This window comes from Celerinatantimonas marina (assembly GCF_046054165.1).
Classification (GTDB): Bacteria; Pseudomonadota; Gammaproteobacteria; order Enterobacterales; family Celerinatantimonadaceae; genus Celerinatantimonas.
The window spans coordinates 230,527-274,999 of the sequence record NZ_JBFNXK010000005.1; the positions used below are offsets into that span (position 1 = coordinate 230,527).

Below are 44,473 nucleotides of genomic sequence, written 5' to 3' on the forward strand. Positions count from 1 at the left end.
GACAATATATTCCCCTAACGTAATCATGTATTTTTATCCCAACTATTTTAAATGGTGTAACCTGTTTCATGAGTTAACTGGCTATCAACAATGTTTCAATATATTTAAAAAACAAATCACCTCTTAACATATTGTTAATTATGATATTAGGTTGATTGTCATTTTTAGTTATTTCAATGCCACTCTTCTTATAATCTCAACGAGCGAACTCAGCGGCACTCATAACATTTCAGAGTGTAATCTAAATATTACATGCATGAAACATTTATAGTTATGGATAAATTTGCTTTGCTTGTCAAAGAAATAAACACCGGATAACTTATTTATGATAATTTTATCGTTATCAGATATATACGATACTTAAAAATTTGTATCTAAAATCGCTAGATTTGTACGCATAGCAAACAGGGTCTCAACACTGTTTCCAACTTACATGATGAAGACCCCGACTAGAAACGGACAATGCTCAATGGCCCTCAGAACTTCATGACAAAGGATTTCTCGATGAAAAAATGTATAAGACCTCAGATTTTGTTTTTACCTCTTTTATTATCGGCTACGCTGGGGATCCACCCCGCCATTTCGGCGACACTTCCAGCCGTAGAAGCACAACATGGCATGGTGGTTTCTTCACAACGGTTGGCTTCACAGGCCGGTCTAAAAATCTTGAAAATGGGAGGTAATGCCATCGATGCAGCAGTCGCAGTCGGCTATGCTCAAGCTGTTGTGAATCCGTGTTGCGGCAATATTGGCGGTGGTGGCTTTATGACTATTCACCTTGCTAATGGCAAAGATACGTTCATCGATTTTCGGGAAAAAGCCCCGGCATTAGCCACAGCGACCATGTATCAAGATAAGCAAGGCAATTTAATCAAGGGAGCAAGTCTACATGGTTATTTGGCGGTTGGTGTTCCGGGAACCGTCAGAGGATTGGATTTAGCGTTTGAGCGCTATGGGAGCGGTCACTTAACAAGAGCCCAAATCATGGCACCTGCCATTAAACTGGCCCGAGAAGGCTTTATCCTCACTCGAGCCGATACCGATATTCTAGATACAAAGACTCCACTACTCCGTTCTGATCCGCAAGCCGCTCGTATCTTTTTACACTCTGATGGCTCTGCTTTGCAACCCGGCGATAGATTGATTCAAAAATCATTAGCCAAAACGCTCGAAGCGATTGCCTATCAAGGGCCCAAAGCGTTTTATCAAGGAAAGATACCGCAACAAATTGAACAGGCTTCATCCGCAAATGGCGGTATTTTAACCGCCAAAGATTTTGCAAGTTATCAGGCTATCGAGCGAAAACCGGTACAATGCCACTATCGGGGTTATCAATTCATCTCGGCACCACCCCCAAGCTCAGGTGGAACCACGATGTGTGAGATCCTGAATATTCTTTCCGGTTATAATATGAAAGCGATGGGGTATGGTTCAGCTCAGGCAATCCACTACATGACCGAAGCCATGCGTCATGCCTATGTTGACCGAAATACTTTATTAGGGGATCCGGACTATGTCTCAATGCCACTTAAAAAATTGCTGAGCCCGGAATACGCCGCCAATATTCGAAAACAGATCCAATCTGATCAAGCCGGTGATTCCACATCACTACACGCCGGTGTTTGGCCCCATGAAAAACCTGAGACAACCCATTACTCTATTGTTGATCAAAACGGCAATGCCGTTTCCACAACCTATACCATTAATGGCCGCTTTGGGGCCGGTGTCATGGCTCCCGGAGCAGGCTTTTTCCTCAATGATGAAATGGACGACTTCACCAGTAAAGTGGGTGCGAAAAATATGTTTGGTCTCGTTCAGGGCAAAACCAACGCAATTGCCCCAGGGAAGCGCCCCCTTTCATCTATGTCACCCACTATTGTCACAAAAGATGGACATCCCTTCTTAGTGGTGGGCTCTCCGGGCGGTTCTCGGATCATTACGATCACACTTGAAACCGTCATGAATATTATTGATTTTGGTATGGGGCCACAAGAAGCGGTCAATGCTCCCCGAATCCACCACCAATGGCTACCGGATAAAGTGTTTTATGAATCTCGGGGATTATCTCCCGATACAGTTCATTTATTAAAAGCACAAGGATATACGATGGTGGAACAAACGCCTTGGGGAGCCGCTGAGTTAATTATGGTCGGATTACCAAAAGACGCATCAAGTACACAAAGCTCGGGCAATGATTCGGCCGTATCAGGAAAAATTCGTCCGGGGTATCTTTACGGTGCCAATGATGCCCGCCGCCCGGCCGGAGCAGCCATCGGTTATTAAACATGACATCAATAAACGTGAAGAGAAGTGTTGCACAAAAAATATCCTCCGGTCATACCGGAGGTTTGAGGGCTTTCAAAAAGTGAATTTAAGTGGAGACAATGTCATATTCAGTTCTGGATTAACATTGCCCATAAGACATCGAATAACTCATGAATCGTTTTATGACTGAATTGGAAAAATGCTTATCAAATTACGTGTAACGACTAGCGTTTACATAAAAGTTTCTACAGCTTCATTTTTATAGTTTGGCCATTTTAATTTCAAATCAACATCCTCTGAAAATGAATCAATATCAATTGATATCATGGCTTAGAGCAAATATTTACAGCAGCTCTAAATTTTTCAGAAATTCTCTGTAACTCACTCTTAGAACGACTATTAACCCACATTCCACTCACCGTTTTATAATCTCTAGTTACCCAACGGTCACCATGCTCATGGTGTTTCTCGTACTCAAAGATATACAGATCTTTCGTCTTTTTTCGATCAAAACCAAATGTAAAAATCCGCATCCCTTCATAATTTTTTTTCCACTTAGAATCTTTGATGTTCATGACTCGAAGTTTATCTAAGTTAATTCTAAGGGTTTCTTCTGTATATGGTGTATTAGCATAATATCTATTCTGTTCTGCTTCCCTTTTTGTACTTTTGATAATTAAAACTTCACAGGGATTATTTAAATTATCAATTTTGACTCTAAAGTGATCTTTATACGATATTTTCCGAATATCACCATCTGTAAATGAATAATAATGTGCACTTTGATCATTAAGAGCCGAAACTAACTCTTTAACAATATCATGCTTAGATTTCTGCTGTACTTTGGCAACGGGTTTCTCTTTAGTATAGGTCCCTTTATTATAAAGACCTGAATTCGCCGAATAATATCCCTTAATAATGACGTCTTCTTTACTCCCATCTACCTCTGCTGTTCCACATACTTTGGCATAACCGGTGATCCGAACATGACTCCCATGAACCTGAGCATCACCACAAACTAATGCTCGTCCTAAAATTCGGGCGGCATTAGTTACAGATGCAAAACCACAGATTGCCGCATTACGACCCACCCAAATATTATCTGTAACATCGGCATCATGTGAGACAAATCCTCCTTGGCTAGGGTTCTTCGAATGCCGATCATTTGTAAAATAATACCCTTCTTCCCCCGGGCATTTAGGAGAAGTTGCTGCAAGCGTACTACTTGTCATAAGCATCAATATTAATAAAAACAGAAATCGCATAAACTTTCCTTCCCTTTGTAAATTCAAGCAAATGACAAGAATTTAAAATCTATTCCCTGATTAATGATGTAAAAGTAAATAAATATTTAAAATAATCCATATAATCATTAACGATGGTAGGCAATTGGTCAATAATTGATAAAATTAAGTACAAATTTTTTGATACGACGCAATAATGATATAGATTCAACTAAAATGATACTCAGTATAGGCCATTGTATTCTTAGGATTATGGATACCCGTGCACAGCCACTTGCAGTATTACTCATCCGAAAACTATAAAGACCTAAATATAGTCAGCGCCGTAAAATCATAACGTGCAAAAGGGAAATAAATCTAATCGTTGATATAAAAGTTTCCTCACGATTAAATATGAATTTATCAATTAATAATCTCATATCTAGAGCCCCCTCGACTAAAAATATTCTGCTACGAGGGAAACTCATGTCATTATTTGTATCGTGATTTAAATCTGACTTACTCGGTAAAAATCTGTTTGGCCCAACGGGTCAATCCACCAGCAACACTGCCAAAATTATCACCGCTGATCTGTTCAATCCCTTTAAATTCATCTGCAAGAAATTGACGAATCACAGGAGAATGCGCCGTTCCTCCTGTTAAGAATAATACGTCTGGCTGAGTCTCCGCCTGAGATAAAACATCATCAATCAGCTGTGACATTGTCTCAGTGAGTTTATGGCTGGCTTCTAATAAATTAGCCTTTGATAATGAACCGACTAACCCCTGATCTAAATAATCTAGATGACAATTAACCTCTTCGTGAGTCGCTAGATCTATTTTGGCTTGCTCGGCACTTCGGTTTAATCGCTGCGTTAGTTGCTCTTTCTGAAGCTTATCAAAACGAGACCAATAAGGGGCACGCATATCATCTCGCAACTGATATAACGTTTGAATCGCTTGTTTCGAATAAAAATTGGCTTGGGCCGGTAGGTTATTAACAGCTGCCGCATCGTGGTATAACTTATGCGGCATGGGTTGACCATTGTTCAATGGCTGGTTCATTCCCAATAATGGCATAAAGCCCTGAATATTGAGTGCAATATCAAAATCATTTCCTCCGATACGCTGGCCGCTATAACCCAGCACCAACTGTTCATGATCAAAATGCTCCTGATAATCCGGCCCCATCTCCAATAAGGAAATGTCACTGGTTCCGCCCCCAATATCAACGACTAAGACTCGTTTACTCTGCTTTAACCCGGCCTGATAGGTGAGTCCGGCAGCCAGTGGCTCATATAAAAACTCAACCTGCTCGAACCCAGCAAAATGAGCGGCTTGGGTCAGAATCGTAATCGCCTGATGGTTACTTTGTTCGCTATTGAGTCCCTGAAAATTGACCGGGCGACCAATTACAACTTTTTTAAGTGGGCTTGCGGTCTGAATTTGTACTTGCTCACGTAAATGAACCATCATCGCAGCCACAATATCTTCAAACTGTTGCTGATGACGAACCGTTAAGCCCGTTGCACCTAAGAAAGACTTCGGTGATTTCACATAATAACAATCTAAAGGATCATCTAGATACGCTTCAAATGCATGCTGACCAAATTGTAAATCGCTGTCATATCCATCCAGAATGGCTTCATTTAACGCTCGTAGACTTTGAGATATGCCAGCGCCTCTAGCCTGCTCATAGACTGATTCAATACCTTGTTTTTTTAATTTTTGATAAAGCCAACCACTGATAACTTCACGCTGAGGAGCAAATAAGGTTGAAGCCATATAGCGGCCATGCAAAGGAAGCTCAATAAGTTCAGGACTAGAATTGCAAAATAGCCCCAAGGCACAATTAGAAGTTCCGAAGTCAAATCCGGCAAAAGATGAATAAGTCATAAAAGCGGCCATCTATTATCGATCAAGCCGCGCAGCTTAACGAAAAGCAAACCAACCAGCAAGTGTTCTTGTTATCGATGGCGTAGCTTCCTAATGCCATAGCAAATCACACCCGCAACAGCCATTGCAGCCAGGAATCGAATTCCTCCCCAATTTTGCAACCCTGAGAAAGGGGTGACGACCCGTCCTAAAGCCTGCCCGGCGAATAACATGATTGTCGCTGAAAGCATCAGTCGATTCATCTCAATACCCTAAATAATTTACACAACACGTCCTTTAATGGGCTGCGATTTTAACAGTATCTGGATGTTTTTACAGCATCAGAAAACTGTTATTCAAATTTTTTTGTAGAAAAAAAACAACAAAAACTTGCAATCTTTCGCTTTTAAAAATACTGTATATACATACACTGTATATTTAAACAGTATTTGGAGATTAATAATGAGTCAGTCACTTGTATTTACCAAAAAACGGACATTTGTTTGGCAACGTGAAAACTGGGAACTTTTTAAAGAGAAATCGTTCCAGAATACTTTAGCGCCCAAATCAGAACCATCTGACCTGATTCATTGTATTTCTAATGACCAAGTAAAAGAGGAACAGCTACAATATATTATTCCAATATTACGCCAATTAAGTCAGCAAAAACGTTGGGTTATGCTAATTGCCCCACCCTCGATTCCTCAAGCTTTATCTATTGAAAATTATGGGATTAATACCGATTATGTTCTCGTTGTACATCCCCATTCGAATCTTAATCCATTCGAAATTCTGGAACGTGCTCTGCGAAGCGGTTCTTGCAGTGCGGTATTAGGCTGGACGGAACAAGTGGATGAGCACCATATGGATCTCTTAAAAATTGCAGCTCAGCAAGGGAATACCTTGGGGTTTGTATTCTCAGACCCGAGTTCAGATTCAATAGCCGCAGCATCACCTTCGCGGAAAATCACCGCTGGATATATTCATTAATGGGGTGGATCACCACATTAGGTGTGGATCGAACTCAGATAAAATATTTTGAACGCAACGCGCCTTGTAACACTTCGAGGTTTAAGCGAACAAGGCGCAACAAAATTCAGGATGACTTTCAGCTGCAACCCTCCAATTTTCAACGAAAAGTTTCGTCAGTTCAGGAAACGATCGTCGCGATGATGGCATCGGCCTCAATCAATTGTCCCTGCTCGACTTGAAGATGAATTTTCCCGGAAACTTCAGCAACGACGGGAACTTCCATTTTCATCGCTTCCATAATAGCAATTGAAGTTCCTGCGGCGACATCACACTTATCTTCAACCAGCCATTTAAACAGCGTTCCAGTCATCGGTGCTTTAACCTCTCCCAAATCGCGACTGTCTGCGGGAGCACCGGATCGTTCAGCAGAGATCGACTCAGAAGGTTGGATCCCGCCGAGTATGTCAGCTGGTAAACCAATTTGAACTCGTTTTCCATCTATTTCGATCCAAAAGCGCTGCATCCGTTGATCGTTTATCGGTTCAGGCTTAGCACTCGCCTCCAACTTTGATTCAAAAGAGGTTTCAATCCAACGAGTATGCACCGCAAAGTCTTCAGCAAAATCAGGCTGGTTCACGACTTGACGATGAAAAGGGAGCACGCTGGCAACCCCTTCAATCTGAAATTCCTGCAGCGCTCTCCGAGCCCTGCTCAGAACTTGCTCCCGCGAGTTTCCTGTCACAATCAGTTTGGCCATCATCGAATCGAAATATCCTGAAACCACCGATCCCGAAGTTACGCCGGAATCGAGCCGAATACCGGGACCAGACGGCGCACGGAAATCCGTAATCGTTCCGGGTGTCGGTAAAAATCCTCGGGCCGGATCTTCGGCATTAATCCGAAATTCCATAGCATGTCCCCAAGGTTTAGGTGTTTCATCCACCGATAACGGCAAACCGGCCGCAATGTTGAGTTGCTCAACAACCAGATCAACACCGGTTGTTTCTTCGGTGACAGGATGCTCGACCTGCAATCGTGTATTCACTTCAAGAAATGAAATGGTGCCATTCTGGCTGAGCATAAACTCAACCGTAGCCACGCCAATATACCCGGCGCTTTGGCAGATATCCCGAGCGGCCTGATGGATCTGTTGACGCTGTTGTTCACTCATAAAAGGAGCCGGAGCTTCTTCGACTAATTTTTGATTTCGCCGCTGCAACGAACAATCTCGGGTGCCGAGCACCACAACATGTCCCTGACGATCCGCAATCACCTGTGCTTCAATATGACGGGGATTATGTAAAAATTGCTCAATAAAGCACTCTCCACGACCAAATGCGGCCACAGCTTCCCGGACGGCAGACTCGTACTGAGCTTCTACCTCATCTAAGGACCAGGCGACTTTAAGTCCTCGTCCACCGCCACCAAATGCGGCTTTAATCGCAATGGGTAAACCATGTTCTTTGGCAAAAGTGTAGGCTTCAGCAGCGCTCGCAACCGGATCATGGGTTCCGGCAACTAATGGAGCGCCCACTCGCGCCGCCAGTTGTCTGGCTTTTACTTTATCGCCCAAGGCTTCAATCGTTTCCGGATTGGGTCCAACCCAAAGCAATCCCTGTTGCTGAACAGCTCGGGCAAATTCTGCTCGCTCGGAAAGAAATCCATATCCGGGATGAACCATGGTTGCATCACTATGGTTCGCAATCTTTAAAAGTTTATCGATATTCAGATAAGTTTCTGCGCTCGTATCACCGTGCAGGGCATAGGCTTCATCGGCCATCTGAACATGAAGAGCCTGGGCATCCGAATCACTATAAACTGCCACTGAGTCCATCCCCAGATCTCGGCAAGCCCGGATAATACGCACCGCGATCTCGCCCCGATTGGCAATCAGGACTTTGTGTTTTTGGGTATTATTGTGTGTTGTCGACATGGGTGCTGTCACCTTCTTAAAATTCAACTCAGAGTTCTCTGAACGGCTGGATAAGATTAAATCGGATCCAAGCGCCAACCGGAAGTTGCCCGGCCCGATCCAAATGATACGATGCCACAGATGCAATCACCGGATAGCCACCGGTTAATGGATGATCACGCGTAAAAAGAACCGGCTGGCCATTGGCTGGAACCTGAATGGCTCCCATTGTTGTTCCTTCACTGGGAAGTTCATTGTTATTCTTTCGACTCAAAGCCTGTTGCCCTTGGAGCCTCAGCCCAATCCGGTTGGATTGGGGAGTAACCTGCCACACTTGATCGATCAGATCATCGAGGGATTTCGAGTGAAACCAGTCACTATGGGGCCCCATTGTAATATCCAGAACAATTTCTTCCCCCGCTTTGGAAAACGACTGAAGAGCCATCTGATCAAGCATCACGGCTCGTCGTACCGATCTATTGGCAAGTTCGAGACAATCTCCCGCTTGAAGCGGCAACGGTCCAACCTGAGCTAACGAATCATAAGAAGAGCTATTCAATATCGGCGTGCATTTAAAACCGCCGCGAACCGCCAGATATCCCCGAGCACCGCGGTCAGTCATAGCGATCTGACATCGATCGCCGGGATAAAGCGCTATCGGCTGATAATGGCTCACAATGGTCGTCTGCCCTTGTTCCGATAAAACCGTCACGTTGCCCATAGCCCCCGTGAAGGACACCACTATCGACTCATAAACGTTGAATGCCAATCCACCTTGAGTTATTTCAAGGCATGCCCAATCGTCATCATTTCCTACGATCTGATTCGCCTGACGGTAAGCTCCTTGGTCCATAGCTCCCGATTCAGAGATCCCCATCGCAGCCATACCGAATCGACCTTGATCTTGAAAAGTCGTCAATAGCCCCGGAGTTATTATTTCCAGAGCTGCTGCATGCTGTGATTCTTTAAGGCGCGCCGGTGGAGCGGATGTCAGAAAGACTTTAGGTGCCAATTGATCAACGGCTTCAAACTGGACTTGATCCCCCGGCTGAAACAGTGCGGGCGGTTGACGCTGGAGATCCCATAACACAGCCGAAGTCGAGCCAATCAGCTGCCATCCTCCCGGACTATCTTTAGGATAAATGCCACTAAATTCCCCCGCTAATGCCACTGAACCGGCTGGGATACGGGTTCTTGGAGAGCTACGTCTTGACACATTAAATGGCTTATCCAGACAAGACAAATAAGCAAATCCCGGCGCAAATCCCGTAAATGCAACCTGATATCGATGTTCCGTGTGCCGTTGGATCACTTCATCCGTTGTTATCTCAAGCCACGCGGCAACGTCGTCTAGATCCTCGCCATCATAGACCACTGGAATCACAATGAGCTGACCTGCTGCAGGTAACACCGGTAAATGTTCTCGTTGCCGAATCAAGTGGACTAATTGCGCCTGATCTAAACGGTGCCGATCAAAATAGATCAGTAGCGTTCGAGCCGCCGGTATAATATCCAGGATCTCGGCAATCGGAGCAGTCATTAAAGACTGGTGTAGCGCCATCACGGCTTCAAGACTTTCTACTTCCACGAGTATGGCATTTTGATTGACGGGTAGAAATCGCAACTGTTTCTCCTTAATGGATCCACAAGGGAGCCATCTGCTGCTCAAATCAAGCGGTTAAAGGACGAATGGATATCCCTTCGTTTGCTAATGAGTGACGGAGTATTTGGGCCATGGCTACGGCATCCGGGCTATCCCCATGGATGCAAATGGATTGCCCTTGGATCGGGGTCTTTTGTCCATCAATACTTATGATGTATCCCTCTTTAATCCACTGCACCATCCTTCTGGCGACTTGCTCTGGATCGTGTATCACTGCACCTTCTTGATGACGTGAGACTAAGCTTCCATCAGCCTGATACGCTCGATCCGCAAACACTTCAGCCCAAACAGTCAATCCAGCTTTCTCGGCCCAACCCATTAATGGTGAACCGGCTAAAGCCATTAAAGGTAAGCGCTGTTTTGAATCGCATAAAGCATCGATGACAGCTTTCGCTTGAACCGGATCGTTGGCAATTGTGTTATAGAGTGCTCCATGCGGTTTCACATAACGGATCTGTGCCCCTGCGGCGCTTGCGAGTCCTTGCAGAGCTCCAATCTGATAGAGAACATCAGCATAGAGTTCATCATAAGTCACATCCATCGAGCGCCGACCAAACCCCACTAGATCTCGGTAACCGACATGCGCACCGACATGGACTTGATGAGCCACCGCCTGCTTTAAAGTCGAAAGGATCCCTTTGGGGTCTCCAGCATGAAAACCGCAGGCAATATTGGCACTGCTAACTAATGGCAATATCAATTCATCATGCCCCATTCGCCATGCCCCAAAGCTCTCGCCCAGATCGCTATTTAAATCAATTGATAACATTGACTACGCCTCAATAAATCATCTAAGAATAGACCGCATGAAATAAAGTCACCATTCGGTGATCATGATGGCCGCTGAGACTTCTCTAAAATGATAGTGGCAGCCCGATGAGCTCTCCAGTCCAACATCAAGCGAGCCTCCCAAATACCTTGTTTAGAATATTATATTGTTCTACATTAATATCAATATTGTTGAACAATTTAATCAGCGTGATGACAGCTTCATCCAAATACGTGCTCCTAATACCCGGTCACAGAGGCCATTGCCAACGTCGACATGCAGCAACCCCACTGAGGCGATCACGACCAACTTGTTGAGTTTCATCGAATATGCTTAGATACATCAGATCCAATAAAAGACTATAGAAACATGCTTGAGAAACCCCAATTAAGCCGTAGCCAAATTGTCGCTAATGCTATTCGAGATAAAATCATTGACGGTGATTTAAAACCTCAAACTCGGTTATCAGAGGCCAAGTTATGTGAACAATTCGGCGTGTCTCGCAATACGTTGCGGGAGGGATTTAGGTTATTAACACAGGAGGGAATTTTAGACTATATTCCGAACCGGGGGGTATGGGTCGCTCTTCCTGATGCCCACAGTATTATGGATATTTATCGACTCCGGAAACTCATTGAAACCGAAGCGATTCGTGAAGCGTACCCTCATCATCCGGCATTACAGGACGCCCAACGAGCGATTGAATCCGCACACCAAAATCAGCTGGAACAAAACTGGCAGCAAGTTGGAACTGCCAACATTCAATTTCACACCGCGATTGTGCATCTGGCAGACAGCCCACGCTTTGACCAAATACACCATAATATCTGTATTGAATTACGGCTTGCTTTTAGCCACTTATCAAATCAGAAAATGCTACACCAACCTTACATTGATCAAAACGAACGTATTTTACACCATATAAAACAAGGAAAATTTCAGCAGGCGATTGTACTTTTAGATCATTATTTAGATATGTCTCTGCGAACTATTTTAGGAGAGTTAGCCCGGTTATCCCAATAAACTCCCCCGGGCAAATATTGTTCATCCAAATCCAACTTAGCAGGATCGAGCATAATCGACATAGGAACAGGCATATCGAAATTTCCCTTTATTATCGATAATAAATAGACTACTTATTGGTAGTGATCTTAAAACCCACTGGATAGATAATATATGAAAACTCTAGGATATGCGGCTCATTCAGCCGACTCAGAATTAGTTCCTTATCATTTTGAACGCCGAGAGCTACGCCCTAATGATGTAGCCATAGAAATCTTATACTGTGGTGTTTGCCACTCAGATTTACACACCGTCAATGGTGACTGGGGGCCGCAAGCTTATCCACTGATCCCTGGCCATGAAATCGTCGGTAAGGTCCTTTCTGTTGGTCCTGAAGTGACCAAGTACAAAGTAGGCGATCAGGTTGCTGTCGGCTGTATGGTTGATAGTTGCCAAGAATGCGATCAATGTGAAAAAGGCGAAGAGCAGTTTTGCCGTCATGGTATGACACCAACTTATGGTGCACCGGATCGTGTGACAGGCGCCATTACTCAAGGTGGATACTCTAAGCATATCGTTGTCCGTGAAGAATTCGTACTCAGTATCCCTGAAAATATGGATATCTCACGTACCGCTCCTATTTTATGTGCCGGTATTACAACCTTCTCACCTCTTCGGACTTGGAATGTAGGCCCGGGTTCTCGGGTGGGCGTCATTGGTCTGGGTGGTCTGGGCCATATGGCCGTTAAACTGGCCGTAGCAATGGGCGCAGAAGTCACCGTCATCAGCCGCTCCAAAAATAAAGAAGCTCAGGCTAAAGAGATGGGTGCCAAAGGTATTCTGGCCTCTACTGATACAGATGCTATGCAGGCCGCTGCTTTTTCATTCGATCTAATCATCGATACAGCCCCTGTCAAACATAATCTGGACTTGTATACACCGCTACTAGAAGTCGACGGTTCATTGGTTATCGTTGGCCAAGTTGGTCCCATGGAAGAACAAATGACGATTCCATTAGTGATGGGACGCCGCCGCGTGGCAGGTTCATTAATTGGTGGTATTGCTGAAACACAGGAAGTACTCGAATTCTGTGCTGAGCACGATATCTACCCTGAATGTGAAATGATCCGTATCGATCAAATCAACGATGCATTTGAACGTCTCAGCACAGGCGATCTTGCTCACCGCTTCGTGATCGATATGTCTTCTTTAAGTGCTGAATAAAAATACTTTATAAAGGAAAGAATGGCAGTTGTATAAACAACTGCCATTCTTTAATAATCAAACCTCTGCTTATCCGTTCCGTTTCATTAATACTTTAATTAACTATAAATAATGTAATACATTTTCATAAATATATATTAGAAACGTCCCCATATATAACTAGAAGAAACCAATAACTAAGCAGCAGACATTTGTAATAATACTAAACGTTGGTTCTGAGTAGATTTACGGTGTAAAGATTTAATCATATGTGAATATATAATTTCATCTTGTAACGGTATTTTAGATATACTCTCAGATATAAAGCTATACCCTAAATGCCGATAAAAAGGCACTGCATTCAAAGTAACTCGTAATTCAATTTCAATTTTCCCTTGGCTTATAAGTAAATTTTCCTGATGCTGTAATAACATTTTCCCAATACCAGATCCCATATATCGCGGCTCAATATAGATCCCATTAAGATATTCTGATTGACTGTTATAGCAACTGATTCCAACAGGTTCTTGATCCTCTACTGCAATATAGACATACTGTTCAACCAGATGCTCGAACATGATCGGTCTTACCGGCTGGGTCCATTGTCGAATTATTTTTGGGGAATAAGTACCAAGACAATGGCCTAGGATAGCACGATGATAAATACCCTGAACTAGTTGTGAGTCTGCTTGTGTCGCCTTTCGGATCGAAATCATGATCAATTTCCCTTTATCATTTAAATAAAAATGAATTACGAGATATTGCTTTATATTAGAGGCTGTTGATCTTTGCTGACGTATTTTTAACCTGACTATTCATGATCACTTATCAGTCCTCCAATAAGATCAATCCAAAAAATCTACACGTTTTATAATGATAAGATTCTTGTGTATCATTTATTTATTTGAATAGAACCTGCATTTAAATACTCCATCATTTTTAACCCGGAAAATATCAGCCACCAAAGATCAACAACCTGTAATACTAAAAAGACAATAAATGTAACTGAAGAGCAATACGGCTATCAGAAACGGCCTGTAACTAGATTGCGTTCCCGATACCTGTTCCAAAGTAAAATAAATTGACTTTTTACACAATAATGCAAAAGGGTTAATAATCTTAGCTTCAAGACTGAAAGATAAAGAGAAAAGAAGAGGGCCAGAATCTGGCCCATAGTGTGGTTATTGCAAAGTTATCTGAGGCAACTCACAATTAGCCTGAAATGAGAAAATTCGATTTGGTTTGCCCTGAGAATGAAGAACCAATTGAGGAACTTGATCATAATTCCAGCTCCCCTGCCCCAAATACTGAGTTCCACCCGGTAACTGAACGGAAAAACTATCCGCACTGACTGATTGGGGATCTAATTGCAATCGGGCTGCTAATTGTTCCAGATTATTCCCCGCCATAGAGGGGTCATTCCATAAAAGATGACTCAAATTAATCTGAATACGACCTTTCAACCCACTGAATGATTCCACTGGCGTCTGAACTGAAAACTGCGAACTAAGCCGCAATGTTCCTGAAAAGGGTGCCGGTTTCTGGCATAAGTCTCGAAATAAAAGCTGACTATTAACACCGGCTAAATCAAGATTTAAATCAAATTTCGGATGAACCTGATCCAACTGCAAACTAGTATTAGCCGTCAGATTTCCATCATAAAAATCAGCGGTCACCTGTTGCACCGATAATAATCCTTTCTCCAAGGTTACCGAGCCTAAAAAGTTTCCCAACACCAAAGGCCCCAAATGCAAAGCATCGGCTTTAACTTGACCGTTAGCCTCGATCTTACTAAATAGTTTGTCCTGATAACTGGCAAGTTCATTCAATAGAAACTGAGCAGCAGGTAACTGCAACTGACCGGCAGATAAATTAAAATCAATTGAAACAGGCTGTTTGGTCATATCAACATTAACTTCACCACTCACGGGGGACTGCCCATTAATAGCTAATGATAGTGGCCGAACATTTAAAGTTAAGGTACGTGTATTTAACGTTCCCCCTCCACTAATAGTCGCTTGTTGAATTTCCTTAGCTAATTCTCCCGAAAACTCAAAATGCTGCTGATAATCGGTAAGAACCCAAAGAGTCCAATCTTGATCAATGCGCAAATCACCTTTTGCATTACTAGTAAATTGCTTATGCCCATTATCATAAGCATAATCCAATTCAAAATGATGCGATTGAGTGGTAGAAATACCATCAATTTCTGCATTCAAGGGGTATATTTTAACAGCTCGACCTTTCATCTGGTCGTCAATATCAATCCGAGCATCACTGATTTTTACCCCCTGAGCACTGATTTTCCAATTTGAGTGGAATTGAATATCTTGCCCTGAAGCTCGTCGGACATCATCAAGTAATGACTGAAGATTATTCTGGCCATCTTTACGCCGCATCCAATGTAACTGCACCGATGATAATTTTATTTCCCCGAGCTCTAAGTGGTGATTAAATAATCCCCACGGCGATACGGCGACGGCCATTTGTCCAATCGATAATAAATTACCCTGACGGTAATCAGGATCATCTTTAAGTTTTAAAGAACGAGCTGACAACGATAATTCCGGCCAAAATTGCCATTGAACATTACCATCAATCGTCAGGTCTCGACCGGTTTTAGCTTTTATTTCTGCTTCCAGCACCGGTTTTAAGTCCTTTGAACTCATAGTCAGAGTAAAACTTAGTATTGCCGCGATGAATACGACAATTAAAATGATGATGATCCAAATTATTTTGCGCATAAGTTAAGCTTTATAATTCCCGTTTGTCTTCATCAATACGGCTCGCCACGGCACCCTGCTGATTTTTATATTTGGCATCCACTCGTTTATTGTAAGGTCGAGCTGAATGTCCGGACAGCGTTTCAAAATTAAGTGCGCCAATTGCCATTTTGGGACGCAATGCCAAAGGTAACTTACCCGAATTATAAAATTCCAGCACAATTTTGCCGGACCAGCCCGGATCAATCCGATGTGCAGTCACATGAACCATTAATCCGAGTCGTGCCAAAGAGGAACGACCATCCAACCAACCGACTAAATTATCGGGTAATGTCACTGATTCATAAGTTGCCGCTAAAGCTAATTCCCCAGGATGAAGAAAGAATGCATCACCATCGCCAATATAAATTTCATCACTCATCACTTTATGCAGCTGTTCTGTAACTTCAGCTTTTGGCCCACTCAAATCAATATATGGGGCCGTATGATCATTAAAGACTCGAAACTCATGACCCAAACGGATATCAACGGTAACTCCGCTAATCATCCCCGGCGTTGGAGCAGGCTCAATAACAATCAACCCCTCAGCCATATAACGCTCAATATCCACATCACATAAGCGCATTAACGCATCTCCCCTGAATTAGCTAATAAGTGGCGAATCCTAGTTTTTATAATCTCGATCGCAATACGGTTCTTACCTCCCCGAGGGATGATAACGTCTGCATATTCTTTGGAGGGTTCAATAAACTGCTTAAACATCGGGCGAACCGTCAGATGATACTGAGCTAAAACAGATTCCAGTGAACGTCCTCGTTCTCGTACATCACGTTCCACCCGACGAGCTAAGCAAATATCCAAAGGGGTATCCATAAAAATACTCGCATCGATTTGCTCTCGAATGGCTTCATCCGTCAACAATAGAATACCTTCTAAAATAATCACTTTAGTTGGTTTTCGAATGATGGTTTCCGGCAGCCGAGTATGTTCTTTATATGAATATTGAGGAAGGTTGATACACTGCCCAGCCTTCAATTGTTTGAGATGCTCCACCAACAATGCGTGATCCATTGATTTAGGATGATCATAATTGGTTCTGACACGTTCAGCCATTGTCATATGTGACTGGTCTTTATAATAACTGTCTTCAGCAATCACGCTGATACAATCGGCTCCAAGTTCATCACTAACTTCCTGATAAACGCTTTTCGCAAACAGGCTTTTACCTGACGCTGAGGCGCCGGCAATCCCGATCACCACACAATGAGAAGATTTCATCATATTATTTTTATATTGTTTGAGTTACATTTTATTGCATACAGCAAAGCCCCGCACGTATCTAAACGCACGGGGCCTTTACAAATCAACCGAATTACACAACTTGAATATCGATCGCTTCAGCTCTAGCAGTCGATGAAAAATACAGTCGTGTTACGAGTTGTTCAGCCAAATCCTGATAAAGCGCAGCACAATCATTCGCCAGATCCTGTAAATTATCGCCAACTTCATTGCACTGGTTTACTTGTGGATCAAACGGTAATTGTCCTAATAATGGCAGCTGTGTTGCAGAACTCAACAAACTTGCGCCATGCTCACCAAAAAGGTGATGTGATTTACCGCAGTCCGGGCACGTATAATAACTCATATTCTCGATAATTCCGAGTACCGGAACATCAACCTGTTCAAACATAGAGATACCTTTACGCGCATCCCGAACGGCTAACGATTGTGGTGTTGTTACCACAACAGACGCCGTCACTGGCATCTGTTGGGCTAAGGTCAACTGAATATCACCAGTGCCCGGAGGCATATCGATAAACAAGTAGTCCAAATCCGGCCAATTTGTTTCCTGCAATAATTGCATTAATGCTTTACTGGCCATCGGTCCCCGCCAAATGGCGGCCTGCTCAGGCGGTTGCAAAAAACCGATACTATTGGCATAAACACCATGAGCTTTTAGCGGCTCCATTGTTTTACCATCTAAAGAACTCGGTTGAGCCCCTTCAAGGCCGAGTAACAACGGAATAGATGGACCATAAATATCGGCATCGAGGATCCCGACCTTAACCCCCATTGTGGCTAATGCCGTAGCGATATTGACCGTAACAGACGATTTACCAACGCCCCCTTTAGCCGATGTAATAGCAATAATATTTTTAACCCCAGGAATAGGATTACCGGATTTCCCAGTCACTGAACGCGCACTCACTTGCGGTTGATATTCCAACTCAGGCAACCACTGAGAAAGTTGCGAAGCAACATTCAAACAGGCAAAAGGCGGCTGAAATTGCCAAGATAACCCTGTGGAAGATTTTTTCAGCCATCCGGAATCACCGATATTAACCGCCCAATATTTAGGCGTCATTTCAAATATCTTATTTTCCATTCTATTACTCAATTTCCATAGCTTGAATGTATTATACCCATTCATCACAATCAGGCGATGCCATCGCTAGGAAAAATTGCGCTGATCGGGTAGGATGACAAACATTAAATCATAGAATCACCTAATTTATTAAGCATTAGAATCAGTATGACAACAACACAACGAAAAATTCTGGTGACTAGCGCCCTGCCTTATGCCAATGGGGCGATTCATTTAGGTCACTTACTTGAGCATATCCAAACTGACATCTGGGTTCGTTTTCAGCGCCTGCGAGGCAACGAATGCTACCACATCTGTGCCGATGACGCGCACGGAACCCCGATTATGCTAAAAGCACAACAACTAGGGTTGAAGCCCGAAGCCATGATCGAACAAGTCCGGGCCCAGCATATGGCGGATTTTTCCGGTTTCCAGATTGGTTTTGATAACTACTATTCGACTCACAGTGATGAAAACCGCGAGTATTCTCAACACATTTATCGCATGTTACGCGATAATGGATATATTCAATCTCGCACGATTTCACAACTTTATGATCCTGAAAAAGAGATGTTTTTACCGGATCGATTTGTCAAAGGGACCTGCCCTAATTGCGGTTCTGACGACCAGTATGGCGATAACTGCGACAGCTGCGGCGCAACATACAGCCCCATAGAGCTCAAAAATCCACGCTCCGTTGTATCCGGTGCCACGCCAGTTATGCGTGATTCAGAACACTATTTTTTCGATTTACCAGCCTTTGAGCAGATGCTAAAAGCATGGATTGATTCTGGAGCGCTTCAATCCGGGGTGGCCAATAAATTACATGAATGGTTTGAACAGGGCCTGCAGCAATGGGACATCAGCCGAGATGCACCTTACTTTGGTTTTGAAATCCCCGACGCACCCGGTAAATATTTTTATGTATGGCTGGATGCACCTATTGGTTATATGGGATCGTTTAAAAACTACTGCGACAGTCACAATGTCGATTTTGATGCATTCTGGAATAAAGATTCAACCGCTGAAGTGTATCACTTCATTGGCAAAGATATTGTTTACTTCCACGGATTATTCTGGCCAGCGATGTTAGATGGTGCCGGTTATCGGAAACCCACCAATTTATTCGTACACGGTTATGTCACCGTAAATGGCGAAAAAATGTCCAAATCAAAAGGGACATTTATTCAAGCCAGTACCTATCTTAAACATCTCAATCCAAGTTATCTGCGTTACTATTACGCGGCTAAACTTAATAATCGCATCGATGACCTTGATCTGAATCTGGAAGATTTCGCACAGCGTGTAAACTCTGATTTGATTGGTAAAGTCATTAATATTGCCAGCCGTACCGCAGGTTTCATCCATAAACGTTTTGATGGCAAATTATCCTCGGACGTCATTGCTCCTGAATTACTCGCAAGTTTTGTAGAAAATCAGCATTCAATCGCTGAGCTTTTTGAACAACGTGAGTTCGGTAAAGCGATCCGCGAAATTATGGCGCTGGCCGATAAAGCGAATCAGTTCATTGCAGAGCAAGCTCCATGGCAGCTTGTCAAAGAAGAAGCGACTCTTGAGCAGGCGCATCAGGTTTGTTCACTTTCTTTGGAACTATTCCGGATCTTAGTGACTTACTTAAAACCAGTACTCCCTGATTTAGCTGCACAAACAGAAGAACTATTACAAACCGAATTGACTTGGGATAACCTCTCCAATGCCATTTTTGGCCAATCCATCTCAAAATTCAAACCGCTCCTACAGCGTGTAGAAATGGAGCATATCCAAGCCATGATCGAAAGTTCAAAAGAAGATCTGGCTAAAATGCAGGCCCCTGCTCCTGCACAAAAAACACCTTTAGATGAAGACCCAATTGCAGAAACCATCGATTATGATGATTTTGCTAAAGTTGATCTCCGAGTAGCTCGTATTATTAAAGCGGAACATGTTCCCGAAGCGAATAAGCTCCTTAAATTGCAGCTTGATTTAGGCGGAGAAACACGCCAGGTTTTCGCAGGCATTAAATCAGCGTATAAACCCGAAGATTTGGAAGGTCGATTAACCGTGATGGTGGCTAACTTAGCACCAAGGAAAATGCGATTTGGCCTTTCAGAAGGGATGATTGCTGCCGCTGGCCCTGGAGGAAAAGACATTTGGTTGTTATCTCCGGATGAAGGTGCCGAACCGGGAATGCGGATTAAATAACGTCGCGCATGATGGCATTCATGCCCTAAACGGTATTCTGAAAATGCCAGTCATTATAAAAATGACTGGCATTTTTATATTCCTGAGGTCATCTCGATAGATGCTCAGAGAAGAGCTGGAAGTACATATTCCCCCATTTCAGCAATCACTTCCGCAGCGGGTCTGCGTGAAGGCTTAAGATTCAGCGCAATATGTCGCACGCCAAGCTCTCTATGGCGCATTAAACGCTCAACTAGCGCATTGCGTCCAATTCTAACGACATTATAAAAACGCTGATAAGGCGCATTTGGATTGGCATCCAAATCAAAAAATGTAGCATAACCGTATTGAGGCACAGGACCATCTCCTGCCGCTTCTTTTAAATGGCCCAAAATATCTTGAATCGCCCGTTCGTCATCAACAGACCATATCCAAGCATCCACATTTTTAGCCAACCATTCGATAGGTTGACGAGAACGTCCAACAGCCATGATCGGTAATCGCCCATGCACCGGCTTAGGATGCAAATCAAGATTGCCGCTTAAATGACCATAGTATTGTGTTTTTATCTGAGGAAATTGTTCACGGTGCAGTTGGTTAATCACAGCAACCGACTCTCGATACAATTCGGCACGTTTATCAAAATCAATCCCAAAAGCGGGATATTCCACCGCTCTATCGCCTGTGGAAAGGCCCAGAACAAAACGTCCGCCAGTGAGCCAATCTACCGATGCGGATTGCTTAGCAACTGAAATAGGATCACGTAACGGGAGTACAATCCCAGCAGTCCCCAAAGTAATTTCATGGGTCACTGCAGATAAATAGCCCGCATACACAAATGGGTCAAGGATCTGAGCTGCATCCCCAAAATTGGGATCATAAAAAGGAACATCCCGGACCCAAATACTGGCAAAACCGGCCTGTTCAGCCAACTGTGCTATGTGCAAATGTTCTTTCAACGAGGGAAACGGGGAACTTGGATAAGCCTCTAAGGGCGTTAATAACCCAATTGAGAGCTGGTTATCAGAAAAAACACGTTGAAAGCTTGTGGGTAATAATGGTCGTTTACTTTTATCCATAGTATTCCTGCGACGATCAATTTACATTTTTACACTCTCTATTTTTAAATAATTAGAGAGACTGTTCAGGCCATACCACATCTAATTCACTATGTGAGATTCGCCATTCGCCGTTTACACGAATATACTGATCGACATAGTGGCCTAAAAGTAAGAATGGATGCTGGGATTGATCTCGATCCGTCACAAAATCTAACAAATAACAGCTACCTGATGCTTTATTTTCATCAATTAAAGTAATTTCATGATTCGTAACCGCATGTACAAATGGAAAGTGAGCACGTTTTTTGGTATCAAATGTACGATAAGCATTCTTTAGGCTTTCTTTTATCTCCGCCAGCCCCTTCATAGACCCGACGGTAACTTTCACTTCTGCATCCTCTGTAAAAACCTCCCCCATTCTTTCAGCTTGATCACTATCCAGTAACCGACTGTAAAGCAGCCTGAGCGCCCGGATCTCTTCGCGATCGATAAGAGCATTAATACGTTTGTTGTCAACCATGTTATATCTCCAATATGGGTTCTGGATCGGTTTATTCATATCACGGAGATATTGTATTAGGCTTATATAAAATGATAATGTAGTTTAAATTCCATTTATTGCATCCTAACATTCCATAATGAAAGTTAATGAAACTCAATTTTCTGGTGTGATTGAATATGTCGAAACGCTAAAAGCGGGATCATTTACGGCTGCGGGAGAACGTCTGGGATTAACAGGCTCTGCGGTCGGAAAAAGCATTACCCGATTAGAAAAAAAGCTGGGCACCAAGTTATTGCACCGAACCACCCGCAGTTTGACCCCCACCCCAGAAGGGCAACGTTATTTTGAAGGCTGGATAGCCATCTTAGATGAAATAGACAGTTTAGAACAAGGGGTGGTCGCTGGCAGTATTCAGGTTTCGGGAAGTTTGAATGTCCACTTGCCCGCTGCTTTTGGCCGAAGACATGTCATGCCATTGCTTTTAGATTTAACGAGAAAATATCCAAATTTAGATCTGACGGTAGCCTTCAGTGAAAGACGTATTAACCTGATTGATGAAGGGGTTGATCTCGTTGTTCGTATCGGAACTCTCGAAGATGATGCCGATTTAATCGCACGTCGTTTAGGACAACAGCGACTGGTCGTATGTGCGAGTCCAGATTATCTTAAAAAGAAAGGGACCCCCAAATTAGTCACTGAACTCACCGAGCATGATTGCATTGTCGGAGAACAGCGCAGTAGTCAACCCGCATGGCTGTTCCGCCGCTCCAATGGGGAAAGCTTTTCACAAATAGTTCATGGACGATATCGTTTTAGTGATGGTGACGCGATGCTATCAGCCGTCCTTGACGGCATGGGTATTTCGCAGTTACCCACTTGGCTTATCAATGAACACTTGGCAACAGGGGCACTCGTCACAGTACTAAATGAATATGCAGGTGCAGAGATGCCAATCTATGCCGTCTGGCCTCGTTCTCGTTACTTAAAACCAAGGCAGCGAGTTGTCATTAATGCACTTGTAGAAAATGCTGAAATTTCAACATCCGTTTATCAACTGTAATAAAAATAATAGGGTCAATTATCAATATTAGGCCCTCTTCTATATTGAAACGGAGACTCCCGGGGGGGGATCTTTCGTGATTGAGTTTTGTTCAGATTCAACACATTTTGGGCGCCATGCCGTCTATGAATGAAATAAATAGGAGGAACTACATGACCCCAAAGGCCACATTTGAGGCTTTTTAATATATTAAATTTACTTAAAAATAACTCTCTTCCAAACTACATCAAACAGATATTAATCATAGAGCGATAAAGCCATCTGTACTCTTTGGGAATATCAGATCATCTATCGATAGGATAGTGATATCATAAATCTGTTTATAATCATTGTTATGGGGTTCACATGAGAATTTTACACACCATGCTCCGTGTCGGAGATCTACAGCGATCCATTCAATTCTATACAGATGTCATGGGCATGACCTTATTACGGCAGAGTGAAAATACTGAATATAAATATACGCTTGCATTTGTTGGCTATGCAGAAGAAACCGAACAAGCGGTACTAGAATTGACCTATAATTGGGGTACAGATCATTATGCTCTGGGTGACGCATACGGCCATATTGCTATTGAAGTTGATGATATTCATGCCACTTGTGAAAATATCCGTCAACAGGGGGGACAAATCACCCGCGAACCCGGCCCCGTTAAAGGGGGAACAACCGTGATTGCTTTTGTTCGTGATCCCGATAATTATTCAATCGAGTTAATTGAAAAAAAAGGGGCTGGTAAAGGTCTGGGATAATCAATTCTAGAGAAGATAACGGGAAATCTTCGTCCTACCCGTTATCTTTTCCCAGAGAAATCACGACACGTCGGTTCCTTTCTCGACCTAGCAGCGTTTCATTAGAAGCAATAAAATTTTTCTCACCAAACCCCGTAACCTGAACTTTATCAGCCTGAACCCCTTGTGAAACAAAGAATTTTTTAACGGATTCCGCTCGTTTCTCAGATAATTTCTGGTTGGTATAACGCCCCCCATAACTATCGGTATAGCCATCAATTACAATCATATTGATATCTTTATCATATTTCACATAATTACTGACCCGCGCTAATTTTTGTTTGGATTCCTTAGTTAATTGATCACTGTTTTGCTGATAATTCAATACAGTAAATGCAATGTCATTAAATGAATATGGCAGCAATTGCCCAACACACTGAATAAACTGATTATAATTATTATGAAAATTAATCGAGGACAGGCCAACCGCAGTGGCTCCCCCCGCGGAATACCAGTCATTGAAATAAAATGTCGGGAAATTCCCATTATCGAGTTCAGAAAGCATCTGCCATGCAGGCTGATCACGCACATTCCCATCAAATTGTTGATAGAAATTCAGCTGCGCCACATTCTTCGCTGAACGTCCAGGCCGCCAGGGGGGTGGAACGCTACGCAGCAATACCTTATGCGTAACAGCAGGCAAACGGCGCATATCCAGAGAAAAATCCAAATTAATGTGGCTACTTGCCGTACTCGTAAAATGCGCGACACCGAATGCAGGAATAACATGATCCAACTGACAATTTAAAGGTGTTGATTCAGAAACAACCCACGTTGAATCGTCCATCGGAGCCTGATACAAGCGCAGCCCACTACTGGCATTCACTAATGTCGACAAACAAGCACTACAAATAAATAATCGTCGCTTCATAAGGCCTCACCTAATCCTATATGGCTTTATCGACCAAATTAGAAAAAGCTTTAAACAAATTCCACTCTGTGCCCTCATTTGTAATAATAGTGAGACGTACCTTTAATCTCATGACTCATGACTGACCAACCTGATTCTTTTTTAACCGGCCGTTTCCGCGGCTATTACCCTGTCGTTATCGACGTTGAAACCGCAGGCTTTAATGCCAAAACAGATGCATTACTCGAAATTGCAGCCTGCCTCATTGATATAGATGCCAATAAGCAACTCAAAGTAGCCTCAACCTACCACTTTCATGTAAACCCATTTGAAGGCGCAAATCTTGAGCAAAGTGCTTTAGACTTTACCGGAATTGACCCATATAACCCATTGCGAGAAGCGGTTGATGAAGATTATGCTTTAAAAGAAATCTTTAAAGGCGTCCGTAAACAGCTAAAATTACATAACTGCAAACGTGCCGTTATGGTCGCACATAATGCAGCCTTCGACATGGGATTTTTAAATGCCGCCGTAGAACGCAGCCATATAAAACGCAATCCATTCCATCCATTTGTCAGCTTTGATACCACCTCCTTAAGTGCCTTAGCACTAGGACAAACGGTATTAGCCAAAGCTTGCCAAACAGCAAACATCGAATTTGATCACAATGAAGCACACAGTGCACTTTATGATAGTAGCAAAACAGCAGAATTATTCTGTTATATCGTCAATCGTTGGCAAGCTTTAGGTGGCTGGCCTTTAAGCGACCAAAAACATCTGGTTTCAACCGACTAAAACATTGATAATAGCGCTTCTCTCAATTCTATCGGCTAGCTTCTGAGGTTTATTTTTTTGAGCACTGGTATTGATTTTAAACAACTAAAGCCAGATTTTTCATCTTGGCTTCCTTATCAAAACGATACAGCACCTTATGCCCAATTGCAGGCTCAATTTGTAGATGCTTTTCAATTTTTTTGTTCCCAATCAGACAAGCACCTGATGCTGGTTCAAGCTCCCGTATTTTGTGAACCAGAACCACTCTTGAAGGCAACCTACCCATCTCAGGCTAAATCACAAACCATTTTATATGAACAGCAACACGGCTATTTTGAGTTAGCGACTCAAGCCTCCTCTGCAAGTGGTAGAAAATGGATTTTTGACGAATCACTCTTCACTCAATATGTGATTGCAGAGCATTTTGCTCCAGAAGCTTTATTTGGCTCAATCCCTTCCCGTCTGGAACAAGGGACCTTGATAACGGATATCGAGCAATACCATCCGGGACAAATTGCACTCGCCAATCATGGAATTTGGGTTGTTTATGCTCGAGACATTTTGGAGCAACCACAACTATGGCAACAGCTGCTCACCTGTGTACAAACCGGACAATTACAACCACAAGACTTAACTTCAAAATCCTCTTATGGAGTAGCATTTGATGCCATTCCACTGTACTTAAAAGTTGTGATCTGGGGAGAAAGTAATGAGCTGGAACAACTCTTGGAGTTATCTCCTCGGTTATGGTATCAAGCTGCTATAAAATGTGAATTAAATGAAGAAGTTAAAGCAAACCAGGCTAATGTAAATGCTTGGTTGAGTGAGTTAAATCAGTATAGTCCACAGATTTTGACCAGCGACATTGAATTACAGCAATTATTACTCCAGTTAGCCAGCCGACGTAGTGAACATAACCAATACCTGGCACTGGATTTTTCACCCATTGTACAATTGATTGCTCATGCAGCATTACAGCACTCTGAAATAACAGCACAATCACTCAAACAAGTTCTCACACAGCATGTCCATTATCGAAATGGTGAGTGGAAATGGTCGCAGCGTAGTTATATCGACAGACAAATTAAAATTGATTTACATGGTCAACAAATCGGTCAGATTAACGGACTGTCTGTATTGGAAACTCCGGGGATCAGTTGCTCTTTCGGAGAACCGATGCGAATTACCGCAACCGTTCATCTAGGTGAAGGTGACTTATCGGATGTGGAAAGAAAAGCAGAGCTTGCGGGGAATATCCATGCAAAATCAATGATGATTATTCAAGGATATCTCAGTCAACAGTTTGCCCGAGATGGTCATTTTCCATTAGCGGGTACTCTCGTTTTCGAGCAATCCTATCATGAGATAGATGGGGATAGTGCTTCACTCGCCTCTTTGATTGCTATTTTATCGTCATTATCAGGTTTACCTATTGATCAATCATTTGCAACAACAGGAGCGATTGACCAGTTAGGGAATGTCCTCGCGGTCGGTGGAATTAATGAAAAAATTGAAGGCTTTTTTCAGGTCTGCCAGCTCATCGATCCACAAAACCGCCACTCGATTATCATTCCTGCGGCAAATTTACTACAATTAAACCTCAGCGATGATGTGGTTACTGCTGTAGAAATGCAGATTTTTACCATTCATGCCATTGAACGTGTCGAACAGGCGCTTGAGCTTCTTTTCAATCAACCCGCAGGTTCAACAAAAGCAGGCGCTGGGATCTTAGGTCAAATAGATAAAAGAGCTCAATTTTTTTATCAAAATGAAAATGATGATGAACGATCAAGTCTTCTTGCTTGTCTATTTAAATGGTTAAAAAAACGCGGATGAAAGGTTGTTTCAACCTCGGGACTCCGTTAAAGTACTCGCAATTTTTGGAATTATTAATCTATTATGTCAGAGCAACCAAAATCACAAAAAGAATTAGGAAAGACTAGTTTCAGTCGGGATGAACTACTCGCATGTAGCCAGGGAGAATTATTTGGTGAAGGAAATAGCCAACTCCCCGCGCCCAATATGCTGATGATGGATCGTATTGCACATATCTCTGACGAAGGTGGTTTATACGGTAAAGGTGAAATTATTGCAGAGCTGGATATTCATGACGACCTGTGGTTCTTCGGCTGTCATTTTCCAGGCGACCCAGTTATGCCAGGCTGTTTAGGTTTAGATGCGATGTGGCAGTTAGTCGGCTTCTTCTTAGGATGGCAAGGCGGTCCAGGCAAAGGCCGTGCTTTGGGCGTTGGTGAAGTTAAATTTACGGGCCAAGTTCTCCCAACCGCACAAAAAGTAACTTATCGAATCGACTTTAAACGCGTAATTAATCGCAAATTGGTGATGGGAATCGCTGATGGCCGAGTTGAAGTTGATGGTCGAGAAATTTATAGCGCTAAAGATCTAAAAGTCGGTTTATTTAAAGATACAAGTGCATTTTAACGAGATAACCACTTGTATCTTTAACACCATGAGCCCGGGATTTCCGGGCTTTTTATTAATCCGTCATACCGCCGCTTCGTTCTCCAAACGCGTCACGCCATCCACCAAACCAATGCCCCCGAGCATCAGCCCCAAAATAAGGACAACTGTCTTTTGAACGTCCTGCCAACCCGGCCTGATAACCTTTGGAACGAGCTCGTTCTAAGCGATCGCGTTTTTGTCTTTTCATAGAGCAACCCTCTTGGTGGTAGTCATTAAAAAAGCAGAAGGTGAATTCACCTTCTGCTTTTACTATCGCCAAATATGAATCGTTCGTCAAAGACTAAAATTCAAAGCATAATTTAACTAGTTGATCTTTTTATGACGCTTTAAAAGTTTCTCTACGTTTCGTGATGAATCTCACAAACGCTGCAGGAATTAGCAATAAGACCAACCAACCAGCTGCACCGCCGGAACGACTATAACTTCCTGTACTCGCTTCATATGATGGACAAGATGACAATGTCGTATTGTCCGGTGCTGAGGTCCCGGCATGATAGAGCCGTAACAACACAGGGGTTGCGTTATTTCTATCGATATAGTCATCCTCTGACGCATATTTATACCCCGAGGCCAGCACGTAATAACCATCAGAAGTACTATTTTCAACAACAGAACGAGCAGACTCAATGCGGTAATAAGGGCGCATCGCCACATTTGAATCATTCTCATAGCAGGTCAAACTTTCTAATGACCACTCATGATCTTCCCCGCTACTTTCACTATCCCCCATATATCCCAGCACATCAAATAGAAATGCCTGTTGTCGACGCCGAATCCCGTTATACGCTGTTATATTCTCAGCATCACGCTTCCCGACGGCATAACCCAACGTATGTTCAATCGCAACAATTTGGTTACTTGCGCCATTAAAAGGGCTATCTCTTAGTGGCCAACGAACGGTTCCAGACACATTTTCACCACTAGGCGATAAAGCCCCCGCGGTCAACGGGATCTGACTAATAAAAAAGTTAACCGCTTGGTTATGATCACTGGATACATCACTGGTAGTCAGTCGCTCATTACCAACAACGTAAATATTCGAGCTAATCGGATTGGTTAAATCTGTAGCCCACTGATCCCGGACATCGTTATCATCATCATTTCCAACTAAATCAGTACCTGATAACACATACCGATTAGCGGTCGTCCCATCATAGGTATACAACACGGCCCGCACATAGCCATCCAGATCTCCTCGACCATCTGCATACGTGCTATATCCGGCAAAAATGCCATTATTTGATGAGGCTAATGCTGCTGCCGAATAGTTAGTACTAGAATCCTCCCGATGTAGCCAGTCACTGCTCAACAAAGTTGCACTCGCTGTCGTACTATTGCCCGCCGTAAAAGATACCGAACTCAAATTCCAAGCACTCGCCTGAGTTGAAAAGCCTGGGCATACCCGATAATCACCATTACTAAAATTACTGCCATCCTCTCTCCGGTAACAGTCTTCAAAATGGTTATCATCATCGTTATCAAAATTATCACTGACACCAGAGAGTCCTAAAGCCGTCAGGTTGCCATTACTGTCAGTTCCCAATGCATAACTAGCCGATACCCCTCCGCCATAAGATGCAGGAGCATAAGATGGGGTTAACGTAATATGGTATGTGCCATCGAGCGATTCAACGAATCCTTTAGGAGTAGATCGATTATTTGGGTCAAAATCATAACCAGTCACCCAATAGGTCGTTACACCACCAATAGATAGCTGTGTTGGGCTAATGGATGTAATCCGGGTGTCATGATCATCACTCGTCACACTATTGATATAGACCTTCGATAGAACACTGTTTCCCGAACCATCGCTTAATACATTGAAAAAAGTAGAATCAAATCCGGTGACGCCAGTAGAGGATGCCGAACTTAAATCTGAACTTCTCAGTCCAAATAACCAGCTGGAATAACCACTCCCCGCATTAAATGCCCCCTCGAGCGCATTTCGATAATCATCGCCAAAACCATCATTGGCACCATCCGCACCACTCCAGTAAAGATCACATACCGTATCAGCGTATTGACACTCGTAGGCGAATGAATAAGGCTGATTCATATCGTAATAACTGAATGGAGAACGCATCCGCATGGCATTACCGACCACATAATTGCCTTGGTTGGTTATACCCGCACCGGTTATCTCATGATTTGCATTTGCAAGAGCATCGGCTTGATCAATGCCGATCTCCTCAACCGTAAAATAAGGGGCCACCGCAGCGGCATAACTCTCCGTACAGACAAGGGCTGCCCCAAGAGGCCAATAGCGCAATAAATTTTTTAACATCATTGATTTTTTAATTCTTCCAGTTCTTCCCAACGATTAAACAAATGTTCCAGCAATGCTTCTGATTCAGAAAGTTGCTGCAGCACAGCCTGGGTCACTTCCGCATCCTGCGAAAAAAACTCAGCGCTATTCACCTGTTCCTGAAGTATTTCAAGTTGTTTCTCAGCTTCGGCAATCTGATCGGGTAACCCTTCTAACTCACGCTGTAATTTATAGGATAATTTCCCTTGGTTACGCGATCGTTTTTCGACCGTTTTCTTAGATTTAGCAACCTCTTCAACCGAAACTTCAAGCGCTTGCTGTCGCTCCAACTGGAGTTGTAAATCTTGATATCCCCCGACGGACTTTTCAATTTGTCCATCCCCGGCGAAATACCAAACCTGTGTGACGGTATTATCAATAAAAGCCCTATCATGGCTTACTAAAAATAATGTTCCCTGGTAATTGGCAATTAATTCTTCTAAAAGTTCCAACGTCTCCACATCAAGATCGTTGGTAGGTTCATCCAAAACGAGTAAATTGGCTGATTTTAAAAATAATCTGGCTAGTAATAAACGATTTTTTTCGCCTCCCGAAAGAGCTTTAACAGGTGTAAAAGCCCGCTTGGGAGGAAATAGAAAATCTTGTAAATAACCGAGGACGTGGCGAGTCTGACCATTGACTTCTATGTCTTGCTTTCCATCAGCTAAGTTATCCATTACTGTTTTTTCAGGATCTAACGTCTGCCGATATTGATCAAAATAAGCAACTTCCAACTTGGTCCCGCAACGCAATATTCCCTGCGTTGGCTCTAACTGTCCCAATAGCAGTTTAAGCAATGTTGATTTACCACTGCCATTCGGTCCCACTAACGCAATTTTATCACCACGTAATACTTGGAAATTAAACGCTTTGAGAATGGTCTTATCACCATATTCAAAACCTAAATTTTCGCCTTCAAATACCAGCTTGCCAGAACGCTGACTCATATCCATCTGCATTTTGGAAACGCCCTGACGTTCGACCCGATCCTGTCGCTCCTGACGCAATGCTTTTAAGGCCCTGACTCGGCCTTCATTACGCGTTCTTCGAGCTTTAATCCCCTGCCGGATCCAAGCTTCCTCTTCTGCTAATTTTTTATCAAATTGATCGTTTTTTTCAGCTTCGACTCGAAGCCATTCGGCTTTCCCTTCAATATATTGCTGATAGCTTCCAGGCCATGATGTCAAAACACCCCGATCAATATCAACAATACGGGTAGCCAGACGCTGAATAAAGGCTCGGTCATGACTAATAAAGACAATAGTCCCCGAGAAGCCTAATAAAAATTCTTCCAACCATTTAATGGTATCGACATCCAGATGGTTGGTCGGTTCATCTAATAACAGCAAATCCGGTTGACATGCTAACGCCTGCGCCAGAGCCACTTTTCGAAGCCAGCCCCCTGAAAGCCCTCGCAAAGATTGCTGTGGATCTAACCCTAACCAAGAGATTGCTTTATTCACCTGAGTATCAAAGGTCCAACCATCTTGTGCTTCAATCTGTTGCTGCAGGGAAGCTAATCGATCTAATACCTTTTCACTCTGATCCGTGGCCGCCTGAACACTCAACTGATAAAAATCCCGTAGAATCTGGCCTAATTCAGCATGCCCACTTGCCACATAGTCATATACGGTTTGATCAGAGGCGGCTGGAGGATCTTGTTGTAATCTGGCAATCACAACATCATTTACAACCTGCCGTTGTCCTGAATCCAACTGAACATTCCCAGCTAGAACCTGAAGCAGGGTACTTTTCCCGGCCCCATTTCGCCCGACCAAACAAACCCGTTCCTGCTTATGGATCTGTAAATTGGCTCGGTCTAATAAAGGATGATCGCCATAGGCTAACATCGCATCCTGTAAACTAATTAACACGTTGATATCTCAATTTATATAATTGTCAGGCTGAATAACCCAGATTATTTTGCCTGAACATGATGAATTAACCAACAACGATGAATCGATTTATTTCGTTCAAAATCTAAAGGTAACGACATCGAAGAAACATCCTGCCACTCAAAACCAGTTTCAGCCATTGCCTCGACATCTAACTTAAATTGGCGCTTGTTATTCGAAAAAACCAGTGTTCCATCTTCACTTAATCTCGACATGGCCTGTTTAATCAGTGTCATGTGATCACGTTGCACATCAAAGGTCCCCTCCATTTTTTTCGAATTAGAAAAGGTAGGAGGATCCAAGAAAATAAGATCAAACTGGCGCTGATCTGGCAGTGCTAACCACTTCAGACAATCCGCCCGAATAAATTCATGGTCACTAATCGTCAAATGGTTCAGCCTGAAGTTATCCATCGCCCAATTCAAATACGTTTTCGACATATCGATGGTGGTCACTAGCGTCGCACCACCTAATGCCGCATGAACACTAGCGCTTCCAGTATACGCAAATAAATTTAGCACGCGTTTACCTTGGCTATGCTGAGCTAACCAATGCCGCATATTCCGATGATCCAAGAATAATCCAGTATCAAGATAGTCTCTTAAATTGACATACAATTTAGCGCCATATTCTTCCACCACCAGACGGTTTTTTTGCTCATCTATTTTTTGATACTGCGCTCGCCCCTGCTGTCGTTGACGCTGCTTAACAATCACTTTCGATGCATCGGCCAACCCGCTTTCCGAGATCCCGGTGACAGCATCAAACAAACGCTGACTAGCTTTTTTAGGATCGATTGACTTAGGTGCCTGATACTCTTGAATAACCCAATAATCCTGATAGCGATCGACCGCCATATTATATTCAGGGAGATCAGCATCGTAGATTCGATAACACTCGATCCCTTCCCGCTCTAACCATTTAGCTAACTTCTTCTGATTTTTCTTAAGTCGATTAATAAAATCCTGAGCATAACGCTGCTCTGATGCTTTAACAGCAACATCACTAAGTTGGTACAGTTTTAAAGTACAATCCAGAGGCCCATTGGAAAATTTATACTGCTTATCGGATCGCAGACGTAGATAATCTAAGAGTTCAACGGAGGAAGACAGCAAAGCAACCCGCCAAGATGGAAAATATTCTTTTAACTGCCGCCCCAACTGACTGAATAATCCAGTTAATGCTGGAACTTCATCCAAACGCTCTCCATAAGGGGGATTCGATAAAATCAAACCACTGGTTACTTCGGGCACTGGATTAATTAATGCTTTTGCATCGCCTTGATCGATCTGGATCCATTTAGCAAGCCCTGCACGTTGCACATTTCGACGAGCCATTTTGACCATATTGGCATCAATATCATAACCAAATAATTGCTGCTGACACTGATTTTTACCCGCTTCACTTCGAGACTGAACTTCTGCTCGCAGTTGGGTCCAAGTAGCCGGATCAAAATCAGATAAATCTTCCAGAGCATAATGATCCCGATACGCCCCTGGAGCAATATCCGCTTTTTGCATAAAGGCCTCAATGAGTAGAGTCCCAGCACCACACATCGGATCCAATAAAATTGCCTGCTGCCAATTAGCCCGAGCGGCAATACCCGCAGCTAAATTTTCTTTTAACGGTGCTTTACCCTGCACTTCACGGTAACCCCGCTGATGCAATGGCTCCCCCGCCAAATCTAAAAATAGAGCAGCCTGTTCACGATGAATATGCAACACAATTCGGATATCTGCCTGCTGTCGATCCACACTCGGGCGTTGTCCACATTTTGTGGAAAACCGATCCACTATTGCGTCTTTTACTTTTAAGGCACCAAACTGGCTATTATTGACAATCTGGTTTGTTCCACTGCAATGCACAGCAAAAGTCTGACCGACATGAAACCAATCTTCCCAATGGATATAATTGGCAGCCAGATAAAGGTCCATGATGTCATGGATTTCAAAACTTGAGAGTTTTAACAGAATACGTGAGGCAAAACGACTCCATAAACAAATGTGGTAGGATTGAGCCTGAGTCGCTTGAAAGCGTACCCCGCCCCCAATAATTTTGGTATCCGTTGCGCCCATCGATACCAACTCGGATTCGACTAACTGCTCTAGCCCCCGAGCAGCCGATGCAAAATATTCTGCCATAATTTATCAGCCAACTTAAAAATAGTTAGCCATTATAGCGTTTTTTAAGGATAAGCCGTAATTTTTAACAAATTGAATGCTATTTAATCGCTTAGCTATTAATTCTGGAATTTCTCTTGCATTTAGTTTCGGTCTTCCCTAATATGCGCTGCATCGGACGCGGGGTGGAGCAGTCTGGTAGCTCGTCGGGCTCATAACCCGAAGGTCGTTGGTTCAAATCCAGCCCCCGCAACCAATCCGATATGTCGTCGCGGGATGGAGCAGTCTGGTAGCTCGTCGGGCTCATAACCCGAAGGTCGTTGGTTCGAATCCAGCTCCCGCAACCAATTCGGCATTCAAATTATATTGTCGCGGGGTGGAGCAGTCTGGTAGCTCGTCGGGCTCATAACCCGAAGGTCGTTGGTTCAAATCCAGCCCCCGCAACCAATCTAATCTCTCCTCATTCAATTTTGCTTTTTTTCATCACAAATCGCTACAATAGATGTCATCTGTTATCTATCGAAAAATTATATGTCTTTTACAATCATACCTGTGACTTCTTTTAGTCAGAACTGTTCATTGATCTGGTGCGATCAAACCCGACAGGCGGCCTGGGTTGATCCCGGAGGGGAAGCCAATCGACTGATACAAACTGCAACCGAGCACAATGTTCAGATAACTAAAATTCTACTCACTCATGGACACTTAGATCATGTTGGTGCAGCGTTAGAACTAGCCAATCATTATGAAGTCGAAATTATCGGGCCGCAAATAGCCGATCAATTCTGGTTGGATCACCTTCCCGAACAAAGCCAGATGTTTGGCTTAGCGCATTGTGAGGCATTTATCCCCCATCATTGGCTCTCGCATGGCGATATGGTCACGATTGGTGAACAAGAGCTGGAAGTCCGTCATTGTCCCGGCCATACTCCGGGTCATATTGTATTTATCAACCATCAACAACGGCTCGCATGGGTGGGTGATGTTCTTTTTCACGGTGGCATTGGCCGGACCGATTTTCCTCAAGGCAATTATGAAGCACTCATTCATTCCATTAAAAATGAACTCTTGACCCTTCCTGATGATTATCAATTTATTCCCGGACATGGCCCCAGTTCAACTATAGGAAATGAAAGAACACGGAATCCGTTCCTGAAAGGTTAATGTAATAAAATCGTTTGATGCCGAACCAGTGCTGTACGCAATAGCAACGTGCTTTGAACGCTTGATGAAATAAACCAACTCAAGTTAAAGGGACTTCAGATGAAGTCCCCTCAATGCAATAAAAATAATATCTAACAACAGAATACAAGTAACAATAACCCAACTCTGCTTTTCTAAGCTAACGCGATCACTAATTCTGTAACATAGGTGGCATACAAACACCAATTCCATTGAGACCACAGTACCCATCTGGATTTTTAGCTAAATATTGCTGATGATATTCTTCAGCATAGTAAAATTCTTCAGCCGGATGGATCTCTGTCGTAATCGGAGCTTTACCTGCTGCTGCCAATGCCTGCTGATAATTTTCAAGAGCACGTTCCGCAATCCGAAACTGATAAGGATTCGTTGTTAATAACAATGAACGATATTGGGTGCCGATATCCCCCCCCTGACGCATCCCTTGAGTCGGATCATGATTTTCAAAAAAGACCTTAAGTAGGCGTTCATAACTGGTTCGAACCGGATCAAATAACACCATAACGACCTCTGCATGACCTGTCTGACCAGTGCATACTTCTTCATACGTCGGATTTGGTGTAAATCCTCCAGCATAGCCTACTGCAGTCGTCACAACACCCACTTGTTCCCAAAACAAGCGTTCGGCTCCCCAAAAACAGCCTAATCCAAAATAAGTGACTTCGTAGGATTTATCAAAAGGACGAAGGTAAGAAGAATGATGGACATAATGTTCACCTGATACAGGCATGGCCTCATTCCGCCCCACAAGAGCCAACTCGGGTGTAATCATTATTGTTTTATCTGCCATTGAACCTCCTCGTTCCGGATATTCCGAAAGCTTCACATCAATCAAACTCGCATCATACCTCAGAATGTAAATAAAATGTGTATTTTGCACATTTAAATAGGCTGTTTGATGAAAATTAATGCAAGATCATCCTCTCTATATCTACGGTTTTACTCTGTTGTTCATAAAACAAATATCTTGTTTAGGCTCAATCATTCATTGGTTTCCCTCTTATCAGCACCTCAGACCGGTTAATTTTTCGTGATTCATTTGCAGCTATCAGGTCAAATAAGCACATAAAAAAGGCGCATCAAGCGCCTTATATCTCAACCAATAAATTCCAGTTGTTTTTTAATCTGATATTTTTGCCCAGGTATCTCGAAGTCCAACCGTCCGGTTAAAGATCAATCTATCGGCAGCTGAATCAGGATCGAGACAAAAATACCCTTGTCGTTCAAACTGGTACGCTTGCCCAACTGCAGCTTGTACTAGCCCCTGTTCAGCATATCCGTGTTGCACACTCAGTGAATCAGGATTGATCGCCGCATGAAAATCTTCAGCAGCTCCCGGGTTTGGCACCTGGAAAAGTCGGTCATAAAGACGGAATTCGGCAGGAACAGCTGTTTGAGCGCTCACCCAGTGAATCACACCTTTGACTTTTCGCCCTTCAGGTAATGCACCCAATGTTTCTGGATCATAACTACAAAAAATGGTTGTGATTTGATCATTCGCATCTTTTTCAATACGCTCAGCTTTAATCACATAAGCATTGCGTAAACGCACTTCTTTACCCAAGACTAAGCGTTTGTATTTTTTATTTGCTTCTTCACGAAAATCTTCACGTTCAATCCAGACTTCACGAGAGAAAGTAATTTCACGCTCGCCCATCGCTTCATTTTGGGGATGAATCGGAGCTTTTAATACTTCAACTTTATCAGCTGGATAGTTTTCAATCACAATCTTAACCGGATCTAACACAGCCATCGCCCGAGGAGCATGCTCATTAAGATCATCACGAATACAGGCTTCTAGCATGGCCATTTCAACCATGTTTTCTTGTTTAGAAACACCAATACGTTTACAGAACTCACGAATGGACAATGGGGTATAACCGCGGCGACGCAATCCAGCAACTGTAGGCATCCGCGGATCATCCCAACCACTGACATAACCTTCAGTCACCAAAGAGTTGAGTTTCCGTTTTGAGGTTACAGTATATTCAAGATTTAACCGGGAAAATTCATATTGATGAGGACGAGGATTCCAGTCCATCGACAAATTATCTAGAACCCAGTCATATAAGCGCCGGTTATCCTGAAATTCTAACGTACAAATAGAATGAGTGATTCCTTCCAATGCGTCCGAAATACAATGAGTAAAATCATACATCGGATAGATGCACCATTTATCGCCACTTTGATGATGATGAGCAAAACGGACGCGGTATAAAACAGGATCCCGCAATACCATAAATGGAGAACTCATATCGATTTTAGCGCGCAAACAAGCTTTACCTTCCTCGAATTCACCCGCTCTCATTTTTTCAAACGCAGCTAAATTCGCTTCGATAGAACTATCTCGATGAGGGCTATTTTTCCCCGGTTCGGTTAATGTCCCGCGATATTGGCGAATTTCTTCTGGAGTTAAAAAGTCAACGTAGGCTTTACCCTGCTCAATTAAATCGATTGCAAATTGATAGAGCTGATCAAAATAATTGGAGGAATAACAAACCTCACCACTCCACTGAAAGCCCAACCACTGCACATCCTGCTGAATCGACTTCACGTAATCAATATTTTCTTTTTCAGGATTCGTATCATCAAACCGCAGATTACACTGTCCTTGATAATCTTCAGCAATACCAAAGTTTAAACAAATGGACTTGGCGTGACCAATATGTAAATAACCATTAGGTTCCGGTGGAAACCGGGTATGAATCATAGAATGTCGGCCCGCTTTTAAATCTTCATCAATAATTTGACGAATAAAATTGCTTGGACGTGACGCCGCCTCACTCATCACTATTCACCTATATTTCGTTGCACTTCAAATAGCCGAGTATAATCGCTAATATTCATGATAACTACAAGCACATCGTTGGTTTTCTACGCCAAATTGCGCGTTATAGATAACGAACGGCTAATCCATAATCAATTTATTTCTTAAACGCTGAACAACCGTCTATCAACCTTAATCCTGGTAGAGCATCAAATAACTCGTCCAGGCATTCGCGTTTTACACACCATTGGAACTTTACATCTTAATACAAAAAAGCCACGTTTAACGTGGCTTCGGATCAAGTAACCTAATTAATGAGAGGACTGTTTGGATAATGCCGTTAACTCACCTGCAATATGCTCTGCCTGAGGGCCAATCACAACTTGGAGATTTTGCTCACCTAACTTAACAATCCCCTTCGCACCGAGCTGTTTTAATAAAGGTTCATCAATTTTCTGTCGATCAACCATCACTAACCGCAACCGCGTAATACACGAATCAATCTGAGCTAAATTATCAATACCACCTAATGCCTGCGCATAATTCAACCCAATATCCGAACCATCACTCGCAACAGCCGGTACTGATGTTTCGACCATATCTTCCCGTCCCGGAGTTTTTAGATCAAATTTACGGATCGCCCAAACAAAAACACTATAATAAACCAACGCATAAACAAGCCCCAATGGAATTAACCATCCCGGTTTGGTTGCAAGTCCCCAGTTCAAAACATAATCAAATAGACCGGCGGAAAATCCAAAGCCATCATGGATCCCCAAATAAGAGCAAATCGCCAGAGAAAGACCGGTCAAAATTGCATGGAAGACATACAGTAACGGCGCTAGAAACATGAACATAAATTCAAGCGGTTCCGTAATTCCAGTCAGAAATGCAGTCAACGCAACACCAAGTAATAAGCCAGCTACCCGCCCCCGATGCTCAGGTTTAGCTGTTCGATACATCGCTAAAGCGGCTGCCGGTAAACCGAACATCATCACCGGATAAAAGCCTGTCATGAACAACCCAGCATTGGGATCACCTGCAAAGAAACGATTCAAATCCCCAGTTGCTGTTAATAATTGGCCTGCTGCATCAGCATGTTGATATTGCCCGAAAACAAACCAGGCCGTGGTATTGAGAATATGATGTAATCCGATGGGGATCAGTAAACGATTCAGCAGACCGAAAACAAAGCCGCCTAACTCTCCCGCATGCACCATCCAGTTTCCAAGTAAATCAATCCAATGCTGGATCGGTGGCCAAATGAAATAAAAAAGCAGAGCCAGAATCAAACTGACTAACCCTGAAAAAATAGGAACAAATCGTTTTCCTGCAAAAAATCCTAGAAATTCAGGTAATTTAATCCCCGCATAACGGTTATAACTCAATCCCCCCACAACTCCGGAAATAATGCCGCCAAGTATCTGTAAATCCAAATCTTTATTCAGCGTTTTCAACGCTTCAGTGAGAACTAAATACGCCACCGCGCCAGCCAATCCAGCCGCGCCGGCATTATCTTTGGATAAACCAACCGCAACGCCAATGGCAAACAGCAAAGCCAGATGGCCAAAAATAGCATTCCCAGCCTGAGCAATAAAGGTGATGTTGGTTAGATCGGGCTGACCAATCCGCAATAATAATGCTGCGACAGGCATCACTGCGATGGGCAGCATCAATGCCCGCCCTAATCGCTGAAGAGCACCTAATGCATTCATAAAAACTCCTTTTATGAGATGTTACGACAAACATGCCGATTCACTTTGTTGACGAGTTCAATTTACCCAACTTATTTTTTCCCGTAAACTTAATTCATTAAAAAAGTCATAAATTCTAAATAAAAACGAGATAACATGGTAAAAACAGCTATTTATAAGGCATGGTGAATAAATTTCGAATAACTTATTTCACTTTATAAAATAAGTTGCTATTCTATCATTGTTTCATTTTATATATTTCAGCAAGGACTCTGTATGCGCTTAATTCCTTTGACGACAGCCAGTGAAGTCGGCATTTGGGCGGGTCGTTACATTGCACAGAAAATCAACCAGTTCAACCCATCAGCCGATCATCCTTTCGTACTCGGATGCCCTACTGGCAGCACGCCTTTGAGTGCTTATCAGGAACTCATCCGTCTCAATCAACAAGGACGAGTCAGCTTTAAGCATGTCGTCACTTTTAATATGGATGAATACGTTGGCATCAATGCAGATCATCCCCAAAGTTATCGCCGCTTTATGTTTGATAACTTTTTTAATCACATTGATATACAAAAAGAAAATGTTCATTTATTAAATGGTAATGCCGCAGATCTTGAGCAAGAATGTCATCGATATGAAGAAAATATAAAAAGTTATGGGGGCATAGATCTGTTTATGGGGGGCGTCGGGAGTGATGGTCATATTGCATTTAATGAACCCGGTTCATCATTGCGTTCCCGAACTCGAATTAAAACACTAACCGATGAAACCCGCCAAGCGAATTCCCGATTTTTTAATCATATCGATGAAGTTCCAAAACTGGCCTTAACCATCGGTGTCGGAACTTTACTCGACGCGAAAGAAGTACTTATTTTAGTCAATGGTGCCCATAAAGCACTGGCGTTACAAGCTGCAGTTGAAGGCTCTGTGAATCATCTCTGGACCGTTTCGGCAATGCAATTGCACCCTAAATGTATGATAGTCTGTGATGAACCGGCGATGGGTGAGCTCAAAGTAAAAACGGCTCGTTATTTTTCTCAAATCGAAGCTAAAAATATTCAGGAATTTAGGGCTACACTATGAAATATGCACTGACCTCCGCCACTATTTTTGATGGTGAACAACTCCGTTTTGGGCAAGCGGTCATTATTGATGGCGATCGAATTGAATCCATTATTTCCGAACAGGATTTAACCGCAGAAATTCCACAATATGCGCTTAAGCATCATCTCATCGCTCCTGCATTTATTGATCTCCAGGTTAATGGCTGTGGAGGGGTCATGTTCAATGATAAAGTCACTGAAAAGACCTTAGATACAATGCATCAAGCTAATTTAAAAAGCGGTACTACAACTTTCTTACCGACCCTTATTACCTGCGGTGAAGATAAACTGGATGCCGCATTAGAACTAGCTCAAAACTACCGACTGCAACATGGGTTTCGCGTCCCTGGGATCCATCTGGAAGGCCCCTTTATTTCTCGTGAAAAGAAAGGGATCCATAACGAACACTATATTCGTCCACTCCAAAATCAAGATGTAGAGAAACTTATTGCGCATAAAGACCAAATTGGCATGCTGACATTGGCACCTGAAAATGCGACACCGGAGCAAATTAGCCAACTATCCGATGCAGGGATCCCGGTTTCACTCGGCCATTCCAATGCCGATTGCCAAACAGTGCAACAGGCCTTCCATGCGGGAGCCAAATATGCGACCCATTTATATAATGCCATGAGTGGCTATAAAGGCCGTGAACCCGGTATGATTGGTGCTGTTTTTGATACGCCAGCCGTTCATGCTGGGATCATTGCAGATGGACTTCATCTTGATTTTGTAAATCTAAGAATAGCCAAACGATTACTGGACCAGCGTCTTTATCTCATTACCGATGCAACCGCTGCAGCAGGATCAGATATCACCGAGTTTGATTTCGTTGGTCAAAAAATTCGGGTTGAAAATGGGAAATGCCTAGGTCGTGACGGTACTATTGGCGGTTCCATGTTAACCATGGTAGAAGCCGTCAAAAACTGTATTGCCCACGCAGGAATCAGTCAGGAAGAAGCGCTGCGAATGGCTAGCTTATATCCGGCACAAGCGATGGGATGGGCTCATAAACTGGGGCGAATTCAACCGAATTACCTCGCCAATTTGGTGATTTTAAGTTCAGATTATCAGGTCGCCGCAGTCGTTGACCAAGGGAAATGGAACTCTTTTACACATGCCGAATCAAATCGTTAATTTTGATCGTCTCAAACAAATAAACCTATCCGCTGTTTATCGGCTGATTGATCAAGAAGGGCCTATTTCCAGAGTCCAGCTGGCACAAAAAAGCCAGCTGGCCCCGGCCAGTATTACTAAAATTACCAGGCAATTACTTCAGGCAGGAACCATTAAAGAAGTCTCGGCACAGCAATCAACTGGAGGACGCCGGGCCATTTCTTTAACAACATCCGGTGATTTTCAGTTTATTTCAGCCCGGATCGGACGAGGCGATCTCAAAGTCGCAATTTATAATTTGGCTGGCCAACAACTCGAGCTCCAAACCTACCCCTTAATTGCGTCAAATCAGTCGGAGTTTCTGGAACGATTATGCACCCTTCTTCAGCAATTCCATACACAATACCAACAACAAAAGCATCCCATTCTGGCACTGGCAGTCACATTACCAGGTCTAATTGAAAGTGGTTCAGGCATTGCTCGTTATATTCCCTACTACCGATTAACGGATTGCCCCATTGGCCAAACTCTGGAACAGGCTTTTCAACTACCGGTTTACGTCGGGAATGACACCCGGGCAACCACTTTAGCGGAGTATTATTTCGGACAGTCACAAGATAGTACGGATAGTGTTTTCATCAGTATCCATCAAGGGACTAGTGCCGGAATTTTAGTGAATGGAGATATCTTCATTTATCCTCAACGAGATTTAGGTGAAATAGGGCATATTCAATTAGATCCACTGGGAGAGCCATGCCAATGTGGGAATATCGGTTGTCTGGAAACGATCTGTTCTAATCCCGCGATCTTAAATTTTGCTAAAACACATGCCGCTCAGCATACGACACTCTTTCAGGTCAATGACTCAGTACAACAACTTTATCGACTCGCTGCCAACGGAGATGTATTTTGTGAATTAGTCGTCAAAAGAGCCGCGCTTGCGCTGGGTCAAGTTATTGCCATTGTCGTGAATTTATTCAATCCTCAAAAAATCTTGCTAGCGGGAGAAATTATTCAGGCTGGAGATATATTCTGGAAACCAATCCAGCAGTGCTTAGAGCATCAGACATTGCCAACATTCAGAAATCAAACGCAAATCCAAGCGGCCTATTTTCAAGCGGAATCGGCAATCGGTGGACATGCCCTAATCAAGCGCGCGATGCTTAATGGTGAACTGCTACTTAAGCTCATCAAATAAAAAACCATCTAAATGATGGTTTTTTATTTTACGTAACCAAACTAACTTAAAATGGCATTTTCATCCCTGGGGGCAACTGCATTCCTCCCGTTACTTCAGCCATCCGCTCTTTAGTGGTTTCTTCAACTCTCCGACTTGCATCGTTAATGGCTGCAGCAACCAGATCTTCTAGCATCTCTTTGTCATCTTCCATCAGAGACTCGTCAATTTCAACCCGGCGAACATTATGATTTCCGGTCATCGTTACTTTAACTAAACCTGCACCCGACTCGCCAGTAACCTCTAAACTTGCAATTTCATCTTGGGCTTTCTTCATGCGCTCTTGCATCTGCTGCGCCTGCTTCATGAGGTTACCCATTCCACCTTTAAACATAAAGTTCTCTCTCTTGTTCTAAATCGCCTCATTAAACCTGATTCACCCGGGATAAATCAAGTCGACTTAATATCCAATACTATCATCATCCAATTCACCACCAAATCGACTCATGATAAATTGCACGTTTTGATCTTGCTGTAACCGTTCTTTCGCCGCCCGATGTAAAATTTGCTGACACTGATGCTGATGTTCAAGGGGGGTCTGTATATCTGGACGCTCACCCAGTTTAAATTCCACAGAGGAAACATCCAAATGTGGTAACAATGCAGCGGTTAATTCATTCACAATAGTATCAACCAACAAATGCTTAAACTGAGGTAATACCGTTAAAACTAACCGATCAGCTTGTAATTCATAGGCCGCATTAAGTCCGACCTGCCGAGCCCTGGGACCAATCGATAACTGGTCTAGTAAATCGGCCCAACGATGCTGAGGAAGTCGAACCGCTGCTGGCTTAATTGCATCCTGAAAATCATTTGCTGATTGTTTCCGCTGTCGCGACATTTCGGCAGACAGTACCGACTCTCTTTTATAATCAGCAGGCAGCGCGCTGGTCAATGCATTTGAAATAGGCTCATCTTGAACTGTAGCAAAATCATCCAGCTCATACTCTGTGTCCAATGTCTCATCAAGAGGCAAGGTTTCACTTGCCCATGTCGGGATCTCATCCTCTACCGGCACTGACGAATTTACGGATAATTCCGGATCAGGACTACGGTTAGAAGGAACAATACCTATATCGCTAACCGATTCATGAAACCGGTGTTCTGTCGCTTCTTGTTCCTCAACTAAAGACGTTGATGGCTCTACCGGTACGGGTGGTCGACTGGCGCGTTCTTGCGTCTGGGATCTCTGGTTCCGCACCTGAGAACGCAGCAAACTACGGAGCCCGAGCAGCGTTTCAGTCGATGGATAGGCTAAAGATTCATTCTGAGAGTCTGGCTCTGGCTCTGGCTCTGGCTCTGGCTCTGGCTCTGGCTCTGGCTCTGGCTCTGGCTCTGGCTCTGGCTCTGGCTCTGG

38 protein-coding genes and 3 tRNA genes (1 of these 41 cut by a window edge) are annotated in these 44,473 nt (G+C 43.2%); 17 read left to right on the plus strand and 24 right to left on the minus strand.

What is annotated here, in order from left to right; translation table 11 throughout:
• Positions 1-27, minus strand: partial view of a class 1 fructose-bisphosphatase gene (fbp, locus tag ABUE20_RS07615; protein ID WP_408619282.1) — the start only. It extends 999 nt beyond the left edge of the window; only the first 27 of its 1,026 coding nucleotides appear in the window; its start codon is at positions 25-27; its stop codon lies off the left edge, out of view.
• A 477-nt stretch (positions 28-504) separates the two neighbouring features.
• On the opposite strand from fbp, the gene ggt reads away from it, so the two are divergent.
• Positions 505-2,283, plus strand: coding sequence for a gamma-glutamyltransferase (gene ggt / locus ABUE20_RS07620; protein ID WP_408619283.1), 1,779 nt, complete (start codon positions 505-507; stop codon positions 2,281-2,283).
• A 305-nt stretch (positions 2,284-2,588) separates the two neighbouring features.
• Here the strand turns inward: ggt and ABUE20_RS07625 are convergent, their stop codons facing one another.
• From ABUE20_RS07625 to ABUE20_RS07635, 3 genes are all read right to left on the minus strand, one after another.
• Complete coding sequence (locus tag ABUE20_RS07625; protein ID WP_408619284.1) at positions 2,589-3,530, minus strand: hypothetical protein; 942 nt, start codon at positions 3,528-3,530, stop codon at positions 2,589-2,591.
• A gap of 477 nt (positions 3,531-4,007) precedes the next feature.
• Positions 4,008-5,384, minus strand: a complete 1,377-nt coding sequence (gene yegD, locus ABUE20_RS07630) for a molecular chaperone (protein WP_408619285.1) — start codon at positions 5,382-5,384, stop codon at positions 4,008-4,010.
• Positions 5,385-5,455: 71 nt separating this feature from the next.
• The gene (locus tag ABUE20_RS07635) at positions 5,456-5,626 is read right to left on the minus strand and encodes a hypothetical protein (protein WP_408619286.1); all 171 of its coding nucleotides are present in this window, start codon (positions 5,624-5,626) and stop codon (positions 5,456-5,458) included.
• A 199-nt stretch (positions 5,627-5,825) separates the two neighbouring features.
• On the opposite strand from ABUE20_RS07635, the gene ABUE20_RS07640 reads away from it, so the two are divergent.
• The gene (locus ABUE20_RS07640; protein ID WP_408619287.1) at positions 5,826-6,353 is read left to right on the plus strand and encodes a cell division inhibitor SulA; all 528 of its coding nucleotides are present in this window, start codon (positions 5,826-5,828) and stop codon (positions 6,351-6,353) included.
• A 160-nt stretch (positions 6,354-6,513) separates the two neighbouring features.
• On the opposite strand, the gene ABUE20_RS07645 is transcribed toward ABUE20_RS07640, so the two are convergent.
• From ABUE20_RS07645 to ABUE20_RS07655, 3 genes are read right to left on the minus strand one after another with little or no spacing between them, the layout of a single operon-like run.
• Positions 6,514-8,268: an acetyl/propionyl/methylcrotonyl-CoA carboxylase subunit alpha gene (locus ABUE20_RS07645; protein WP_408619288.1), complete on the minus strand. Its 1,755-nt coding sequence runs from the start codon at positions 8,266-8,268 to the stop codon at positions 6,514-6,516.
• Positions 8,269-8,296: 28 nt separating this feature from the next.
• The gene (gene pxpB / locus ABUE20_RS07650; RefSeq protein WP_408619289.1) at positions 8,297-9,871 is read right to left on the minus strand and encodes a 5-oxoprolinase subunit PxpB; all 1,575 of its coding nucleotides are present in this window, start codon (positions 9,869-9,871) and stop codon (positions 8,297-8,299) included.
• 46 nt (positions 9,872-9,917) lie between these two features.
• The gene (locus tag ABUE20_RS07655; RefSeq protein WP_408619290.1) at positions 9,918-10,679 is read right to left on the minus strand and encodes a LamB/YcsF family protein; all 762 of its coding nucleotides are present in this window, start codon (positions 10,677-10,679) and stop codon (positions 9,918-9,920) included.
• Between the two features lie 369 nt (positions 10,680-11,048).
• Between ABUE20_RS07655 and ABUE20_RS07660 the strand changes: the two genes are divergently transcribed.
• Together ABUE20_RS07660 and ABUE20_RS07665 are read left to right on the plus strand one after the other, a co-directional pair.
• Complete coding sequence (locus ABUE20_RS07660) at positions 11,049-11,702, plus strand: GntR family transcriptional regulator (protein ID WP_408619291.1); 654 nt, start codon at positions 11,049-11,051, stop codon at positions 11,700-11,702.
• A gap of 153 nt (positions 11,703-11,855) precedes the next feature.
• Positions 11,856-12,905 carry an NAD(P)-dependent alcohol dehydrogenase gene (locus tag ABUE20_RS07665; RefSeq protein ID WP_408619292.1) on the plus strand — a complete coding sequence of 350 codons (1,050 nt, stop codon included), beginning with the start codon at positions 11,856-11,858 and terminating at the stop codon, positions 12,903-12,905.
• A gap of 176 nt (positions 12,906-13,081) precedes the next feature.
• On the opposite strand, the gene ABUE20_RS07670 is transcribed toward ABUE20_RS07665, so the two are convergent.
• The 5 genes from ABUE20_RS07670 to apbC all read right to left on the minus strand — a co-directional run bounded on the left by ABUE20_RS07670 (position 13,082) and on the right by apbC (position 17,993).
• Positions 13,082-13,600 carry a GNAT family N-acetyltransferase gene (locus ABUE20_RS07670; RefSeq protein WP_408619293.1) on the minus strand — a complete coding sequence of 173 codons (519 nt, stop codon included), beginning with the start codon at positions 13,598-13,600 and terminating at the stop codon, positions 13,082-13,084.
• Positions 13,601-14,065: 465 nt separating this feature from the next.
• Positions 14,066-15,628, minus strand: a complete 1,563-nt coding sequence (locus tag ABUE20_RS07675) for an AsmA family protein (protein WP_408619294.1) — start codon at positions 15,626-15,628, stop codon at positions 14,066-14,068.
• A 10-nt stretch (positions 15,629-15,638) separates the two neighbouring features.
• A complete protein-coding gene (gene dcd / locus ABUE20_RS07680) occupies positions 15,639-16,232 on the minus strand; it encodes a dCTP deaminase (protein ID WP_408619295.1) in 594 nt (197 codons plus the stop codon).
• Positions 16,232-16,885 carry a uridine kinase gene (gene udk, locus ABUE20_RS07685; RefSeq protein WP_408619327.1) on the minus strand — a complete coding sequence of 218 codons (654 nt, stop codon included), beginning with the start codon at positions 16,883-16,885 and terminating at the stop codon, positions 16,232-16,234. The genes dcd and udk overlap by 1 nt, the downstream gene beginning before the upstream one ends.
• Before the next feature lie 94 nt (positions 16,886-16,979).
• Positions 16,980-17,993, minus strand: a complete 1,014-nt coding sequence (gene apbC / locus ABUE20_RS07690) for an iron-sulfur cluster carrier protein ApbC (protein ID WP_408619296.1) — start codon at positions 17,991-17,993, stop codon at positions 16,980-16,982.
• Between the two features lie 147 nt (positions 17,994-18,140).
• Here apbC and metG point away from each other — a divergent pair, with 147 nt between their 5' ends.
• Complete coding sequence (gene metG, locus ABUE20_RS07695) at positions 18,141-20,174, plus strand: methionine--tRNA ligase (RefSeq protein WP_408619297.1); 2,034 nt, start codon at positions 18,141-18,143, stop codon at positions 20,172-20,174.
• A 104-nt stretch (positions 20,175-20,278) separates the two neighbouring features.
• Here the strand turns inward: metG and ABUE20_RS07700 are convergent, their stop codons facing one another.
• Both ABUE20_RS07700 and ABUE20_RS07705 read right to left on the minus strand, forming a co-directional pair.
• Entirely contained in the window at positions 20,279-21,232 is a 954-nt protein-coding gene (locus ABUE20_RS07700) for an LLM class oxidoreductase (protein ID WP_408619298.1), read from the minus strand.
• Between the two features lie 52 nt (positions 21,233-21,284).
• Positions 21,285-21,734: a nuclear transport factor 2 family protein gene (locus tag ABUE20_RS07705; protein ID WP_408619299.1), complete on the minus strand. Its 450-nt coding sequence runs from the start codon at positions 21,732-21,734 to the stop codon at positions 21,285-21,287.
• Between the two features lie 118 nt (positions 21,735-21,852).
• Here ABUE20_RS07705 and ABUE20_RS07710 point away from each other — a divergent pair, with 118 nt between their 5' ends.
• Positions 21,853-22,776, plus strand: a complete 924-nt coding sequence (locus ABUE20_RS07710; protein WP_408619300.1) for a LysR family transcriptional regulator — start codon at positions 21,853-21,855, stop codon at positions 22,774-22,776.
• Between the two features lie 345 nt (positions 22,777-23,121).
• Positions 23,122-23,526, plus strand: a complete 405-nt coding sequence (gloA, locus tag ABUE20_RS07715; protein WP_408619301.1) for a lactoylglutathione lyase — start codon at positions 23,122-23,124, stop codon at positions 23,524-23,526.
• A 34-nt stretch (positions 23,527-23,560) separates the two neighbouring features.
• On the opposite strand, the gene ABUE20_RS07720 is transcribed toward gloA, so the two are convergent.
• A complete protein-coding gene (locus ABUE20_RS07720) occupies positions 23,561-24,436 on the minus strand; it encodes a flagellar protein MotY (protein WP_408619302.1) in 876 nt (291 codons plus the stop codon).
• A 117-nt stretch (positions 24,437-24,553) separates the two neighbouring features.
• On the opposite strand from ABUE20_RS07720, the gene rnt reads away from it, so the two are divergent.
• The 3 genes from rnt (at position 24,554) to fabA (ending at position 27,631) form a co-directional block, all read left to right on the plus strand.
• Positions 24,554-25,210, plus strand: a complete 657-nt coding sequence (rnt, locus tag ABUE20_RS07725; protein WP_408619303.1) for a ribonuclease T — start codon at positions 24,554-24,556, stop codon at positions 25,208-25,210.
• 57 nt (positions 25,211-25,267) lie between these two features.
• Positions 25,268-27,025, plus strand: coding sequence for an AAA family ATPase (locus ABUE20_RS07730; protein ID WP_408619304.1), 1,758 nt, complete (start codon positions 25,268-25,270; stop codon positions 27,023-27,025).
• A 63-nt stretch (positions 27,026-27,088) separates the two neighbouring features.
• Positions 27,089-27,631 carry a 3-hydroxyacyl-[acyl-carrier-protein] dehydratase FabA gene (gene fabA, locus ABUE20_RS07735; RefSeq protein WP_408619305.1) on the plus strand — a complete coding sequence of 181 codons (543 nt, stop codon included), beginning with the start codon at positions 27,089-27,091 and terminating at the stop codon, positions 27,629-27,631.
• A gap of 55 nt (positions 27,632-27,686) precedes the next feature.
• On the opposite strand, the gene rmf is transcribed toward fabA, so the two are convergent.
• The 4 genes from rmf to rlmKL all read right to left on the minus strand — a co-directional run bounded on the left by rmf (position 27,687) and on the right by rlmKL (position 34,014).
• A complete protein-coding gene (gene rmf / locus ABUE20_RS07740; protein WP_408619306.1) occupies positions 27,687-27,860 on the minus strand; it encodes a ribosome modulation factor in 174 nt (57 codons plus the stop codon).
• A gap of 129 nt (positions 27,861-27,989) precedes the next feature.
• Complete coding sequence (locus ABUE20_RS07745) at positions 27,990-29,960, minus strand: DUF3466 family protein (protein WP_408619307.1); 1,971 nt, start codon at positions 29,958-29,960, stop codon at positions 27,990-27,992.
• Positions 29,957-31,852 (minus strand): ATP-binding cassette ATPase Uup, encoded by a 1,896-nt coding sequence (uup, locus tag ABUE20_RS07750; protein ID WP_408619308.1) that lies wholly within the window; start codon positions 31,850-31,852, stop codon positions 29,957-29,959. Before uup ends, ABUE20_RS07745 begins: the two co-directional genes overlap by 4 nt.
• Before the next feature lie 44 nt (positions 31,853-31,896).
• Positions 31,897-34,014, minus strand: coding sequence for a bifunctional 23S rRNA (guanine(2069)-N(7))-methyltransferase RlmK/23S rRNA (guanine(2445)-N(2))-methyltransferase RlmL (gene rlmKL, locus ABUE20_RS07755; protein WP_408619309.1), 2,118 nt, complete (start codon positions 34,012-34,014; stop codon positions 31,897-31,899).
• Positions 34,015-34,172: 158 nt separating this feature from the next.
• Here rlmKL and ABUE20_RS07760 point away from each other — a divergent pair.
• The 4 genes from ABUE20_RS07760 (at position 34,173) to ABUE20_RS07775 (ending at position 35,157) form a co-directional block, all read left to right on the plus strand.
• Positions 34,173-34,249 (plus strand) — tRNA-Met (locus ABUE20_RS07760).
• Positions 34,250-34,263: 14 nt separating this feature from the next.
• Positions 34,264-34,340 (plus strand) — tRNA-Met (locus ABUE20_RS07765).
• A 23-nt stretch (positions 34,341-34,363) separates the two neighbouring features.
• A tRNA-Met gene (locus tag ABUE20_RS07770) sits at positions 34,364-34,440 on the plus strand.
• An 84-nt stretch (positions 34,441-34,524) separates the two neighbouring features.
• Positions 34,525-35,157 carry an MBL fold metallo-hydrolase gene (locus ABUE20_RS07775; RefSeq protein ID WP_408619310.1) on the plus strand — a complete coding sequence of 211 codons (633 nt, stop codon included), beginning with the start codon at positions 34,525-34,527 and terminating at the stop codon, positions 35,155-35,157.
• A 190-nt stretch (positions 35,158-35,347) separates the two neighbouring features.
• Here ABUE20_RS07775 and msrA read toward each other — a convergent pair whose 3' ends face one another.
• From msrA to nagE, 3 genes are all read right to left on the minus strand, one after another.
• A complete protein-coding gene (gene msrA / locus ABUE20_RS07780) occupies positions 35,348-35,986 on the minus strand; it encodes a peptide-methionine (S)-S-oxide reductase MsrA (RefSeq protein ID WP_408619311.1) in 639 nt (212 codons plus the stop codon).
• Between the two features lie 330 nt (positions 35,987-36,316).
• Positions 36,317-37,984, minus strand: coding sequence for a glutamine--tRNA ligase (gene glnS / locus ABUE20_RS07785; protein WP_408619312.1), 1,668 nt, complete (start codon positions 37,982-37,984; stop codon positions 36,317-36,319).
• Between the two features lie 290 nt (positions 37,985-38,274).
• A complete protein-coding gene (gene nagE, locus ABUE20_RS07790) occupies positions 38,275-39,678 on the minus strand; it encodes an N-acetylglucosamine-specific PTS transporter subunit IIBC (RefSeq protein WP_408619313.1) in 1,404 nt (467 codons plus the stop codon).
• A 255-nt stretch (positions 39,679-39,933) separates the two neighbouring features.
• Between nagE and nagB the strand changes: the two genes are divergently transcribed.
• Genes nagB through ABUE20_RS07805 form a run of 3 tightly spaced genes read left to right on the plus strand, consistent with a single transcriptional unit; the run spans position 39,934 to position 43,077 of the window.
• Positions 39,934-40,743, plus strand: a complete 810-nt coding sequence (gene nagB, locus ABUE20_RS07795) for a glucosamine-6-phosphate deaminase (RefSeq protein WP_408619314.1) — start codon at positions 39,934-39,936, stop codon at positions 40,741-40,743.
• Positions 40,740-41,900, plus strand: a complete 1,161-nt coding sequence (nagA, locus tag ABUE20_RS07800) for an N-acetylglucosamine-6-phosphate deacetylase (protein ID WP_408619315.1) — start codon at positions 40,740-40,742, stop codon at positions 41,898-41,900. Before nagB ends, nagA begins: the two co-directional genes overlap by 4 nt.
• On the plus strand, positions 41,881-43,077 hold the full coding sequence (locus ABUE20_RS07805; RefSeq protein WP_408619316.1) for an ROK family protein: 1,197 nt from the start codon (positions 41,881-41,883) through the stop codon (positions 43,075-43,077). The genes nagA and ABUE20_RS07805 overlap by 20 nt, the downstream gene beginning before the upstream one ends.
• A gap of 46 nt (positions 43,078-43,123) precedes the next feature.
• Here the strand turns inward: ABUE20_RS07805 and ABUE20_RS07810 are convergent, their stop codons facing one another.
• Positions 43,124-43,450, minus strand: a complete 327-nt coding sequence (locus tag ABUE20_RS07810; RefSeq protein ID WP_408619317.1) for a YbaB/EbfC family nucleoid-associated protein — start codon at positions 43,448-43,450, stop codon at positions 43,124-43,126.
• A 66-nt stretch (positions 43,451-43,516) separates the two neighbouring features.
• Positions 43,517-44,317, minus strand: a complete 801-nt coding sequence (locus ABUE20_RS07815) for a DNA polymerase III subunit gamma/tau C-terminal domain-containing protein (RefSeq protein WP_408619318.1) — start codon at positions 44,315-44,317, stop codon at positions 43,517-43,519.
• Positions 44,318-44,473 lie beyond the last annotated feature (156 nt).

Coding starts and splice junctions, on each gene's coding strand:
- ggt (WP_408619283.1), top strand. CDS start 505: ATGAAAAAATGTATAAGACCTCAGATTTTGTTTTTACCTCTTTTATTA.
- ABUE20_RS07625 (WP_408619284.1), bottom strand. CDS start 3,530: ATGCGATTTCTGTTTTTATTAATATTGATGCTTATGACAAGTAGTACG.
- yegD (WP_408619285.1), bottom strand. CDS start 5,384: ATGACTTATTCATCTTTTGCCGGATTTGACTTCGGAACTTCTAATTGT.
- ABUE20_RS07635 (WP_408619286.1), bottom strand. CDS start 5,626: ATGAATCGACTGATGCTTTCAGCGACAATCATGTTATTCGCCGGGCAG.
- ABUE20_RS07640 (WP_408619287.1), top strand. CDS start 5,826: ATGAGTCAGTCACTTGTATTTACCAAAAAACGGACATTTGTTTGGCAA.
- ABUE20_RS07645 (WP_408619288.1), bottom strand. CDS start 8,268: ATGTCGACAACACACAATAATACCCAAAAACACAAAGTCCTGATTGCC.
- ABUE20_RS07655 (WP_408619290.1), bottom strand. CDS start 10,679: ATGTTATCAATTGATTTAAATAGCGATCTGGGCGAGAGCTTTGGGGCA.
- ABUE20_RS07660 (WP_408619291.1), top strand. CDS start 11,049: ATGCTTGAGAAACCCCAATTAAGCCGTAGCCAAATTGTCGCTAATGCT.
- ABUE20_RS07665 (WP_408619292.1), top strand. CDS start 11,856: ATGAAAACTCTAGGATATGCGGCTCATTCAGCCGACTCAGAATTAGTT.
- ABUE20_RS07670 (WP_408619293.1), bottom strand. CDS start 13,600: ATGATTTCGATCCGAAAGGCGACACAAGCAGACTCACAACTAGTTCAG.
- ABUE20_RS07675 (WP_408619294.1), bottom strand. CDS start 15,628: ATGCGCAAAATAATTTGGATCATCATCATTTTAATTGTCGTATTCATC.
- dcd (WP_408619295.1), bottom strand. CDS start 16,232: ATGCGCTTATGTGATGTGGATATTGAGCGTTATATGGCTGAGGGGTTG.
- udk (WP_408619327.1), bottom strand. CDS start 16,885: ATGAAATCTTCTCATTGTGTGGTGATCGGGATTGCCGGCGCCTCAGCG.
- apbC (WP_408619296.1), bottom strand. CDS start 17,993: ATGGAAAATAAGATATTTGAAATGACGCCTAAATATTGGGCGGTTAAT.
- metG (WP_408619297.1), top strand. CDS start 18,141: ATGACAACAACACAACGAAAAATTCTGGTGACTAGCGCCCTGCCTTAT.
- ABUE20_RS07700 (WP_408619298.1), bottom strand. CDS start 21,232: ATGGATAAAAGTAAACGACCATTATTACCCACAAGCTTTCAACGTGTT.
- ABUE20_RS07705 (WP_408619299.1), bottom strand. CDS start 21,734: ATGGTTGACAACAAACGTATTAATGCTCTTATCGATCGCGAAGAGATC.
- ABUE20_RS07710 (WP_408619300.1), top strand. CDS start 21,853: ATGAAAGTTAATGAAACTCAATTTTCTGGTGTGATTGAATATGTCGAA.
- gloA (WP_408619301.1), top strand. CDS start 23,122: ATGAGAATTTTACACACCATGCTCCGTGTCGGAGATCTACAGCGATCC.
- ABUE20_RS07720 (WP_408619302.1), bottom strand. CDS start 24,436: ATGAAGCGACGATTATTTATTTGTAGTGCTTGTTTGTCGACATTAGTG.
- rnt (WP_408619303.1), top strand. CDS start 24,554: ATGACTGACCAACCTGATTCTTTTTTAACCGGCCGTTTCCGCGGCTAT.
- fabA (WP_408619305.1), top strand. CDS start 27,089: ATGTCAGAGCAACCAAAATCACAAAAAGAATTAGGAAAGACTAGTTTC.
- rmf (WP_408619306.1), bottom strand. CDS start 27,860: ATGAAAAGACAAAAACGCGATCGCTTAGAACGAGCTCGTTCCAAAGGT.
- ABUE20_RS07745 (WP_408619307.1), bottom strand. CDS start 29,960: ATGATGTTAAAAAATTTATTGCGCTATTGGCCTCTTGGGGCAGCCCTT.
- rlmKL (WP_408619309.1), bottom strand. CDS start 34,014: ATGGCAGAATATTTTGCATCGGCTGCTCGGGGGCTAGAGCAGTTAGTC.
- ABUE20_RS07775 (WP_408619310.1), top strand. CDS start 34,525: ATGTCTTTTACAATCATACCTGTGACTTCTTTTAGTCAGAACTGTTCA.
- msrA (WP_408619311.1), bottom strand. CDS start 35,986: ATGGCAGATAAAACAATAATGATTACACCCGAGTTGGCTCTTGTGGGG.
- glnS (WP_408619312.1), bottom strand. CDS start 37,984: ATGAGTGAGGCGGCGTCACGTCCAAGCAATTTTATTCGTCAAATTATT.
- nagE (WP_408619313.1), bottom strand. CDS start 39,678: ATGAATGCATTAGGTGCTCTTCAGCGATTAGGGCGGGCATTGATGCTG.
- nagB (WP_408619314.1), top strand. CDS start 39,934: ATGCGCTTAATTCCTTTGACGACAGCCAGTGAAGTCGGCATTTGGGCG.
- nagA (WP_408619315.1), top strand. CDS start 40,740: ATGAAATATGCACTGACCTCCGCCACTATTTTTGATGGTGAACAACTC.
- ABUE20_RS07805 (WP_408619316.1), top strand. CDS start 41,881: ATGCCGAATCAAATCGTTAATTTTGATCGTCTCAAACAAATAAACCTA.
- ABUE20_RS07810 (WP_408619317.1), bottom strand. CDS start 43,450: ATGTTTAAAGGTGGAATGGGTAACCTCATGAAGCAGGCGCAGCAGATG.